General features: G+C 67.4%; 49 protein-coding genes (1 of these 49 cut by a window edge). 13 read left to right on the plus strand and 36 right to left on the minus strand.

All coding sequences use genetic code 11. From position 1 onward, the window contains the following. Window positions 1–136 precede the first annotated feature (136 nt). The 3 genes from OXM58_14055 to OXM58_14065 are packed head-to-tail and all read right to left on the minus strand — an operon-like array spanning window position 137 to window position 2,617. Window positions 137–883 (minus strand): sulfite exporter TauE/SafE family protein, encoded by a 747-nt coding sequence (locus tag OXM58_14055; GenBank protein ID MDE0149490.1) that lies wholly within the window; start codon window positions 881–883, stop codon window positions 137–139. A 36-nt stretch (window positions 884–919) separates the two neighbouring features. Beyond that, window positions 920–1,720, minus strand: a complete 801-nt coding sequence (locus OXM58_14060) for an enoyl-CoA hydratase-related protein (protein ID MDE0149491.1) — start codon at window positions 1,718–1,720, stop codon at window positions 920–922. Window positions 1,721–1,732: 12 nt separating this feature from the next. Further along, window positions 1,733–2,617 (minus strand): haloalkane dehalogenase, encoded by an 885-nt coding sequence (locus OXM58_14065; protein ID MDE0149492.1) that lies wholly within the window; start codon window positions 2,615–2,617, stop codon window positions 1,733–1,735. A gap of 280 nt (window positions 2,618–2,897) precedes the next feature. On the opposite strand from OXM58_14065, the gene OXM58_14070 reads away from it, so the two are divergent. Both OXM58_14070 and OXM58_14075 read left to right on the plus strand, forming a co-directional pair. Beyond that, entirely contained in the window at window positions 2,898–3,530 is a 633-nt protein-coding gene (locus OXM58_14070) for a glutaredoxin (protein ID MDE0149493.1), read from the plus strand. A gap of 34 nt (window positions 3,531–3,564) precedes the next feature. Next, window positions 3,565–5,043 (plus strand): deoxyribodipyrimidine photo-lyase, encoded by a 1,479-nt coding sequence (locus OXM58_14075; GenBank protein MDE0149494.1) that lies wholly within the window; start codon window positions 3,565–3,567, stop codon window positions 5,041–5,043. A 198-nt stretch (window positions 5,044–5,241) separates the two neighbouring features. Here OXM58_14075 and OXM58_14080 read toward each other — a convergent pair whose 3' ends face one another. From OXM58_14080 to OXM58_14095, 4 genes are all read right to left on the minus strand, one after another. Further along, entirely contained in the window at window positions 5,242–6,162 is a 921-nt protein-coding gene (locus tag OXM58_14080; GenBank protein MDE0149495.1) for a glutathione S-transferase family protein, read from the minus strand. Window positions 6,163–6,199: 37 nt separating this feature from the next. After that, window positions 6,200–6,976 (minus strand): enoyl-CoA hydratase, encoded by a 777-nt coding sequence (locus tag OXM58_14085; GenBank protein ID MDE0149496.1) that lies wholly within the window; start codon window positions 6,974–6,976, stop codon window positions 6,200–6,202. A 90-nt stretch (window positions 6,977–7,066) separates the two neighbouring features. After that, entirely contained in the window at window positions 7,067–7,906 is an 840-nt protein-coding gene (mutM, locus tag OXM58_14090; protein MDE0149497.1) for a bifunctional DNA-formamidopyrimidine glycosylase/DNA-(apurinic or apyrimidinic site) lyase, read from the minus strand. 277 nt (window positions 7,907–8,183) lie between these two features. Next, window positions 8,184–13,040 (minus strand): RecQ family ATP-dependent DNA helicase, encoded by a 4,857-nt coding sequence (locus tag OXM58_14095; protein MDE0149498.1) that lies wholly within the window; start codon window positions 13,038–13,040, stop codon window positions 8,184–8,186. 222 nt (window positions 13,041–13,262) lie between these two features. Here OXM58_14095 and OXM58_14100 point away from each other — a divergent pair, with 222 nt between their 5' ends. Continuing rightward, window positions 13,263–13,514 carry a hypothetical protein gene (locus OXM58_14100; GenBank protein MDE0149499.1) on the plus strand — a complete coding sequence of 84 codons (252 nt, stop codon included), beginning with the start codon at window positions 13,263–13,265 and terminating at the stop codon, window positions 13,512–13,514. Window positions 13,515–13,554: 40 nt separating this feature from the next. Here the strand turns inward: OXM58_14100 and OXM58_14105 are convergent, their stop codons facing one another. The 6 genes from OXM58_14105 to OXM58_14130 form a co-directional block, all read right to left on the minus strand. Next, window positions 13,555–14,586, minus strand: a complete 1,032-nt coding sequence (locus OXM58_14105) for an ATP-binding cassette domain-containing protein (protein MDE0149500.1) — start codon at window positions 14,584–14,586, stop codon at window positions 13,555–13,557. Then, the gene (locus OXM58_14110; GenBank protein MDE0149501.1) at window positions 14,579–15,619 is read right to left on the minus strand and encodes an ABC transporter ATP-binding protein; all 1,041 of its coding nucleotides are present in this window, start codon (window positions 15,617–15,619) and stop codon (window positions 14,579–14,581) included. Before OXM58_14110 ends, OXM58_14105 begins: the two co-directional genes overlap by 8 nt. Continuing rightward, a complete protein-coding gene (locus tag OXM58_14115; protein MDE0149502.1) occupies window positions 15,619–16,590 on the minus strand; it encodes an ABC transporter permease in 972 nt (323 codons plus the stop codon). The genes OXM58_14110 and OXM58_14115 overlap by 1 nt, the downstream gene beginning before the upstream one ends. Beyond that, window positions 16,587–17,576, minus strand: coding sequence for an ABC transporter permease (locus tag OXM58_14120; protein ID MDE0149503.1), 990 nt, complete (start codon window positions 17,574–17,576; stop codon window positions 16,587–16,589). Before OXM58_14120 ends, OXM58_14115 begins: the two co-directional genes overlap by 4 nt. 134 nt (window positions 17,577–17,710) lie before the next feature. Beyond that, the gene (locus OXM58_14125; protein ID MDE0149504.1) at window positions 17,711–19,288 is read right to left on the minus strand and encodes an ABC transporter substrate-binding protein; all 1,578 of its coding nucleotides are present in this window, start codon (window positions 19,286–19,288) and stop codon (window positions 17,711–17,713) included. 1,179 nt (window positions 19,289–20,467) lie between these two features. Next, window positions 20,468–21,655 (minus strand): epoxide hydrolase, encoded by a 1,188-nt coding sequence (locus OXM58_14130; GenBank protein MDE0149505.1) that lies wholly within the window; start codon window positions 21,653–21,655, stop codon window positions 20,468–20,470. A gap of 69 nt (window positions 21,656–21,724) precedes the next feature. Here OXM58_14130 and OXM58_14135 point away from each other — a divergent pair, with 69 nt between their 5' ends. Further along, on the plus strand, window positions 21,725–22,525 hold the full coding sequence (locus tag OXM58_14135) for a sulfite exporter TauE/SafE family protein (protein MDE0149506.1): 801 nt from the start codon (window positions 21,725–21,727) through the stop codon (window positions 22,523–22,525). 42 nt (window positions 22,526–22,567) lie between these two features. On the opposite strand, the gene OXM58_14140 is transcribed toward OXM58_14135, so the two are convergent. Both OXM58_14140 and OXM58_14145 read right to left on the minus strand, forming a co-directional pair. Then, window positions 22,568–23,707, minus strand: coding sequence for a CaiB/BaiF CoA-transferase family protein (locus OXM58_14140; GenBank protein MDE0149507.1), 1,140 nt, complete (start codon window positions 23,705–23,707; stop codon window positions 22,568–22,570). A 35-nt stretch (window positions 23,708–23,742) separates the two neighbouring features. Beyond that, complete coding sequence (locus OXM58_14145) at window positions 23,743–24,966, minus strand: acyl-CoA/acyl-ACP dehydrogenase (protein MDE0149508.1); 1,224 nt, start codon at window positions 24,964–24,966, stop codon at window positions 23,743–23,745. A 232-nt stretch (window positions 24,967–25,198) separates the two neighbouring features. Between OXM58_14145 and OXM58_14150 the strand changes: the two genes are divergently transcribed. The 3 genes from OXM58_14150 (at window position 25,199) to OXM58_14160 (ending at window position 28,004) form a co-directional block, all read left to right on the plus strand. Then, window positions 25,199–25,504 (plus strand): HigA family addiction module antitoxin, encoded by a 306-nt coding sequence (locus OXM58_14150; protein ID MDE0149509.1) that lies wholly within the window; start codon window positions 25,199–25,201, stop codon window positions 25,502–25,504. Window positions 25,505–25,608: 104 nt separating this feature from the next. Then, entirely contained in the window at window positions 25,609–26,460 is an 852-nt protein-coding gene (locus tag OXM58_14155; GenBank protein MDE0149510.1) for a TauD/TfdA family dioxygenase, read from the plus strand. Window positions 26,461–26,492: 32 nt separating this feature from the next. Further along, window positions 26,493–28,004: a glycosyltransferase family 39 protein gene (locus OXM58_14160; protein MDE0149511.1), complete on the plus strand. Its 1,512-nt coding sequence runs from the start codon at window positions 26,493–26,495 to the stop codon at window positions 28,002–28,004. Here OXM58_14160 and OXM58_14165 read toward each other — a convergent pair. From OXM58_14165 to OXM58_14175, 3 genes are read right to left on the minus strand one after another with little or no spacing between them, the layout of a single operon-like run. After that, window positions 27,940–28,347 carry a GtrA family protein gene (locus tag OXM58_14165; protein MDE0149512.1) on the minus strand — a complete coding sequence of 136 codons (408 nt, stop codon included), beginning with the start codon at window positions 28,345–28,347 and terminating at the stop codon, window positions 27,940–27,942. The genes OXM58_14160 and OXM58_14165 overlap by 65 nt on opposite strands. Further along, entirely contained in the window at window positions 28,340–29,350 is a 1,011-nt protein-coding gene (locus tag OXM58_14170; GenBank protein MDE0149513.1) for a glycosyltransferase, read from the minus strand. The genes OXM58_14165 and OXM58_14170 overlap by 8 nt, the downstream gene beginning before the upstream one ends. Beyond that, a complete protein-coding gene (locus OXM58_14175) occupies window positions 29,334–30,317 on the minus strand; it encodes an SDR family oxidoreductase (protein MDE0149514.1) in 984 nt (327 codons plus the stop codon). Before OXM58_14175 ends, OXM58_14170 begins: the two co-directional genes overlap by 17 nt. 250 nt (window positions 30,318–30,567) lie before the next feature. On the opposite strand from OXM58_14175, the gene OXM58_14180 reads away from it, so the two are divergent. Next, window positions 30,568–32,271 (plus strand): glutamine--tRNA ligase/YqeY domain fusion protein, encoded by a 1,704-nt coding sequence (locus tag OXM58_14180; protein ID MDE0149515.1) that lies wholly within the window; start codon window positions 30,568–30,570, stop codon window positions 32,269–32,271. Window positions 32,272–32,385: 114 nt separating this feature from the next. Then, window positions 32,386–35,181, plus strand: a complete 2,796-nt coding sequence (gene polA / locus OXM58_14185) for a DNA polymerase I (GenBank protein ID MDE0149516.1) — start codon at window positions 32,386–32,388, stop codon at window positions 35,179–35,181. A gap of 9 nt (window positions 35,182–35,190) precedes the next feature. On the opposite strand, the gene OXM58_14190 is transcribed toward polA, so the two are convergent. From OXM58_14190 to OXM58_14255, 14 genes are all read right to left on the minus strand, one after another. Next, the gene (locus OXM58_14190; protein MDE0149517.1) at window positions 35,191–36,714 is read right to left on the minus strand and encodes a DUF2779 domain-containing protein; all 1,524 of its coding nucleotides are present in this window, start codon (window positions 36,712–36,714) and stop codon (window positions 35,191–35,193) included. Then, window positions 36,711–37,469 carry a hypothetical protein gene (locus OXM58_14195; GenBank protein ID MDE0149518.1) on the minus strand — a complete coding sequence of 253 codons (759 nt, stop codon included), beginning with the start codon at window positions 37,467–37,469 and terminating at the stop codon, window positions 36,711–36,713. Before OXM58_14195 ends, OXM58_14190 begins: the two co-directional genes overlap by 4 nt. A 217-nt stretch (window positions 37,470–37,686) precedes the next feature. Further along, complete coding sequence (locus OXM58_14200; protein MDE0149519.1) at window positions 37,687–39,366, minus strand: NAD(P)/FAD-dependent oxidoreductase; 1,680 nt, start codon at window positions 39,364–39,366, stop codon at window positions 37,687–37,689. A gap of 215 nt (window positions 39,367–39,581) precedes the next feature. Beyond that, entirely contained in the window at window positions 39,582–40,199 is a 618-nt protein-coding gene (locus OXM58_14205) for a hypothetical protein (GenBank protein ID MDE0149520.1), read from the minus strand. Window positions 40,200–40,349: 150 nt separating this feature from the next. Then, entirely contained in the window at window positions 40,350–40,718 is a 369-nt protein-coding gene (locus OXM58_14210; GenBank protein ID MDE0149521.1) for a nuclear transport factor 2 family protein, read from the minus strand. Window positions 40,719–40,761: 43 nt separating this feature from the next. Further along, on the minus strand, window positions 40,762–41,793 hold the full coding sequence (locus tag OXM58_14215) for a 2-oxoacid:ferredoxin oxidoreductase subunit beta (GenBank protein ID MDE0149522.1): 1,032 nt from the start codon (window positions 41,791–41,793) through the stop codon (window positions 40,762–40,764). 19 nt (window positions 41,794–41,812) lie between these two features. Next, the gene (locus OXM58_14220) at window positions 41,813–43,669 is read right to left on the minus strand and encodes a 2-oxoacid:acceptor oxidoreductase subunit alpha (protein ID MDE0149523.1); all 1,857 of its coding nucleotides are present in this window, start codon (window positions 43,667–43,669) and stop codon (window positions 41,813–41,815) included. 139 nt (window positions 43,670–43,808) lie between these two features. Then, a complete protein-coding gene (locus OXM58_14225) occupies window positions 43,809–45,143 on the minus strand; it encodes an FAD-dependent oxidoreductase (protein ID MDE0149524.1) in 1,335 nt (444 codons plus the stop codon). 170 nt (window positions 45,144–45,313) lie between these two features. After that, the gene (locus OXM58_14230) at window positions 45,314–45,613 is read right to left on the minus strand and encodes an usg protein (protein ID MDE0149525.1); all 300 of its coding nucleotides are present in this window, start codon (window positions 45,611–45,613) and stop codon (window positions 45,314–45,316) included. 419 nt (window positions 45,614–46,032) lie between these two features. Continuing rightward, window positions 46,033–46,674 carry a hypothetical protein gene (locus OXM58_14235; protein MDE0149526.1) on the minus strand — a complete coding sequence of 214 codons (642 nt, stop codon included), beginning with the start codon at window positions 46,672–46,674 and terminating at the stop codon, window positions 46,033–46,035. A gap of 26 nt (window positions 46,675–46,700) precedes the next feature. Continuing rightward, window positions 46,701–47,033: a hypothetical protein gene (locus tag OXM58_14240; protein MDE0149527.1), complete on the minus strand. Its 333-nt coding sequence runs from the start codon at window positions 47,031–47,033 to the stop codon at window positions 46,701–46,703. Between the two features lie 219 nt (window positions 47,034–47,252). Continuing rightward, window positions 47,253–48,680, minus strand: coding sequence for a benzoyl-CoA 2,3-epoxidase subunit BoxB (gene boxB / locus OXM58_14245; GenBank protein MDE0149528.1), 1,428 nt, complete (start codon window positions 48,678–48,680; stop codon window positions 47,253–47,255). A 40-nt stretch (window positions 48,681–48,720) separates the two neighbouring features. Further along, window positions 48,721–50,376 carry a 2,3-epoxybenzoyl-CoA dihydrolase gene (gene boxC / locus OXM58_14250; GenBank protein MDE0149529.1) on the minus strand — a complete coding sequence of 552 codons (1,656 nt, stop codon included), beginning with the start codon at window positions 50,374–50,376 and terminating at the stop codon, window positions 48,721–48,723. Between the two features lie 91 nt (window positions 50,377–50,467). Then, window positions 50,468–51,391, minus strand: a complete 924-nt coding sequence (locus OXM58_14255) for a helix-turn-helix transcriptional regulator (GenBank protein ID MDE0149530.1) — start codon at window positions 51,389–51,391, stop codon at window positions 50,468–50,470. A 193-nt stretch (window positions 51,392–51,584) separates the two neighbouring features. On the opposite strand from OXM58_14255, the gene OXM58_14260 reads away from it, so the two are divergent. Further along, a complete protein-coding gene (locus tag OXM58_14260) occupies window positions 51,585–52,055 on the plus strand; it encodes a flavodoxin domain-containing protein (protein MDE0149531.1) in 471 nt (156 codons plus the stop codon). Window positions 52,056–52,122: 67 nt separating this feature from the next. On the opposite strand, the gene OXM58_14265 is transcribed toward OXM58_14260, so the two are convergent. Further along, on the minus strand, window positions 52,123–53,109 hold the full coding sequence (locus OXM58_14265) for a D-glycerate dehydrogenase (protein ID MDE0149532.1): 987 nt from the start codon (window positions 53,107–53,109) through the stop codon (window positions 52,123–52,125). 142 nt (window positions 53,110–53,251) lie between these two features. Between OXM58_14265 and OXM58_14270 the strand changes: the two genes are divergently transcribed. After that, window positions 53,252–53,788, plus strand: coding sequence for an SH3 domain-containing protein (locus tag OXM58_14270; protein ID MDE0149533.1), 537 nt, complete (start codon window positions 53,252–53,254; stop codon window positions 53,786–53,788). A 230-nt stretch (window positions 53,789–54,018) separates the two neighbouring features. On the opposite strand, the gene OXM58_14275 is transcribed toward OXM58_14270, so the two are convergent. Next, complete coding sequence (locus OXM58_14275; protein MDE0149534.1) at window positions 54,019–54,582, minus strand: HNH endonuclease; 564 nt, start codon at window positions 54,580–54,582, stop codon at window positions 54,019–54,021. Window positions 54,583–54,867: 285 nt separating this feature from the next. Next, entirely contained in the window at window positions 54,868–55,521 is a 654-nt protein-coding gene (locus OXM58_14280; protein ID MDE0149535.1) for a DNA-3-methyladenine glycosylase 2 family protein, read from the minus strand. Between the two features lie 70 nt (window positions 55,522–55,591). Between OXM58_14280 and gluQRS the strand changes: the two genes are divergently transcribed. Both gluQRS and OXM58_14290 read left to right on the plus strand, forming a co-directional pair. Further along, entirely contained in the window at window positions 55,592–56,539 is a 948-nt protein-coding gene (gene gluQRS, locus OXM58_14285) for a tRNA glutamyl-Q(34) synthetase GluQRS (protein MDE0149536.1), read from the plus strand. A gap of 490 nt (window positions 56,540–57,029) precedes the next feature. Next, the gene (locus tag OXM58_14290) at window positions 57,030–57,374 is read left to right on the plus strand and encodes a transcriptional regulator (protein ID MDE0149537.1); all 345 of its coding nucleotides are present in this window, start codon (window positions 57,030–57,032) and stop codon (window positions 57,372–57,374) included. A gap of 10 nt (window positions 57,375–57,384) precedes the next feature. Here the strand turns inward: OXM58_14290 and OXM58_14295 are convergent, their stop codons facing one another. Next, window positions 57,385–57,523, minus strand: partial view of a methylated-DNA--[protein]-cysteine S-methyltransferase gene (locus tag OXM58_14295; GenBank protein MDE0149538.1) — the final stretch only. The gene runs 773 nt beyond the window's last position; 139 of the gene's 912 nt are visible here — the last part of the coding sequence; its start codon lies off the right edge, out of view; it ends in the stop codon at window positions 57,385–57,387.

Genomic DNA, 57,523 nt, shown 5'->3' on the forward strand with positions numbered 1-57,523 from the left:
CCCGGAGGGCGGCGCTGTCGGGCCGGCAGGGTGCGTCAAGCCGCTGGCCCGATGTTCCCGCATCGCGCGGCGCGGCTTTCCTGCCCTGCCGGCCCGACAGCGCCGCGCAGGTCATGACCGTGGCGAGAAATCCGGGTTAAAGAAACAGCACCAGCACCGAGACGACGATCATCGCGCCGAGCGCCAGGCGCCGGAACAGGGCCTCGTCGACCCGGCCGAAGAAACGGGTGCCGGCCCAGGTGCCGAACACGAACACCGGCGCCAGCAACAGGATCAGCCAGAAGACCCGGGGCACGAAGGCGCCGGCGGCCGCCATCGCGATCAGGGTGACGACCGGCGTGATCGAACTGGAGAGCGCGATCGTCCCGCGCTGGACGTGGGCCGGCGCCGGGCCGGACATGACGTAGAGGAACATCGGCGGCCCGCCCATGCCGACCGCGCCGCTGATCAGCCCACTCAGGCCGCCCGCAACGGAGGCCATGGCCGGCCCGCGCGGCCCGGTATGACGCCAGCCCGAGAGCAGGATCGCGGCGAACAGGATCGCCATGACGGCGACCGCCCGGCGCATCAGTTCCTCGTCAACCGTGAACAGGAGCCAGGCCCCGGCCGGTATGAGCAGGATGCAGGCGATGCTGAGCGCGGCCGTCTCCCGCAGGTCGGCGTCGCGCAGCGCCCGCCGGCCCAGCTGAAAGCCGGTCAGCAGCATCAGGCTGACGCCGACCGGCACGGCTTCCCGCGCGCCGACGAAGGCACTCAGCACCGGCATGACGACGACGACCGCGCCGGCCCCGCCGGTAAAGCCGCGCAGGACGCCGCCGAGCAGCGCCGCCGCCACAATGGCGGCGATGCCGTAGAGCGGGATCTCGAGCAGGCTCGCGTTCACCGGCGTCCCGCCGCGTCGCCGGCCGGAAGGGCGGGCTCAGGCCCTGCCGGTAAAGGCCGCCCGGCGCTTCTCGACGAAGGCGGTGACGCCTTCGGCGAAATCCGGCTCGACGGCGCAGGCCGCGAAATTATCGGCCTCGAGCTGCAGCTGCCGCTCCAGCGGATTGTCCAGCGAGCGTTGCAGCAGCGCCTTCGTCCGCCCGTAGGCGACGGTCGGGCCGGCTGCCAGGCGGGCTGCCAGCTTCTCCGTCTCGGCCGCCAGGTCGGCCGCCGGCACCACCCAGTTGACCAGGCCGTACTCCTTCGCCGTCGCGGCGTCGAACCTGTCGCCCAGCAGCGCAAGTTCGGTCGCTTTCTTGAGGCCGACCAGCCGCGGCAGGGCATAGGTCGAGCCGCCGTCCGGGCTGGTCCCGATCAGGGTATAGGCGAGCGTGTAGTAGCTGTCGTCCGCGGCAATCGCGAGATCGGCGGCGCTCATGAAGCTGAGCCCGAAGCCGGCGCAGGCGCCGCTCACCGACGCGACCACCGGCTTGGGCATGCGCCGGATCGCGATAATCAGGCTGTGGACCTCGTGAACGAAGGCCTCGATCGCCACCAGATTGTCCCCGCGCGGCCGGTCGAGCATGGCGTGGAAGGTCTTGAGGTCGCCGCCGGCCATGAAATGGTCGCCGCCCCGGATGACGACGCAGCGCACGTCCGGATCGTGTTCCAGCGGGTTAATCGTCTCGACCAGGGCGCGGGTCATGTCCCGGTTCAGGGCGTTCAGCGCCTTCGGCCGGTTCATGGTCACAAGCGCGACGCCGCCTTCAGTTTCCAGTTCGACCAGTTTCTCGCTCATCGCTGCGCCTCCTCAGCCGGCATGTCGGGAAAAGAAATCGTTGCACGCCGCGCCGATCTCGGCCGGCGAATCCTCCTGGACGAAGTGCAGCCCCTTCACCGTCGCCTCTTCCTGGTTTGCCCAGCTGCGGCAGAAGTCGCGCGCCGGGCCGGTCAGGATGCTGCCCGGCCTGGCGTTGATAAACAGCTTCGGGATCGGGCTTTCCTTCATCGCCTTGCCGTAGGCCTCGACGACGGCGACGACCTCCGGCGGTTCGCCGTCGATCGGGATCTGCCGCGGCCAGGTCAGCATCGGCCGGCGCACTTCGCCGCCTTCGGCAAAGGGCTTGCGGTAAGCCGCCATTTCTTCGTCGGACAGATCCCGCATCACCGCGTTGGGCAGCACGCCCTCGATGAACAGGTTGCGGTTCAGGATCAGGTCTTCGCCCTTGGGCGAGCGGAAGCCCTGGAAGATGCCGCGCGCCTGCTCCGGCCAGTCGGCCCAGCTGACCGGGCAGACGACCGTTTCCATATAGGCGATGCCGGCGACCCGCTCCGGGTGGCGCGCCGCCCAGTGGAAGCCCAGCGCGCCGCCCCAGTCGTGAACGACGAAGCGCAGCCGGCCCTCCGGCAGCACGGCATCGAGCCAGGCGTCCACTAATTTGCTGTGTTCGGCAAAGGTGTATTCCCCCGACGGGTTCTTTCCCGATTCGCCCATGCCGATCAGGTCCGGCGCCAGGCAGCGGAAATTGCCGGCCAGCTCGGGGATCACGTTGCGCCACAGGTAGGAGGAGGTCGGGTTGCCGTGGACGAGCACGACCGGCTCGCCCGACCCGGTATCGACATAGCGCATCGTCGAGCCGAGCAGGTCGACGGATTTGCGGGGGTGGGGGTCGGCGGCGGAAAGGGAATCGGCCATTTCGGAAGTCCGGCTCGTGGCAATGGAGGAACGGGGTGGCCCGTCGAGTCGGCCGCACTATAACCGCGGGCAACGGCTTGAGAACCGTCGGATCGGGATATGCCGCCGATGCCGCAGCCGCATTCCGCCGATCCGCCGGCAAAGCGGTTTACCCCGGTTCCGGGGAATGTCTATTGTTCTGCGACAAGCGCCGGCGTGCCGCGAACCGGTCCCGCGAAATGGAACCGGCTCCGCGGCCGGGCAAACGTTTCCCCGGCACGATCGAAGGAAAGTACGGGCCATGCCTGCAACCGAACCGACCGCGTCCCCCGTGGCCGTTACCCTGTATCGCTGGGCCGGCGCGTGGGGGCCGTTCAAGGTCAAGATTCCGTGCGGCGAGTGTTCGCTGACCCTCGACGTGATCCAGGACACGATGGCCCATGAACTCGACGGCATTCCGGTCGCCGTCGACATTCACGACTGGCTGAGCGAATGGTGGCGACCCCTGCCGAAAGGCGGCTGGCACGCGCCCATCGTCATCGTCGAGGGGCGGCTGGTCAGCCAGGGTCACGCGCTGAACCGCGGCGTTCTGACCGAAGCCGTGATCGACGCATGGGCCCGGCGCAGCGCGCCGGCCGGCAATCATCTTTTCGGCAAGGAAACCTGCCCGCACTGCGTCCGCGCCAAGTCCTATCTCGCGGAAGCGGGCATCGACTATGCCTATCACGACGTGGTGCGCGACCCCCGCGCGCTGTACGAGATGCTGGCGCGGGTCAAGCCGATCGTCGGGCCGAAAACCCCGATTACGGTGCCGCAGATCTGGCTCGACGGCGCCTATGTCGGCGGCGCCGACATGCTCGGCGAACTGCTCGACCGCGACGTCGAGCCCAACCCCGACCGCGGCCGGTGCTCGCTGTCGCCGAAGGCCGCGTAGCACCGTTTCCGCGGAAGCCCCTTCTCGCGCGGGCGTGACGGCCGGACACCCGACCGGCGCGCGCGACCTCGCGCCGGTTATCGTCTGGTTCCGGCAGGACCTGCGCCTGTCGGACAATCCCGCGCTCTCCGCCGCCGCGGCGGCCGGGCGCCCGGTCATTCCGCTCTACATTCTGGACACGGAAAGCGCCGGTCAATGGACGCCGGGCGGCGCGTCGCGCTGGTGGCTGCACCACAGCCTCGAGTCGCTGTCGCGAAGCTTGGCGAGCCAGGGTCTTCGACTCGTCATGCGCCGCGGTGCGGCCGGTCCGGTCCTTGAACGATTGATCGCCGAAACCCGCGCGTGTGGCGTCTACTGGAACCGCCTTTACGAACCGTGGGCGACCCGGCGGGACGATGCGATACGGGCGGCCTTGCAGGCGGCGGGCGTCGCGGTCGAGAGCTTCAATTCTGCCCTGCTGTTCGAACCGTGGGAAATCGCAACCAAGGGCGGCGCGCCCTATCGCGTGTTCACACCCTTCTGGCGCGCCTGCCTGGCGGCGGAACCGCCTGCGCCGCCCCTGCCCGTGCCGGCGTTTGCCGGGCCCGCGGCCGGCGCAACGGTTGAAAGCGAAACGCTGGATACCTGGGCGCTGCTGCCGGTTGCGCCGGACTGGGCCGGCGGCCTGCGCGCCGCCTGGGAGCCGGGCGAAGCGGCGGCGCAACGCCTGCTGCGCGGCTTTCTCGAAACCGGACTCGCCGGATACGAAGCGGCGCGCGACCGGCCGGACCTCGTCTCGACATCCCGCCTGTCGCCCCATCTGCATTTCGGCGAGATCGGGCCGCGGCAGGTCCGGCACGCCATCTACGGCCTGTCCGCCGTCGGCGATGGCGAGGCCGACGCCGGCCCCCGAAAGTTCCTTGCCGAGCTCGGCTGGCGCGAATTCTCGTACCATCTGCTCCACCATTTTCCCGGCCTGCCCGAAGCGCCGCTGCAGCCGCGCTTCGCCGAGTTTCCATGGAAGGAAAATCCGGAAGCCCTGCGGGCGTGGCAGCAAGGAAAGACCGGCTATCCCTTCGTCGATGCCGGCATGCGGCAGCTCTGGCAAACCGGCTGGATGCACAACCGGCTGCGCATGGTCACGGCGTCCTTCCTGGTCAAGCACCTGCGGGTCCCGTGGCAGGCCGGCGCGGCCTGGTTCTGGGATACGCTGGTCGATGCCGATCTCGCCAACAACAGCGCCGGCTGGCAGTGGGTGGCCGGCTGCGGCGCCGATGCCGCGCCCTATTTCCGCATCTTCAATCCGGTGGCCCAGGGCGAGAAATTCGATCCGCAGGGCGATTATGTCCGCCGCTACGTCCCGGAACTCGCCGGCCTGCCGGACCGATGGATCCACCGCCCCTGGGAAGCGCCGCCGGAGGTGCTGCACGCGGCAGGCGTGCGCCTGGGCGAAACCTATCCGCACCCGCTCGTGGATCACGCGCGGGCGAGGCGAGCGGCGCTGGCGGCCTATGAGTTGGTGAAGGCCGGCTGATACCGCCTGGCTCGCCGCCTCACGCCGGGCACAACCGTCCCTTCCCGTCATATCGACCGAAGCGGTCGGGACGACTGCGAAGCGGAGATATCTTTCCCGCGCGGTGCACAGGACGAAGCGCGGTACCGGAAAGATTTCTCCGCTCCGCGAACCTGCGGTTCGCTCCGGTCGAAATGACGGGTAGTGCGCGGCGCTCGCTCACGCCGGGCGGACGATGTAGCCGGAGCGCGGGAAATGGTTGTGGACGGTGCCGACCCGGTCGTCCGCGCGCCGGACGACGACTTCGTTGCGCTGCACGGCGACGACCTCGCCGACCACCGCTTCCGGCACCTTGTCCGCCGCCAGCACCGAGACCGTCTGCCCAAGGACCGGACCGGCATCGTCGGGCGCGCTCTCGCCCGGATCGGCCGGGTCGGCGGATCTGGCGATGTCCAGCGCCTCCTGCGGATCCAGTTCGGTTGGCGACCCCGTTCCGAAGGCCGCGATCCGGTCGAGCCAGCCGCGGATGTTGGAGAACGGCTCCAGCAGCGCGGCGTTCTTCCGGCCGGCCCGGTTCAGCATCCAGAAGGGATGGAAGATCGAGAAATCGGCGAGCCCGGCGGCGTCGCCGAGCAGGAAGGGCCGGCCGTCGGCCAGCCAGCCCTCGACCAGGTAGAGCGTGCGGTTCAGCTCCGCGACCAGCCGGGGCGCGGCGGCCATGATCTTCTCCGGCGGCGCCGGCTCCTGCCCGCGCATGGCGGCCCGGTCGGCGAAGAAGTCCGGCGGCATCCGGTCGGCGATATGGGCGAAGGCCGCCCCTGTGACGGCGCCGAACAGCGCGCCGTCGGCCCAGAAGGTGAGCGCGTGGGCCATCCCCTCGCCGCCCTGCGGATACAGGGTCGGCGCCGGATGCCGGCGCTCCAGTTCGGCGGCGATCAGCTGGGTGTCGTGATAGACGTCGGCGCCGGACTGCAGCACCGGCGTCCGCCGGTAGCCGCCGGAAAGCGGCATCAGGTCCGGCTTCGGCATGATCATCGGGATCCCGACCGAGCGCCAGGCCAGGCCCTTGAAGCCGAGGATCGCGCGGATCTTGTGGGCGAAGGGCGAGCCTTCGTAATGATGCAGAATCAGCTCGGCCATCGACGAAAATCCTTCCTGTGCCGCCCCGGCAAGCGGCCTAGCGGTTCTTGAATTTCGGCGCGCGCTTCTCGATGAAGGCGGACATGCCCTCAGCCCGGTCGTCGGTCGCGAAGGCGGCGTGGAACATCCGGCGCTCGAACAATACGCCCTCGCGCAGCGGCGTCTCGTAGGCGCGGTCGATCGCCTCGACGGTCATGTACACCGCCGGGCGCGACTGCTTCGCGATGGCCTCTGCGGTCTTGACCGCTTCGTCCACCAGCTCGTCGAGCGGGACGATGCGGCTGACCAGCCCGGCGCGCTCGGCCTCCTCGGCGTCCATCATCCGGCCGGTCAGCGACATTTCCATCGCCTTGGATTTGCCGACGAATTTGGTCAGCCGCTGGGTGCCGCCGGCGCCGGGCAGGATGCCGAGGTTGATCTCCGGCTGGCCGAAGCGCGCATTCTCCGCCGCCAGGATGAAGTCGCACATCATGGCGACTTCGCAGCCGCCGCCCAGCGCATAGCCGGCGACCGCGGCGATGACCGGCTTGCGGATCGTCGTGACGACCTCCCAGCCGTTGGTGATGAAGTCCTCCAGATAGACGTCCTGGAACGATTTTGCCTGCATTTCCTTGATGTCGGCGCCAGCGGCGAAGGCCTTCTCGTTGCCGGTCAGCACGATGGCGCCGATGGCATCGTCGTCCTGCGCCGTGTTCAGCGCGTCGCCCAGCTCGGCGACCAGCGCCGAATTGAGCGCGTTGAGGGCCTTCGGCCGGTTGAGCCTGATCAGCCCGACCGGGCCGCGGATTTCGTAGATGATGTTTTCGTAGTCCATTCGCCTGCTCCGCTGCTCTCTCAGGGCGCGCGCAATCGGCTTTGCCTCGCGTCTTCGCCGGAATTTCGCTGGGGAGGCGCCGGTTCTAGCCTATCGCTGGCGGTGCGGACAGTAGAAAGTCGAGCGGTTGGACTGCACGATCCGGCGGATGCCGCCGGTCTCCGCGACGGCGCAGTCGCAGCCGGGGCAGGCCTCGCCCTCCCGGCCGTAGACCGCCCACTGGTGCTGGAAGTAGCCCAGCTCGCCCGACGGCTGGACATAGTCGCGCAGGCTGGAACCGCCGGCCGCGATGGCCTTGTTCAGCACATCCCTGATCGCCCCGGCGAGCGCCTCGGCCTGCCGCGCCGAGATGGTGCGGGCGAGGCGCATCGGCGACAGGCCGGCGAAGAACAGCGCTTCGCAGACATAGATGTTGCCCAGCCCGGCGACCGTCTTCTGGTCGAGCAGCGCGGCCTTGAGCGGCGTGCGCCGGCCCTTCAGCTTCGCGGCGAGGGCCGGGCCGTTGAAGGCGTTGCCCAGCGGCTCCGGTCCGGCCCCGGCAAACAGGCGGTGCCGGTCGATGGTGTCGACCCGGTCCAGCGCGACCAGGCCGAACCGGCGCGGGTCGTTGAGCCGGACCGTGTCGCCCCGGTCGGTCTTGAGCACGATATGGTCGTGGGGCAGCAGCTCCGGGTCGCCCCGGTCGATATGGAGCCGGCCGGACATGCCGAGATGGAGGATCAGCAGCGCGCCGTCGTCGAACTCCGCCAGGATGTATTTCGCCCGCCGCCGCACCGACCGGACGGTCCTGCCGGTGAGCCGTTCGGAGAAATCCGCCGGAACCGGGATGCGCAGGTCCGGCCGCCGCGCCTCGGCATGGACCAGCACCGCCCCCTCCAGCACCGGCCGCAACCCGCGCACGACGGTCTCGACTTCGGGAAGTTCGGGCATTGGGTATTTACCTCTCGTAAGCGCCGCTGCCGTCCGCCGGCTCGAATACCAGTTCCGGTACGACGATTTCCCAAGTCTCGCATTTCGCGCGGTCGCGATATTCCGGCTCCGACGTTTCGCGACTCCCGGTAATGATCGCCAATACTTCGGCGGAACGGCAGCGCATTCCTGATGGCGGTTTGAATTTCCCGGCAAGGCGCCCCACCGTCCGTCCCGTTCCGTCCAGGAGTTCCCAGCGGCCGCCACCGACAATGCGTACCCTCAAGGAATCGCCGGGCTAAAGCGCGGCGATGGCGCTGTGGATGGAGTGGCGCTCGCCATAGCTCCCCGCGAAGCCGATGTCGATATGCTTGAGGTCGGGCCGGATGTAGCGGTCGTCGAGTGTCGCCGGGGCGAGCGGCAGTTTCGCCGGTTTGCGGCGCAGCACGGACCGGTGGCGGCGCAGCGTATCCAGCAGCGGGTTTCGCCCGCCGTCGAAGCGGGCCAACGTCAGCGTCTGCTGGGCGCGGGTCATCGCGACATAGTAGAGCCGGCGCGGTGCATCGGCGTCTTCGTTCCGCCCCGGCCGGTCCCAGCCGCCGTCGAGCACCGCGACATGGTCGAACTCCAGCCCCTTGGCCCCGTGCGCGGTCACAAGAAGAAGCCCGTGCTGGCGCCGGCGTATATCCCGGCCCCATTCTGCCAGCCATTCGATGAAATGGTCGACCGGCGTCTCCGCTCCGCCGGTTTCCAGGGCATGCTCCTCAATGGCCTGTCGCACCAGGTCGTGCCAGCGTCCGGAGCACGGCCCCGCTGCCCAGCCGGCGAGCGCCGCCCCATCGACGACCCGCGGGCGTCGCTCGCGCAGCCACGCGACGAAGGCGCAGGTTTCGCGCAGCCGCCAGAATCTCGGAATTTCCTCGTCGCCCATCTGCGCCGGAATATTCCTGGCCATGCAAAACGCCTGCACTGGCGCGAGACATTTCCACTCCCGCGCGATCACCGCGCTGCGCGACCAGTCCCATTCCGGCGACCGTCCGGCAAGGCGCTGTAATTCCGCCATGACGGCCTGCGCCTGCGTAGCCGGATCGCGACCGGCCGGCAGGATTTGCACCTTGCCGCGGGAAACCGGGTCCAGCGTTTCCCACGCCCCGCCCGGCGGGTCGTTCTCGCGCGCCCGGTCGATACGGATCGGTCGGTCGGCCTTCATCCGCTTGCGCGCCGATGCGATGATCGCGTTGGCTGCCGCAATAATATGGCCGGTCGAGCGGTAGTTGTCCGTCAGATAGGCGGGTTTCGGGCCGTAATCCGCTTCGAAGCGGCGGATGAATTCGACCGATGCGCCCTTGAAGGCGTAGATATTCTGGTCGTCGTCGCCGACGGCGAACAGGGTTAGCTTGCCGGTCTCGTCCTCCAGCGTCCGCCCGGCCAGCGCCGAGATCAGGGCGTATTCCTCTTTGCCGATGTCCTGGTACTCGTCCACCAGGATCCAGCGGAAGCCGGCGAGCAGCCGTTCCCGCCGCTCGTCAGCCTCTTCCGGCGGCAGGCCCTTGCCGCGCAGCAGGTCGGTCGCGCGTTTCAGGACGTCCCGGAACAGTTCGTCGTCCGGCTGCTCCGCCCGCCCGGCGAAGCTGGCCCCGGCCAGCCGCATGGCGAGGCCGTGGCAGGTCAGCACGGTCACGCCGCGGGCGTCGTCGCCGATCAGGTCGGCAAGGCGCCGGCGGATATCGACCGCGGCGTGGCGGTTGTAGGCCAGCGCGAGGATGCCGCGCGGATTCTCCCGCCGCACGCGCACCAGATACGCGATCCGGTGCACCAACACCCGCGTCTTACCCGAGCCGGGGCCCGCCAGCACCAGCACGTTCGTCTGCTCCCGCTTGTCGGCAACGATGCGCTGTTGGATGGGGTTGCCCAGGCTTTCGACGATGGCGCGCCAGGAGTCGGGGGTCGTCTGCCGGCCGATATCGTTGTCCCGGCCGGGCAGCCACTTTTCCAGAAAATCGGTTTCCTTCAGGTTGAAATAGTCCGTCGCAAGGCGCAGCGCGTCGCGCATGGCGGCGAGGCCGCGCTCGGCAAACTCCGCCATGACGTGGATTTGCAGGACCTGTCCCTTGTAGTGCAGATCGAGCCGCTCGAAGTCCGCGCCGGAGAAACCGCGGCGTTCCGATTTCCGCAGCCGGATCGTCATGGCCGGGCGGAACACGGCCAGCCCTTTGTTCAAGCGGATTATCTCCAATTCATGTAGCCACAGAAGGGCGCGGTCTAACGCTTTGACTGGATCCTTGAGCCTGCCCTTCAGAATGAGATCGTTTTCGATCGCTTGGTTCAGGTCGCCGATGGTGGTCTCGGCCAGCAGGTCCGTGCCGCGGCGGCCATCCGGCAGACAGGCCAGCAGATGGTTCAGCAGGCAGCGCGCCGCCTCGCGCCGGCGTTTCGCCGTCTGCGCGAGAGCGTCCCAGCTGACCCGCAACGTCACCTGCGCCGTTTCCGCATCCCGTTTCCGGATCGAAAGGCTGCCGGGGCCGCCGTCCTCGCCGCGCCCGTCATAGGATATGCTGCGGACGATGCGCCACAGCCGCATCGGCAGCGGATCGGCCAGTCCCTTGTCCTGCAAGACCTGGGCGGCGATGCGCAGATGCAGCGGCGCCTTGTCTCCTTTGCCCATGTCCGGCGCTTCCTCGCGCATATGGGCGATCAACGCTTCTTCCAGCGCTGCGGCTTCTTTGAGACGCCGGCTCGACGAATGCGCGACGCCCTTGTGGACGAAGGCCGTCAGCGCCGTTTCGTTTTTGGAGATGCCCAGCCGTTCGAGATCGAACAGGGCGTTGCGCACGCCTTCGGCGCTCAGGCGCGCGACCACCATCAGTTCGTCCGTGGTGACTCCCTCGTCCGCGTCGGCGTCGATCAACACCTCAGCGATGCGCAACAACTGGCTGCGATAGGTCTTTTCGAGCCGTGCGTCTTCCAGCTTTCTCCGCGCCTGTTCGACCGTATCCACCCGCAGCGATGACGGGAATATCTGGACGACGTTCTCCTCCCGCGCCAGCAGCGCGCTTTCTTCCAGCCAGGCGATGGCGGTGCGCACCCGCGTATCGTCGGTGGCGGAATCCCGCTCGAACGCCTTGTCCTCGTCCTCGCCGAGGATTTCGCCCGCTGTGGCCGCCACCTCGCCGTTCAGGCGTTTCTTGCGGTCGAGATTGCGCAGCGCCCTGAGGATGGCGTGGATTTCCGGGCGAGTGAGCCGCGAGCGCGCCGACAGGCCGAACTGGCGCTCCACATCGTTCGGCGGCGCATACATGAGCACGCAGCGCGCCGGCTCCCGGTCGCGGCCGGCGCGCCCGGCCTCCTGGAAGTAGTTTTCCAGCGAGCCGGGAATATCGGCGTGGACCACCAGCCGGACGTCCGGCTTGTCGATGCCCATGCCGAAAGCGTTGGTCGCCGCGATCGCGCGCAACTCGCCGCCGATGAAGCGCTGCTGCACGTCCTTCCTGGTTTCCGGCGGCAGGCCGGCGTGAAAATAGTCCGCCGCAACGTCCTTCAGTTGCAAATACTCGGCGACTTCCTCGGTCGATCGCCGGGTCGCGCAATAGACGATGGCCCCGCCGGCTTTATCCGGCGGCAGGTGCGAGGTCAGGACCTGGTGGATATGCTCGAATTTCTCGCCGCCGGAAGTCGGGATCACCTCGAAGCCGAGATTCGACCGTTCCGCACCGCCATCGAAAACCGCCAGTTCGATGCCCAGCTTGTCGCGGAAATGCCGCGTTATGTCATCCACCACATCGGGCTTGGCGGTGGCGGTCAGGCACAACACCGGCGGGACCGGTCCGTCGCCCGCCTTCTTGCTGATGAAGCGGGCGACATAGAGATAGTCGGGTCGGAAATCGTGGCCCCAGCGCGACAGGCAATGGGCCTCGTCCAGCACCCAGGCGCCGATCTCGCGCTGGTCGAGCGCCCGGCGCACCGAGCGGGAGCGCAGCTGCTCCGGCGCGATAATCAGAATGCCGGCGTCGCCGAGGCGGACCCGGTCCAGCGCGTCGGCCCGCTCCGGCATCGAGAGCAACCCGTTGACGGTCACGCAGGCGCCGATGCCGCGCGCCTCCAGTCCGTCGACCTGGTCCTTCATCAGCGCGACCAAGGGCGAGATGACGACCGTGAGCGCGCCGGTCTTGTCGTAGCGCGACAGCGCCGGAATCTGGTAGCAGAGCGATTTTCCGGTCCCGGTCGGCAGGATGCCGAGAACGTGCTCGCCCCGCATCGCCGCCTCTACGATGGCCTGCTGCATCGGGCGGCCGTCGTCATGCGCCGGTTCGGGACGGAAAGCGGGGTAGCCGAACCAGCGTTTCAGTTCCTTGCCGGCATCGTGCCGCTCCCGGCACCAGCCGCAGGCAGGGTCGGCGCAAGGCGTGTCCCGGAGCCGGCGCACCAAAAACCCGGCCTCCGGGAATTGATGCCGCACCCAGGGCGGCATGACGGAATTGCCGCCGGCGACCGACAGCCACGCCAGGGCGTAGGCCAGCGGCCAGCCGGTCGATGTCTCCTCAAACACCGCATGGCCGTGGGTCGCGCAAGCGGCGCCCTCCAGCCGCGTGCCGACCGCCGTGCGGGCTTCCTCCGCCGAGGGGCGGCGCGCACCGCGGATTTTGCAGAACAGCGCGTCGAGGGCGCAGTCGGCGCCTGCCGCGTCCGGCGTGCACAGCCGATGCCACGTCTTCAGAAGGTCGGGATCGGCTTTGGACAGGGCCTTGCATTCTTCGCGGAACAGGTCGATCGCCAGTTCGGAATCGAGCGCCGGGTCGTTCCGTTGGCTGCGGACAAGGCCGCCGTCCTTATAATGCTTGACCAGGCGGTGATAGGGATTGCTCGGGAAGGCGAGCGGGCTGAGCCGCAAGGTATCGACGGCCGGCAGCTTCAGCAGTCGTAGATCGGGACTTGCAGCCGCAAGCCAGGGCAAGTCGTGTTCGATCAGGTTGTGGCCGAGCAGGAAATCCGCGCCGTCGGCAAGCGCGTCGAGTTTCCGCAGCGCCGCCGCAAATCCGGAACCGGAGTACGGCAACCGCTCGCCGGTATCTGTCCGTATCGCCCCGAATGCATGGATCCGGCCGTCCTGCACGCCGACTTCGAGGTCGAGCGACAGCGCGCGAAAATTGCAGGTCACCGTTTTCTTGCCTTTGCCGTTATGCCCGTTCCCGGCGGTGCAATGAATTTACGCTATGCCGGCGCGCTCGGCCGCTCCTCCGTAGCCGCGCGGCAGGCGCCGACACCGCCCCCCTGCGAGCGCGCGAAACTGTGAACGGCCATGCGGTGCGCGGCCTGCTGTATTGCGCCCGGCAATCGCCATATCGATTCGAGGAACGGACTTCGAAACAAGGACAGAGTCATGCGCTCCTCTTCAACCCTGTACCGACCCGATCCGGCGCGCCGGCTGGCCCCGCTGGGTCGTTTCGCAACCGTCGCTCTGGCCGCCGGCCTGCTGGCGGCCTGCCAGAGCCCGGCACTGGACAGCGGCGACCGGTTCAACAGGACCGCCTCCGCGGATACTGCGGCGAGCGCCGACGACCGCATCGATGGGATCGGCTCCGCCGACAGGTCGAAGCGCGCGATATACGGCGGCCTGGCCAACCAGCGGTAGCCACACCTGCCGGTATTCCCGCCGCCGGCCGCTTCGCCGCTCACCCGTCTGCCGCCGCGCCGTCCGGCGCCGGCGGCAGACGCCCTTCCTCGACCGCGTGGCAGGCCACGGCGGTGCCGTCGCCGGACTGTGACGCGCGCAGCTCGGGCCGTTCGCTGCGGCAGCGCTCGTCGGCGTGCGGGCAGCGCGGATGGAAGGCGCAGCCGCCCGGCGGATCGATCGGGCTGGGGACCTCGCCGGCCACCGCTTCCCGGTCGCGCTTGGTCATGCCGAGGTCGGGGATCGTCTCGAGCAGCAGCCGGGTATAGGGATGCTGCGGTGCGGCGAACAGCGCGGCGGCGTCGGCGACCTCGACGAAGCGGCCGAGATACATGACGGCGATGCGGTCCGACATATGGTGGACGACCGCAAGATCGTGGCTGATGAACAGGTAGGTCAGGCCCAGATCGTCCTGCAGGTCGCGCATCAGGTTGAGGATCTGGGCCTGGACCGAGACGTCGAGCGCCGAGGTCGGCTCGTCGCACAGGATCAGGTCCGGCTGGCTCGCCAGAGCCCGGGCGATGGAAATGCGCTGGCGCTGCCCGCCGGAGAATTCGTGCGGGTATTTCTCGCCGTCGGCGGCGGCGAGGCCGACCTGTTCGAGCAGGCCGTCGACCCGGCGGTCCGATTCCCTCGCGTCGCCGGCGATGCCGAAGGCCCGGATCGGCTCGGCGATGATGTCCCGCACCCGCCAGCGCGGGTTGAGCGAGGCCTGCGGGTCCTGGAAGATCATGGTGAGCCGCCGGCGGATCGCCCGCGTCCGGTCCCGTGCTGCGGTCACGTCATGGCCGTCGATGGCGACGCGGCCCCGGGTCGGCCGGTAGAGGCCGGCGATCAGCCGCGCGACCGTGGACTTGCCGCAGCCGGATTCGCCGACCACCGACAGGGTCACGCCCTTGCCGATGGCGAAGCTCACGCCGTCGACCGCTTTCAGGACTTTCGGTTTCCGGCCCATCGCCCGCTCGGCGACCGGCAGCGGCAGGCGGAAATGGACCGCCAGGTCCTCGACCTGCAGGAGCGGCGCGTCAGCCATCGGCGGCCGCTCCTTCGGCTGCCGCAGCGGTACCGGACCAGCGCGGCGAATATTGCCAGCAGGCGGCGCTCGTCGCCTTGCCGTCCATCATGACGGGCCGTTCGGCGCGGCACAGCTCGCGCACTTCCGGGCAGCGCGGCGCGAAGGCGCAGCCGTCCGGCACCGCGCCGACCCGCGGCATGGACCCGCGGATCTGGGGCAGCCGGCCGATGCGCGCGCCGATCGTCGGGATCGAGCCCATCAGGCCGTGGGAATAGGGGTGCGAGGCGTTGCGCACGACCTCGGCGACCGTGCCGTCCTCGATCACCCGGCCGGCATACATGACCGCGACCCGGTCCGCGGTCTCGGCGATCACGCCCATGTCGTGGGTGATCAGCATGACCGCGGTGCCGTGCTCCCGGCACAGCCGCTTGAGCACGCCGATGATCTGGGCCTGGATCGAGACGTCGAGCGCCGTCGTCGGCTCGTCGGCGATGATGAGGCGCGGGTTGGCGCACAGGGCGAGCGCAATCACGACCCGCTGGCGCATGCCGCCGCTGAACTCGTGGGGATAGGCGCCCAGGCGCGAGGCCGCCGCCGGAATCCCGACTTCGTCGAGCAGCTCGACCGCCCGCTTCTCCGCCGCGTCCGCGCCCAGGTCCATGTGGGTGCGGATGGTCTCGGTGAGCTGGAAGCCGATGGTGTAGAGCGGGTTCAGGCTGGTCAGCGGGTCCTGGAAGATAACGCCGATCCGGGCGCCGCGGATCCGGCGCAGTTCGTCGCCCGAGAGGCCGTCGATGCGCGCGCCGTCGAACCAGACCTCGCCGCCGTCGATCCGCGCCGGCGGTTCGAGCAGGCCGATCACGGCAAGCCCGGTGATCGACTTGCCGGCCCCGGATTCGCCGACCACGCCGAGGACCTCGCCTTCCTTCACATGCAGATCGACTCCGTTGAGGATCGCCAGAGGGCCGCGCCGGGTCGGCAGGCCGACCTTGAGATCGCGCACGTCCAGGAGAGCCGTGGGGCGCGAGGGATTCGCCGGGCCGCCGTTCATCAGCGCAGCTTCGGGTTGAGGGCGTCGCGCAGCCAGTCGCCCAGCAGGTTGACCGCGAGCACGAGCAGGACCAGGGCCAGCGCCGGGAACAGGGTGATCCACCACTGGCCGGAGAACAGGAACTCCTGCCCCACCCGGATCAGGGTGCCAAGCGACGGCTGGGTCGGCGGGATGCCGACGCCGAGGAAGGAGAGCGTCGCCTCGGTGATGACGGCGAGCGCCAGGTCGATGGTGCCGATCACCAGCACCGGCCCCATCGTGTTGGGCAGGACATGGCGCAGCATGATGCGCCAGGAGGGAATGCCGATGACCCGCGCCGCCGCCACATAGTCCTTCGACTTCTCGACCAGCGTCGCCGAGCGCACGACGCGGGCATATTGCGGCCAGGCCGAGATGCCGATGGCGAAGATCAGGACGTAGATCGCGAAGGTCGCGTCGGTCTTGATGTCGGTGCCGGCGAAGATCGCCCGGGCGACGCCGTCGACCATGAGCGCGACCAGGATCGAGGGCAGGGTGAGCTGCACGTCGGCGGCGCGCATGACGACGGATTCGTACCAGCCGCCGAAATAGCCCGATGTCACGCCGAGGCCGACGCCGAGCACGACCGAGAAGATGACGGCGCTGAAGCCGACGATGAGCGACAGGCGGCTGCCGTAGAGGATGGTCGAGAAGATGTCCCGGCCCTGGTTGTCGGTGCCGAGGACGTAGCTCCAGTCGCCGCCCTCGATCCAGGCCGGCGGCTTTTCCGCGTCGCCCAGGCTGAGGGTCGACGGGTCGAACGGCGTGTGCGGCGCGAGCCAGTCGGCGAAGGCGGCGCCGAAGAAATAGAGCAGGGTGACTATGGCCGCGGTCACGACGACCGGATTGCGCCGGAAGCTGTAGGCGAGGTCGCTGTCGGCGCCACGATGGAGCGCGCCGAGCAGGCGGCCTGCGGTGCCGGGGGCGGTTCCGGTTGCCGGGCGGGCCGTCATGCCGTGCCCTTGCCGCGCTGGGCCGAGACGCGCAGCCGCGGATCGACGGCGGCGTAGAGCAGATCGACGATCAGGTTGATCGCGACGAAGGCGATGGCGGCGAGCAGCAGGTAGGCGCCCATGATCGGCACGTCGGCGAACTCGACGCCCTGGATGAACAAGAGGCCCATGCCCGGCCACTGGAAGACGGTCTCGGTGATGATCGAGAAGGCGATCAGCGTGCCGATCTGCAGGCCGGCGATGGTGATGACCGGCACCATCGTGTTCTTCAACGCATGGCCGAAATTGATCGCCCGGCGCGACAGGCCGCGGGCACGCGCGAACTTGATGTAGTCGGTGCGCAGCACCTCGAGCATCTCGGCGCGCACCAGGCGCAGGATGATGGTGAGCTGGAACAGGCCGAGCGTGATCGCCGGCAGGATGATGGCGAGCCATCCCGAGCCGGTGAGCAGGCCGCTGTCCCAGTCGCCGATGCGCACCGTGTCGCCGCGGCCGAAGGAGGGCAGCCATTCCAGGCCGACCGAGAAAATGTAGATGAGCAGGATGCCGATCACGAAGGTCGGCAGCGACACCCCGACCAGCGAGACGGTGAGCACGAAGCGGCTGAGCCAGCTGTCGCGGCGCAGGCCGGTAAAGACGCCGAGCCCGATGCCGGCCGCCAGCGCGATGATCGCCGAGACGAACACCAGCTCAAGCGTCGCCGGCATGCGCTCCAGGATCAGGTCGGAGACCTTGCGCTGGAACTGGTAGGAAATGCCGAACTCGCCCTCGGCCGCGTTGGCGACGAAGCGCAGGAACTGCACGATCACCGAATCGTTCAGGCCGAGCCGCTCGCGCAATTCCTCGCGGTCTTCCAGCGTCGCCTCCTGCCCGACCATGTTGTTGATCGGGTCGCCGACGTAATTGAAGATCACGAAGGACAGCAGCGCGACCACCAGCAGGACGCCGACGGCCTGGAACACGCGATTGACGAGATAGCTGAACATGGCCGTTCAGGTCTCCGGCCGGAAACCGACCTGCGATCCCCTATCGAAAAAGCATACCGCCGGCCGCCGGTCCCGCAGGTTGCGGAGCCGGAGGCCGGCGGAGGGAACGTCGGGTGCGGTTTCCCGCGCGCCCGCTACTTGCTCATTTTCGCCCAGCGGAAGTGCGGGGAATCGTCGGCCCGGATCGGCAGGTCGAGCTTCTTCGACATGCCCCACACGATCACCTGGTGGTGCAGCGGCAGATAGGCGTTGGCGCCTTTCACATGCTTCCAGGCCTCGGCGATCATCGCGTCGCGCTTCTTGAGGTCGACCGTGACCGGCATGGCGTCGGTCAGCTCGTCGACCCGCGGATTGGCGTAGCCCGTCGCGTTCCACGGCCCCTTCGAATGGTAGAGGTATGTGAACACATAGTGGCTATCGAGCGTCGGCACGCCCCAGCCCAGCATGTAGAAATCGGTCACCCGCTTCTGGATCTTGGGGAAGTGCTTGGACTTCGGAATCGCGTCCAGATTGACCTTGATGCCGACCTTGCCGAGCATCCCGACGACCGCGATGCAGATCTTCTCGTCGTTGTTGTAGCGGTTGTTCGGGCAGTCCAGGCGAACGGAAAAGCCGTTCGGATAGCCCGCTTCGGCGAGCAGGGCCTTGGCCTTGGCCGGATCGTAGGACAGGCGCCCGTTCAGGGCTTGCGTGTAGCCGTGGACGCCCGGCGAGGTGATGATACCCGCCGGCACGGCGAGGCCGCGCATCACGACCTTGCGGATCGCCGCGATGTCGATCGCCCGGTACATGGCCTCGCGCACCTTGGCGTCGGCGAACGGGTTCTTGCCCTTGACGTCGGAGGTGCGCAGCTCCTTCACGCCGGTATCGAGGCCGAGGAAGATGGTCCGGATCTGCGGCGTCTGCACGACCTTCAGCTTGGCGCTGCGGCCGATGCGGTTGAGATCCTGGAACGGCGGATCGAGCACGAAATCGACCTGGCCGGAAAGCAGCGCGGCGACCCGGGTCGCGGCGTTCTTGATCGGCGTGTAGACGATCTCGTCGACGTTGCCGCCGGAGTCCTTCCAGCCCCACCAGTCCGGGTTGCGCACCAGAATCGTGCGGACGCCCGGCTCGCGCAGCTTCAGCATGTAGGGGCCGGTGCCGTTGGCGTGGCGCGCGGCGTAGCTCTCTTCGTTGTTCTTGAAGTCGAGGGGCTTCTCGACCTTGTGCTTCTTGGCCCAGGCGGCGGACATGATGCCGATCTGGGTCAGCTGGTTGGGCAGGATCGGGTTCGGCCCCTTGGTGATGAGCTGCACCGTGTGGCTGTCGATCTTCTTCGCCTCGACGACGCTCTTGACGTAGTTCTTGAAGTCCGAGGTCGGCAGCTTGATGCGCTGCATGGTGAAAACGACGTCGTCGGCGCTGAAGGCCGAGCCGTCATGGAATTTGACGCCCTTGCGCAGCTTGAACTCCCACACATTCGGTTTGCCCGCGACGGTGGACCAGCTCGTGGCCAGCGCGGGAATCAGCTTCATGGCCGGATCGCGGAAGACCAGCCCCTCGTAGATCTGCAGGGTCGCCGAATTGGTCGGGCCCTCGTTCTGCGAATGGGGATCGGCGGTGAGCGCGTCGCCCTGGCTGGCCCATTTCAGGACATTCTTGGCCGACGCCGGCATGGCGGCGACCGCAAGGGCGGCGGCAACCGCCGCCGCTGTCATCAGTCGTTTCATCGTCACCCCTCCAGGGTTTCCGTGATGTTGACGGTTCGGTTTCGCTTTTCGGCACGGCACCGGCCGGAAAGGCCGGCAACCGCGCCGTGTGCAGGGCGGCAGTCTTAGTCGAACCTGCGGCGCGGGTCACGATGGAATTGGCGCGCAGGCGCGGTGCTCAACCGCTTGTTACCGGAGCGTTTGGGCAAGGGTACGGATATCGGCCGGCAGCAGGCCCGGGGCGCCGGACGGGCCGGACGCCGGGAAACGGCCGGATTTTGAATAAATGTTCAAAATCATTTTCCCTAAGTCTTTGAAATTGCTTGACTTTTCTCATTGGACAGACCGGTCTTTCTTATGTGTTTTTTTGCACCCGGCAGCCCTAACCCTTTGGAATCGTTGGAAAGACGTCTATCGGAAATGCGCAAAATCAATCCCGGTAGGAATTTTTCCAGCTTTCCGGCCGAACGGGAGCGCCGCGCGACACCGGGGGCGGCACCGCGGGGCAGGATCGGGGGCAGCATGGCCCGGCGGAATCGGAGGGTCGAACCGGACGGTCGAATCGGACGGGGTCCGGCCGTCAAGCCCAATGGCGCACAGGGCGGCGCACAGGATGGCCGACTGGCGGCGGCGGGCCGGAAAGCGGGCAGTTCCCGCCTGTTTCTTCGTTCGCTTTTTTTGGGGCGTCGGCCGGCCGCGGCAGGCGCACTTCGGGCGTTGACGGGGCCGATATAGGGCGCGGGATCCACCATGTCAAGGCAAATTATCGTAAAAAAGGAAATAATTTTGAAAGAGCGCTGCCGCCCCAATCCCCATTGCCACCCCGGACGGAGCGCAGCGGAGATCCGGGGACCAGAGCCACGGGCAAAGGCCTTTCAAGTCGGCCCTGGGCCCCGGATCAGGTCCGGGGCGGCAAATTGGGTTGGGAATTCGGCGGGTCGGACCGGGGAGCGGAGACGTTTGATTCTTCCTATCCCTCCCCCTCTTCAGAGGGGGAGGCTAGGTGGGGGTGCGGTGGCGCCGGCACAGCCTACAGACACCGCACCCCCATCGACCTCGCTGCGCTCGGCCACTTCCCCCTCTGAAGAGGGGGAAGGATAAGGTGGTGGCGGCCTGGCCCCTTTCGCAGAACAATTCTCCTCAGAGGAGGTGGCTCAATACAGAAAAGGGAGTGGGGGTGGCGCGGTGCTCAGCCGCTTGTTATCGGAGCGTTTGAGCAAAGGCGCGGATGTCGTCGAGCAGCAGGTCCGGCGCCTCCATGGCGGCGAAGTGGCCGCCGCGCTGCATGTCGGTCCAGCGGGCCACGTTGTAACCCTTCTCGACGTAGGGCCGCGGCGGGAAGGGGATGATCTCGCGCGGGAAGTTGGCGATGCCGGTCGGGACGCGCACGCGGCCGCCGGGCGGGAACAGGGAATCGCCGTCGCGGCTGTAGCCGTTATAGGTCCACGAGGCGCTGCCGAAGGCGTCGTTCACGATATAGAGCATCAGGTTGGTGAGCAGCCGTTCGCGGCCGATCACCCGGTCCAGGCTGGCCTGTTGCCCGTCGATCCAGGTGCGGAATTTCTCGCCGATCCAGGCGGCGACGCCGACCGGGCTGTCCAGCATGGCGTAGGCGAGCGATTCGGGCTTGGTCGCCTGGACGTGGAAATAGCCGCCCTCCTTCATCCGCCAGCGTTCGCCCTTGCGCCGCCAAGCGTCCTCTTCCGCGTTCTGCGGCGGGACGGGTTCGATGCCGCCGCCTTCCCGTTCCCGGGACGGGCGGACGCCGAACATGTTGAGATGCACGCCGCCGCACCCGCCCTTTTTATTTCGGTCCGCATGGTCGTGGCCGATCCAGCCGCAGATCACGCTGCCCCAGTCGCCGCCCTGGGCGATGTAGCCGTCATAGCCCAGCACGTCGCCCATCAGAGCGGCGATGTGCCCGGCCATGCGCCGCGGGCCGATCGGGCCGGCCGGCTTTTCGGAAAAGGCGTAGCCCGGCAGCGACGGCGCGACGACATGGAAGGCCGGCGCATCCCGCGCGCCGTGGGCGGCGGGGTCGGTCAGCGGCCCGAGCATCTCCTCGAATTCGATGAAGGAACCCGGCCAGCCATGCACCAGAACGAGCGGCCTCGCGTCGGCCCGCGGCGAACGGCAGTGGACGAAATGCAGGTCCAGCCCATCGGCCGCGGCCGTGAAATGCGGCAGCGCGTTCAGCCGGGTCTCGACGGCGCGCCAGTCATACTCCTCTATCCAATACCGGCAGAAATCGCGCAGCCAGTCCGGGTCCGGCCCCAGCGCCCATCCGCTGTCGACCTTTTCTTCCGGCCAGGGAAAATCCCGCACCCGTTGCAGGATCCGGTCGAGCTTTTTCTGTGGCACATGGATCGTGAAAGGCGTCGGACTCATAGTCGGGGATCGCTGTCTCGGACCTGGGCGCGCAGGAATTTGCGGCGCGCCGAACCTATCGCGCCGCGGTTGCCGACGCTATGGTTCCCTCGGCCCGGCCCTGCCGCCGGGCGCGTTGTCGTCCGGAGCCGCCCCATCCTCTATCTCTATTTCGCGCTCGCCTTCTGCCTCGCCGGCACGGTGAAGGGCTTGATCGGCATGGGCCTGCCGCTGGTGGCGATCGCGCTCATGTCGATCGTCATCGAGCCCAGGGCCGCGGTGCCGTTCGTCCTGGTGTCCAGCCTGGTGCTGAACCTGGTGCAGATCCTCCAGATGGGGGGCGTGCGCGACATCGCCCGCCGCTACACGCTGCTGGCGCTTGCGGCGGCAGTCAGCGTTTGGGGCGGCACGGAACTGCTGTTCGCCGTCGACCAGCGGATCATCGAGGTGCTGCTCGGCCTCGTCGTGTGCGGCTATGTCGCCATCAACGTCACGCGCATTCCGCCCGCCCTGCCGCGGGTCTGGGAGGCGCGCCTGGCGATCCCCGTCGGCCTTGTGCTCGGCGTGCTCCAGGGCGCGACCGGCTCGCTCGCCGCGCCGCTCGCCGCCTGGTGGCAGGTGCTTGGCCTCAAGAAGGACGAGTTCATCCAGGCGTCCGGTTATGTGCTGTTCATCATCGTGGTGCCCTGGGCGGTGTCGGTCGTCGTCAAGGGGGCGGTCACCTGGGAGGTCGCCGCGGTTTCCGCCGGCCTGATGGTCCCGGCGCTCCTGGGTATGTTCGTCGGCGGTCGAATTCGCGCCCGGGTGCCGGAAGAGCGCTACCGCAACCTGATCCTGGCCCTGCTGTTCGTCGCAGGCGTCGGCCTGTTCGTCAAAGGGCTGGCGATGTGACGGTTCGGCAGTCCGCCGGCCAGCCGCCCATTCAGGCGCCACTCAGTTTCCGGGCCGGTCCACGGCAAACTCTGCCCGAATGGCCGGGCCGTGCTGGTCCAGGGCCGGGACGGCGCCGAGCCGCGGCGCGCCCAATTCGCGGACCAGCGTGCCGGGCGGGACCATCTGCGCCGGGCCGTTCGGCGTCTCGACCGGCACCCGCCGCAGTTCGGGATGGGCCGAAAGGTCGGCGACGCTGTTGACCCGCCCCCAGGCGATCTGTGCCGCCTCGAGCCGGCGGATCGCCTCGCCGCGCGATAACGCGCCGAAGACGGCGCCCATCTCGGCTTCCAGCGCCGGCCGGTTCGCCACCCGCGCCCCGTTGTCGGCAAAGCGCGGGTCGTCCGCCATGTCCGGCCGCTCCAGCACCGCCTCGCACAGGCGCACCCATTCGCGGGCATTCTGGATCGCGAGCACGATCGGCTCGCCGCCGGCGCACAGGAACAGGCCGTAGGGCGCGATCGTCGGATGGCGCAAGCCGACCCGCGCGAAGCCGCCGTCCCCAAGGTCGTTGTGAAACAGCGGCACGTTCATCCAGTCGGCGAGGGTGTGGAACAGGGAGACGGAAATCGCCCGCCCTTCGCCGGTCTTCTCGCGCGCGTAGAGGGCTTCCATGATCGCGCCGTAGGCGTGCACCCCGGCGGAAAAATCGGCGACCGAGACGCCGACCCGCGCCGGCTCGTCCGGGCTGCCGGTGATCGCCGCGACGCCGGATTCCGCCTGCACCAGCAGGTCGTAGGCCTTCATGGCCTCGTAGGGCCCGCCGTCGCCGTAGCCGGAGATATCGCAGGCGATGAGCCGCGGATGCTGCGCGCGCAGGGCCTCCGAGCCGAAGCCGAGCTTCGCCGCCGCGCCGGGCGCGAGATTTTGCAGGAACACGTCGGCCCGGGCGATCATCCGGTGCAGCAGCGTCGCGTCTGCCGCGTCCTTGAGGTCGAGGACGATGGATTGCTTGCCCCGGTTGAGCCAGACGAAATAGGCCGAAAGTCCGTTCACCGCGCTGTCGTAGTAGCGCGCAATATCGCCGCCCGGCCGCTCGACCTTGATCACCCGCGCGCCGGCATCGGCCAGCTTGGCCGCGCACAGCGGCGCCGCCGCCGCCTGGTCGATGGAAATTACGAGAATGTCGGCGAAGGGGTTCATGGGGCGCGATCCGGGTCAGTGGCGGTGCCGCACCCTCAAAACGACCTTGGCAGGCCGAGGACGTGCTCGGCGATGTAGCTGAGGATCAGGTTGGTCGAGATCGGCGCGGTCCGGTAGAGCCGGGTCTCGCGGAACTTGCGCTCGATATCGTATTCCTCGGCGAAGGCGAAGCCGCCATGAGCCTGCATGCACATGTCGGCGGCCTCCCAGGCGGCGTCGGCGGCGAGCATCTTGGCCATGTTGGCCTCGGCGCCGGGCTGCTCGCCGGCGTCGAACAGGCAGGCCGCCTTCTGCACCATCAGGTCGGCGGCCTCGGTCGCGGCATAAGCCTTCGCGATCGGGAACTGGATGCCCTGGTTCCGGCCGATCGGCCGGCCGAACACCTGGCGCTCGGCGGCATAGTCGCGCGCCTTACCGATGAACCAGCGGGCGTCGCCGATGCATTCCGCGCCGATCAGCACCCGCTCGGCGTTCATGCCGTCCAGGATGTAACGGAAGCCCTGCCCCTCCGCGCCGACGAGATTCTCTGCCGGGACTTCCAGATCGTCGAAGAAGACTTCTGTGGTGGCGTGGTTGATCATGGTGCGGATCGGCCGGATCGTCAGGCCGTTGCCCCGCGCCTCGCGCATGTCGACGACGAAGACGGACAGGCCCTCCGTGCGCTTTTTCACCTCCTCCTTCGGCGTCGTCCGGGCCAGCAGCAGCATCAGGTCGGAATGCTCGGCGCGCGAGGTCCAGACCTTCTGGCCGTTCACGACATAGCGGTCGTTGCCCCTCTTCTCGGCGACGGTGCGCAGCGAAAGCGTGTCGGTGCCGCTGCCCGGCTCGGTCACGCCGAACGCCTGCAGCCGCAGGTCGCCCGAGGCGATGCCCGGCAGCCAGCGTGTCTTCTGCGCCTCGGAGCCGTGGCGCAGGATCGTGCCCATGATGTACATCTGGGCATGGCAGGCCGCGCCGTTGCCGCCGCTCTTGTGGATCTCCTCAAGGATCGCGCAGGCCGCGCGCAGGCCGAGGCCGCTGCCGCCATAGGCCTCCGGCACCAGCACGGCGAGGAAGCCGGCCTCGGTGAGCGCGCGGACGAACTCCGTGGGATAGGCGCGCTCCCGGTCCTTCGCCCGCCAGTATTCGCCCGGATACCCGGCGCACAGCGCGCGCACGGACTGCCGGATCGCCTCGATCTCCGGGTCCGGGGCATAGGGGTTGCCGGCAACGCTCCCGGCAGGATCGGCGGCGGGTGTGGCGGTTTCGACGATGGTCATGGTTCGCACTCTCCGGCGGCGATCCCGGCCTAGGGCATGTCCGCCGCCAAGGGAAGCGGACACGCCCGCGCGGCGGCTCTCCGGCCGGCGGCAACCGGATGTCGTTGTTGTAAGGCGGCGCTTGACATATCCGGGCCGGCCGCTACGCCGTCCGCCTGACGGCCAACTACCGCGTCACCTTCGGATGGGACGGCGACGCGGCGACGGACGTGGACATAGAGGACTATCACCGATGATCGAACGGCATCCTTCCATCGATCCGGTGCATCCCGGAGAAATTCTGCGGGAAGACGTCCTGCCCGCCCTGTCGATGAGCAGGACGGCGGTGGCGGAAGCGCTCGGCATATCCCGCCAGACGCTCTACGCCATTCTCAACGAGAAGCAGCCGGTCACCGCCGAAATGGCGGTCCGTTTCGGCAAGCTGTTCGGCAACGGCGCCGGTTTCTGGATCAACCTGCAACGGCTCCACGATATGGCGCGTGCGGAACGCGAGGTCGACGTGTCCGGGATACCGACCCTCGAGGCGCGGGCCGGCTGAATCGGCGGATGCCGCGGGCCGATGCGCCGCGCGGCCCGGCGGTGCACCGCAGGCAGGCGGAAGTTCGGCTTGCCAAGCGTTGCCGCCGCCGCTTGAATCCGGGCATGGACGGCGCCGCCACCGCAACCGGGCTGAAGATCGTGCCGATCGCGCCGGCGATCGGCGCGGAAATCCGCGGCGTCGATCTGGCGGCCGACCTGCCGGACGCGACAGTGGCGGCGATCCGGCAGGCCCTGCTCGACCATCTCGTCGTCTTCTTCCGCGATCAGGAGATCACCCCGGCCCGGCAACTCGCCTTCGCCCGCCGCTTCGGCGACCCGGTGCCCTATCCCATGGTCGAGGGCATCGATGGCTTTCCGGAAATCGCGCCGGTCCTCAAGCTGGAGCACGAGCGGGTCAATTTCGGCGGCATCTGGCATTCCGATACCACCTACACGGCAGAACCGCCGATGGGCGCGATGCTGGCGGCGCGGGAGCTGCCGCCGGCCGGCGGCGATACCCTGTTCGCCAACCAGTATCTCGCCTGGGAATCCCTCTCCGAAGGGATGAAGGCCGCGCTCCGGCCGCTCCGGGCGGTCAACAGTTCGGCCAAGGCGTCGGCCCAGATCACCCGCAACCGCGGCGACGCCGACGGGCCGGGCAAGGACGCGAAGACGCTGAAGGAGGCCGTCCACCCGGTCATGCGCACCCACCCGGAGACCGGTCGGCCGGCGCTCTACGTCAATACCGGGCACACGACGCGCTTCGAGGGCATGACCGAGAGGGAAAGCGCCCCGATCCTGGGGTATCTGTTCCGGCACCAGACGCAGGCGGAATTCACCTGCCGCTTCGTCTGGACGCCGGGCGCCGTCGCCTTCTGGGACAACCGGGCGTCCCAGCACTATCCGCTCAACGATTATCACGGCCATCGGCGCCTTATGCACCGCATCTCGATCGCCGGCGACCGGCCGGCCTGACCGGGGCGCCCCGCATTGAACCAGAGCGCCGGATGGCCGCTTTTCCGATGACAGTCTTCGAGGCCGCTGCGGCCCGTCCCGGGCGGTCGGTCGTGGCGCTGTGCGCGGCGCAGGCGTTGTTCTGGACCCTGGCGCCGGCGCTGACCCACAGCGCGCCGCCGCTCGACGTCGTCGAGATGCTGGTTTGGGGCCGGGAAGGCGTCGTCGCCACCTACAAGCATCCCAACCTTCCCGGCCTGCTGCTCGAAGCGGTCCGCCTGGCCTCCTTCGGCGCGCTCTGGCCGGTCTATCTGTTCGGGCAAGGCTGCGTCGCCGCGACCTTCGCCGCCGTCTACCTGCTGGGCCGGGACCTGCTGGGGCCAGGCCGGGCGCTCGCCGGCACCCTCCTGCTGACCGGTATCTTCTATTATTCCTGGCCGACGCCGGAGGTGAACCACAATCTCCTGCAGATGCCCCTCTGGGCGTGGACCGGGCTCGCCCTTTGGCGCGCGGTCCAGAGCGAGCGCATTCTCTGGTGGTTCTTGCTCGGCCTGTTCGCCGGCTTGTCGCTGTGGGCGAAATACTCATCCGGCCTGTTGCTTCTGGCGGCCTTTGTGTGGCTGCTGGCCGACGGGCGCGGGCGCGCCTGCCTCTCCCGGCCGGGCCCGTGGCTCGCGCTGGCTGCGTGCGCGCTCGTCGCGCTGCCGCAGGCGATTTACCTGGTCGAGTCCGGGTTCCTGCCGCTCGACTATGCGACGACGCGGGCGGGATCGAGCAAGGCCGGAGGACCTGTCTCCTTCCTGCTCGCCCAGCTGGCGGACCATGCCGTGTTCGCGCTCATGGCGCTGGCCGCCGGGTTGTTCGGCGCCGGCGCCGCACGCGCGCCGGCAGAGGAATCCGGGGCGCGCCGCTTCCTCCTGATACTCGGCATCGGACCCCTCCTGCTGACAGTGCTGGCGGCCGTCGCAACCGGCCTGGGGCTGAAGGACATGTGGGGCATGCCGATGTTCAACTGGTCCGGCCTGCTGCTGATGGCGCTGCTGCCGGGGCGCTTCGACGGGCGGCGGCTCGCCCGGCTCGGCGCGATGGCCGCCGGCCTGCTGGTGCTGGTCCCGGCGGCCTATGCCGCCGCCGTGCTGTTCGGCGCATCGATCTCCGACAAGCCGGTGCGGGTCGCCTGGCCGCAGGATGCAATCGCCGGCCGGCTGCTGCGCGGCTATATCGAGGAGACCGGCGCCGCGCCCCGGATCGTCGTCGGGCATCAATGGCTGGCCGGCCTGGTCGCGCTGAAGGCGCCGGGCGGTCCGTCCGTATCGATAAATGCCGATCCGGGAAAATCGCCCTGGGTTTCGGACCGGGATATCGCCGAGCGCGGCGCGCTGGCGGTCTGGCGGACCGGGCGAAAACTGCCGCCGGGAATGGCTGCGCTCGCCGCCGGGCGGCCGCTGCGCCGGGAGACATTCCGGTGGAGCGACTCGCCGACGGCCCGCCCGATCCGGATTACCTGGACGGTGATTCCGCCCCGGCCTCCCGGAACACGAAAAACCGGTTCAGCAGATAGGTGAGGACCGCCGCCAACCCGGTAAACAACAGAAAGCCGATGCGGTAGTCCAGGCCGCCGAGATCCGCCCAGAGCGCCATCGCTCCGCCGTGCAGCGCGACGACGGCGGCATAGCCGGCGAGAAAGCGCGGCCCGGCCCGGCGGTGCGGGGCGCGGCTTCGCAAGACGAAACTGCGATTGCCGATATAGGACACCGCGATGCCGCATACGGCCGCCAGCGCGTTGGCGATCGCCGCCGAGGCCATGCCGGCGCCTTCCACCAGGCCGGCGAGGACGGCGTAGTGCACCGCGGTCGCGAACAGTCCGTTCAGCACGAAGCGCAGGACCCGGCCGGCTTCCTCACGCATCGGAAGGATCGTCGGGGGCGGGATCGCCGGTGTCGGGATTGCCGGGCGCCGTTTCGGTCTCCAGGATCAGCGACACCGCCGCCGCTTCGAGGTCCGCCGGCGAGCGGTAGCCGAGCGCGTTCATGATCAGCGCCACCAGGCTGAGGATCGCGGTCTGGAGAAAGACCAGGACCAGGAACCCGGTTACGAAGGTCAGCCAGCCGGGCGTCGTCTGGCCGGCGAGCTTCAGCGCCAGGCCAACCAGGAATATCGCGACGCCCGACGCCGCCGCCCAGGCGCAGACCGCGCCCATCCGGGTCAGCACGGCGTCGTCGAACACCGCTACCGCGCGCAGGCCGTGGAGCGCCAGGTCGTAGAAATTCATCTGCGAGCGGCCCGAGTAGCGTGCGCCGCGGTCGCAAGGGATTTCTGCGCGCCTGAGACGGGACTTGATCAGCGCCGCGGCAAGGTGGATCCGCGTCTCCTGCATCGCCGTCAGGCGCAGCAGGGCGCGCCGGCCGAGGGCGCAGAAATTGCCGGACCGGATTTCGCGGCCCGTCATCAGGCCGAAGAACAGGCGGTAGATCCGGTAGAACAGCCGGAACGACAGCGATTCGCGCCGGCGCCCCCGGCGGGCCGCGGCGGCGTCGCAGTCCGGCCCCACCGCCGCGATCAGGCGCGGGATATCCTCCGGCCTGTCCTCGCCGTCGCTGTCCATGACGACGGCCCCGTCGTGGCGCGGGTCCGCGGCCGCCACCGTCAGGCCGACCCAGGCCGCCGTCTGGTGCCCGCAATTGCGCTTCAGGCGGACGATCCGGCCGGCGAGGCCCGCTTCGCGCATGGCGTCGATCGCAGGCGGCGAGCCGATCGAGCCGTCGTCGACCGCGAGGATCTCCAGGGTGACGCTGGCGTCGACGCGCGCCAGGTCCCGGCACAGCGCGGCGAAGGAGGCGCCGTCCTCGAAAACGGGGGTGACGACGGCCCAGACCGAATCGGGCCGAGCCGCCTCACGGCTGTGCGACATCGATCCGGTGTTCCGGGACGGTGCGCAGCAGCTCGCGGAACCAGGCGACGGTCTCTGCGAGGCCGGATTCCAGGTCCGTATCCGGCGACCAGCCGAGCAGCCGGGCGGCGCGCGAAATGTCGGGCCGGCGGCGCACCGGGTCGTCCTCCTGCAGCGGAACGAAGACCGTGGACGAGCCGCTGCCGCAGAGCCGCACGATCGTCTCGGCGAGCCCGGCGATGGCGGTTTCCTGCGGATTGCCGAAATTGACCGGCCCCGGCGGCGCATCCTCGAGCGCCATGTAGGCCAGAAGCCCGTCGACCAGGTCGTCGACATAGCAGAAGGACCGGGTCTGGCTGCCGTCGCCGGCGACGGTCAGCGGCCGGCCGAGCAGGGCCTGGACGATGAAATTGGAGACCACCCGCCCGTCCGACGCGTGCATGTGGGGTCCGTAGGTGTTGAAAATGCGCGCGACGCGGGTATCGACGCCGTACTGGCGGTGATAGTCGAAGAACAGGGTCTCGGCGCAGCGCTTGCCCTCGTCGTAGCAGGCGCGCGGGCCGATCGGGTTGACATTGCCCCAGTCGTCTTCGGCCTGGGGATGGGTGAGCGGATCGCCATACACCTCGCTGGTCGAGGCCTGGAGGATACGCGCACCGCAGCGCCGGGCGAGGTCCAGCATGTTGATCGCGCCGTGCACCGAGGTTTTCACGGTCTGCACCGGATCGTGCTTGTAGTGCACCGGGCTCGCCGGGCAGGCGAGGTTGAAGATGCGGTCGACCTCGAGGCGCAGCGGCTCCGTCACGTCGTGGCGGATGAATTCGAAATTCGGCGCGCCGAGAAGCGGGGCGATGTTTGCCTTGGACCCTGTGAACAGATTGTCGAGACAGATGACGTCGCAGCCCTCGCGGATCAGCCGTGCGCAGAGATGCGAGCCGATGAAGCCGGCTCCCCCGGTGACGAGTGTGCGTTCGGTGTAGTGCTTCATCTGCGCGCCGGCGCCGGGTGATATGACCGCGGAATGCCGGTCCCGCCCCGTCCCGGCCGTTTCGGGCGCCTGCCGGTCCGGTATGCGATGTTCGGCGGCCGGTTATATCACCGGGCGCGGCGGGCAAGTCTGCGGCTTTACGTCTGGCGGCGTCGGTGCCTGCAAGGCGGGCGATATGGCCGCTTTCCCGGCGGCGCGGCTTCTGGCACCTGTCTTCCGGCACAACCGCTCGCCCCGACCCGCTCCCGCCATGTCCGACGCCGATCCTCCAGCCCCGACAGAGCCGCTGACAGGGGAAGTCCCGCGCGACTTCATCCGCGACATCGTCCGCGCCGACCTGGAAAGCGGCAGGGAAAGCACGGTCGTCACCCGCTTCCCGCCCGAGCCCAACGGCTATCTCCATATCGGCCACGCCAAGTCGATCTGCCTGAATTTCGGTGTCGCGGCGGAGTTCGGCGGGCGCTGCCACCTGCGCTTCGACGACACCAACCCGCTGAAGGAGGAGCAGCTCTATATCGACGCCATCAAGGCGGACGTGCGCTGGCTCGGCTTCGACTGGGGCGCGCATCTCCACCACGCCTCGGACCATTTCGACCGGCTCTACGACTGGGCCGAACATCTGGTCGAACGCGGCCTCGCCTATGTCGACGACCAGACGGCCGAGGAGGTGCGCGCCAGCCGCGGCACGCTGACCGAGCCGGGCAAGAACAGCCCGTACCGCGACCGCACGCCGGCGAAGAATCTCGACCTGCTGCGCCGCATGAAGGCGGGCGAATTCCCGGAGGGCGCCCGGGTGCTGCGCGCGAAGATCGACATGGCGAGCGGCAACTTCAACCTGCGCGATCCCGTGCTCTACCGTATCCTGCACGCCGCCCATCCGCGCACCGGCGAGCGCTGGAAAATCTACCCGACCTACGATTTCGCCCACGGCCAGTCGGACGCCATCGAGCATGTCACCCACTCGATCTGCACCATGGAATTCGAGGACCACCGGCCGCTCTACGACTGGCTGGTCGAGCATCTGCCGGTGCCGTCGCGGCCCCGGCAGTATGAGTTCGCCCGGCTCAACCTCGGCCACACGGTGCTCTCGAAGCGCCGGCTGATCCGGCTGGTCGGGGAGGGCCATGTCGCCGGCTGGGACGATCCGCGCATGCCGACGCTCGCCGGCCTGCGCCGGCGCGGCGTGCCGCCGGAAGGCATCCGGGAGTTCGTCCGGCGCATCGGCGTCGCCAAGGCGGACAACCTGGTCGAGGCGGCCCAGTTCGACGCCGCGGTGCGCGACGTGCTGAACGAGGCTGCGCCGCGCCGCATGGCGGTGCTCGATCCGCTCAGGGTCGTCATCGAGAACTGGCCGGAGGGGAAGGTGGACCGGCTCCCGGCCGCCAACCATCCCGCCGACCCGGACCGCGGCACGCGCGACATCCCCTTCGGCCGCGAACTCTGGATCGAGCGCGCCGACTTCATGGAAGACCCGCCGAAGAAGTTCTTCCGCCTCGCGCCGGGCCGGGAGGTGCGGCTGCGCTTCGCGTATCTGATGACCTGCACCGGCGTGGTGCGCGGCGCGGACGGCGGGATCGCGGAGTTGCGCTGCGTCATCGACCCGGAGTCGCGCGGCGGCACGGCGCCGGACGGCCGCAAGGTGCGCGGCACGATCCACTGGGTCTCCGCGGCCCACGCGCTCGACGCCGAGGTCCGGCTCTACGACCGGCTGTTCAGTGCCGAAATCCCCGGCAGCGGCGGCCGCGACTGGCTCGACGACCTCAACCCGGACTCGCTGACGGTGGTCCCGAACGCGAAGCTGGAACCGGTGCTCGCCGCCCCCGCCCCCGGCGAGACCCTGCAATTCGAGCGCACCGGCTATTTCGCGCCCGATCCCGACAGCAGCCCCGCCCGCCCGGTCTTCAACCGCACCGTCACCCTGCGCGACAGCTGGGCGAAGCAGCAGGGGCGGTAGGAGACGGACGGGCTTGCACAGGGCGGACAGGGGATGAAGCGCATGAGCGAAATGCGCTAGGATCGGCCGCACCCGCCCGCCGGTCTTTCGCAACGGCCTTCACAGGGAACCGCCATGCCCGCCCCGCAGCTCTATCTGATCGACGGCTCGGCCTATATCTTCCGGGCGTTTCACGCCATTCCGGTCGATTCCTTCAAGCGCTCCGACGGCGTGCACACCAACGCCGTCAACGGCTTCTGCAACATGATCGTGAAGCTGATCGAGCAGGTGCGCTCTGACGATGCGGAGGACTTTCTGGCGGTGATCTTCGACGCCTCCTCGAAGACGTTCCGCAACGATCTCTATCCCGAATACAAGGCAAACCGCGACGAGCCGCCGGAGGAGCTGCGCCCGCAGTTCGCCCTGGTGCGCGAGGCGACCCGCGCCTTCAACCTGCCCTGCATCGAGCTGGAGGGCTACGAGGCCGACGACCTGATCGCGACCTATGCGAAAGAGGCGACGGCCAAGGGCTTCGAGACCGTCATCGTGTCGTCCGACAAGGACCTGATGCAGCTGGTGAACGACAGCGTCACCATGTTCGATCCGATGAAGGACAAGCGGATCGCCGCGCCGGAGGTGGCCGAGAAGTTCGGCGTCGCGCCGGACAAGGTGGTCGACGTCCAGGCATTGATGGGCGACAGCACCGACAACGTGCCCGGCGTGCCCGGCATCGGCCAGAAGACGGCGGCGCAGCTGATCGGCGAATACGGCGATCTCGATACGCTGCTCGCCCGGGCGTCCGAGATCAAGCAGAACAAGCGCCGCGAAAACCTGATCGAATTCGCCGACATGGCGCGCCTGTCGCGCGATCTGGTCGTGCTGAAGGACGACGTGCCGACAGACGCGGCGGTCGAAGAATTCCGCCTGGAGCCGCCGGAGCCGGACGTGCTGCTCGGCTTCCTGCGCCAGCAGGAGTTCCGCACCATCACCCGGCGGATGGAGGCCGGGTTCGTCGAGGCCGGGCTGATCGAGGCGCAACCGGACGAGGCCGCCGATCCCGCGCCGGCGCCGGAAGCCGCGGTCTACGAGGCGGTTCAGGACGAGGCGCGGCTCGCCGAATGGATTGCGCTGGCGCGCGAGCGCGGCACGGTCGCCTTCGATACCGAGACGACCTCGCTGAACGAGATGCGCGCCGAGCTGGTCGGCTTTTCGCTGGCGGTCGAGCCGGGCCGGGCCTGCTATGTGCCGCTCGCCCATGTCGCGCCGGGCTCGGACGGCGGCGCGGCCCTGGCGCTCGACGGCGCGGCGGCGCCGGAGCAGATCCCGTTCGAGCGGGCGCTCGCCCTGCTCAAGGACCTGCTGGAGGACCCGGCGACCCTCAAGATCGGCCACAACATCAAGTATGACGCGGTGGTCATGGCCCGCTACGGCATCGCCATCGCGCCGGTCGACGACACCATGCTGCTCAGCTATGTCTGCGACGCCGGCCGCCACAAGCACGGTCTCGACGATCTCGCCTGGCTGCATTTCGAGCACAGCACGATCAAGTACGCCGACGTCTGCGGCAAGGGCAAGGCGCAGATCGGCTTCGCCGAGGCGGACCTCGACAAGGCGACCGACTATGCCGCCGAGGACGCCGAGATCACCCTGCGCCTGCACCGGCTGCTCAAGCCGCGCCTGGTCGCCGGGCGGGTGACGACGGTCTACGAGACGCTGGAGCGGCCGCTGGTTCCGGTGCTGGCGCAGATGGAGCGCACCGGCATCCTGGTCGACGCCGGGCACCTCAAGCGGCTATCCGGCGATTTCGAGCAGCGCATGGCCGGGTACGAGGCAGAGATCCACGGTCTTGCCGGCGAGCCCTTCGCCATCGGCTCGCCCAAGCAGCTCGGCGAAATCCTGTTCGACCGGATGGGCCTGGAAGGCGGCCGCAAGACCAAGACCGGCGCCTGGGGCACCGGGGCCGACGTGCTGGAGAGCCTCGCCGCCCAGGGCCACGACCTGCCGGCCCGGGTGCTCGACTGGCGGCAGCTCGCCAAGCTCAAGAGCACCTACACCGATGCCCTGGTCGGCGAAATCAACCCGCAGACCGGCCGGGTCCACACCTCCTACGCCATGGCGGTGGCCTCGACCGGGCGGCTGTCGTCGAACGATCCGAACCTGCAGAACATCCCGGTGCGGACCGAGGAGGGACGGCGCATCCGCGAGGCCTTCGTTCCGGACGCCGGCTACACGCTGGTCTCGCTGGACTATTCCCAGATCGAATTGCGCCTGCTCGCCCATGTCGCCGACATGGCGGTATTGAAGCAGGCCTTCCGCGACGGCGTCGACATCCACGCCATGACGGCCTCCGAGGTGTTCGGCGTGCCGGTGGACGGCATGGACCCGATGGTGCGCCGCCGCGCCAAGGCGATCAATTTCGGCATCATCTACGGCATCTCGGCCTTCGGGCTGGCCAACCAGCTGCGCATCGACCGCGGCGAGGCCCGGGCCTTCATCGACGCCTATTTCGAGAAGTTCCCCGGCATCCGCGACTACATGGAGACGACCAAGGACTTCGCCCGGCGCAACGGGTATGTGGTGACGCCGTTCGGCCGCAGGATTCATGTCACCGGCATCGGCGACAAGAACCCGTCTCACCGCGCCTTCGCCGAGCGCCAGGCGATCAACGCGCCCTTGCAGGGCGGGGCGGCCGACATCATCAAGCGCGCGATGATCCGCGTGCCGGCGGCGCTGGCGGCCGAAGGGCTGGGCGCCCGGATGCTGCTCCAGGTCCATGACGAACTGTTGTTCGAAGTACCGGATGGCGAGGTCGAGGGCACGGTCGCCGCGCTCAAGCCGATGATGGAGCGCGCCGCCCTGCCGGCGGTCGACCTCTCCGTCCCCCTCGTCGTCGACGCCGGCGCCGCCGGCAACTGGGCCGCGGCGCACTAGGGCGGCGCCTCACGCGGGACGCGCGTGCGCCGGCTCCCTGACGGTATTCTCCCGGCCGACCGTCGCCAGCGACTCGCTCAGTTCGGCCAGCGCCAGCGTATCGCGGGCGCAGTAGGCGCGCAGGTCGGCGAATGTGCGCCGGCGCTCTTCCGGATCGTCGGCCGCCAGCGCCCGGACGTAACGCGCGGCCGCCATCTGCCCGTCGGCGATCGAAAGGTCGGCGTAGTCCATGCCGGGAACGAGCGCGGGCAGCACGCTCTTGATCGAGAAGGAACCGCGGAACGCGGGGTGGTAGATGCTGTCGCGCACCGGCGGCAACAGGTCGAACAGCCGGGCCCCGATGGCGCGAAGCGCCGCCGCCCGTTCCGGCAGTGCCGCCGCAAGGTCGCGCAGGATGCGGCCCTCATAGCCGGAGTAGGTGCAAATGCTGCCGCTCCGGCCCAGCGCCTCGATCAGCCGGTCGGCCAGCGCCGGGCGGGGGTCGTCAGCGCCCTCGTGCAGATAGTCGGCATGGTCCGGCGGCGCGCCCCGGCGTTCGGTATGCACCGAGAAGAGAAAGGGGATCGCATCGTAGGGGCGCGTGCCGGCAAAGCGCGGGACCGCCGGTGAGAATGTCTCGAAATCCAGATAGCGGACCGGCTGCCTCCGCCGGGCCAGTATGCCCGCGATGTCGCCATGCAGCACCGGGCGGCCTTCGATGACCGCGCGCCGGACGATGCGCTGCAACGGCGTGAGCGGGAAGCCGTCGGGAATGTCGCGTATCTCCTGGATTCCGCCAGCGTCGAGCCGGCCGCGTTCCGCCTTCCCCAGCCGGGGCAGTTCGTCGATACCGTGGTTCGGCGGTACGTCGTTGCGCGTGCAATGGGCGTGATACGGGCAATGATAGGGGTCGAAGCAATGGTCGCCGGCCGCGATGTCCGGCGCGGCCGGCGCGGCGAGCATGGCCTGCATCCCGTCCACTTCGGCCTCGACGGCCGCGAGCAGCGCCTCCGCCCGGCCGGTCACCGGGTGCAGCCGGAACAGCGCGCCGGGGTCGAGCCGCCGGCCGTCGTAGACATAGTCCCGGTCGAGGGTGAGGACGCAGGCCTCGCGCACGTCGAGCCCGGCGCCGCGCAAAACCCAGAGCTGGACCGCGGCGTCGAGGACGAAAAGGTCCTTGAGCCGGGTCGTCGACTTGACCTCGGTCAGGCGCCAGCCGCCGGCGGGCAGGCGCTCGATAATGTCGGCGCGGACCAGCACCCCGCGATGCCGGCACGCCGCCTCGAACAGGGCCGGCGCGTTTCCCGCCTCGATAACCCGGCGGGTTTCCTCCAGCGCCTCCGGGATATGGCGGTGGTCGTGCGCTACAAGATGGCCGCCGGGGATGCGCGCGCACGCCAGTTCGCCGACTTCGTGGCCGGTGTCGAACACCGCCCGGAGCGCCTCGTCCGGCGCCGCCGCCAGGTCGCGTTCGTAGCAGTCGTACCAGAGCCGCAGATGGCACTGTGCCCCGGAAATGTAGCGGGATTTGGAGAGGGAGGATTCGCGCGTCACTCGGTTGCCCATATCTTCCGGGGACCTGTGTTTCCCGCCTGAGTTGTCCATTTTCTGAGATAATTTGCAAACAACGGACCGAAAGAACCGCGATTTTCGACGATGCTTGAAACTTTACAGAAATCCAAATTTGTGAGGTAACTTTCCGAGGGAGAGTCTCCTGTTGGGGTAATGTAGACGATTTCACTTGTCCATGGTCTATCTTTGACTATTACATCATACTTAAACACATTTTCCCATTTTTGTCCATTTGGTAATTTCGACTCACAAATCGCTCTCTCTAGTTCGCTTTCATTGCAAATTTTCACGATAGAGGCATTGGCAAGAAGAAAAAGAAGATGAGCATATTTTTTCTTGTATGTGGTTGCGAGGCATATCTCCCGCAATGCTTCCAACAGATAACAAGGCCCCACCATTTTTGCCCTGCGCAGATATTCGAGTTGTCCTTCGTCAAATGACCTGCTGTCCGTTTTTAATTCTACAAAATAAGCTACGTTAGAATCTTTGGAGAAAACTACATAATCTGTCTTAACAGACTGATTTTTTCCCTTTATGTGTTCGCCGCATAATGTACCCTTTCGTAGGGGGAATTCGGGTATGATTGTACAGTCTTCTCTCCCGATTCCGAGGATATCGGGCAGAAACAGTCCGAAGAACGGCGCGAGGTTGGGCTCCAGCCGGTAGCCGGGAAGATGCCGCCAGCGATTCAGTTTGCTGAATACATCGGCGAAGTTCGGACGGTTTTGATCGGTCATGCCATTTCCTTACGCGGGTCTGCGCGCAGCGCACAGACGTTCCCGTGCGCTGCGGATCGACACGCATTCTGGACTGCATCCGCCGGCCGGACAATGCGCTGCCGCTTTCCCAGTCTTCGGGTTTCCCCTGCGAAGCCCGGAAACTGCGAAAACGGGGTCGCCAGCCCGGTCCCTCCGCTGCCGCAGGGGAGTCCCGCGGCCAGAAGCCGGCGGCCTCCTACCTAATCGCAAACCCCTCATACCCCGCGGCGGCGATTTCGGCGCAGCGGGCGGCGTAGGCGGGGTAGCCGCCGATATAGGGCATGAAGACCCGCGGTTTGCCGGGGATGTTGGCGCCGACATACCAGGACGAGCAGGTCGAGCGCAGGGAGGCGTCGGCCAGCTCGTTGACATGCGCGACCCAGGCATCCTGGGCGGCGCGCTCGGCCTCGATGACGCCGGCGCCGCGGCCGCGCAGGGCTTCGATGCAGTCCGACACCCATTCGACATGTTGCTCGATCGACGGCATCATGTTGGTCAGCACCGAGGGGCTGCCCGGCCCGGTGATGGTGAACAGGTTCGGGAAGCCGTTGACCGCCAGCCCGAGATAGCTGCGCGGCCCGGCCTCCCAGGCCTCGCGCAGGGCCAGGCCGCCGCGGCCGCGGATGTCGATGCGCTTGAGCGTGCCGGTCATGGCGTCGAAGCCGGTGGCGAAGACAATGGCGTCGGCCGCGATCTCCTCGCCGCCGGTCTCGCCGCCGCTTTCCGCATCCCCGATCGCCACGCCGGCTTCGACGATCGCCCGGATCGGCCGCTCGTTGATATCGATCAGGCGCACGTTGGGCCGGTTGTAGGTCTCGAAATAGCCGGTATCGACGCACAGCCGTTTGCAGCCGATCACGTTGGTCGGCATCAGCTTGCGCGCCGTCTCGGGGTCGTCGACAGTCTCGCGGATCTTGGCGCGCACGAAGTCGGCCGCGGTTTCGTTGGCCGCCGCGTCGTACAGCAGATCCTCGTAGCTCGCCATGAAGGTGAGCCCGCCGGTCTCCCAGCGCCGCTCGAATTCGGCGGTCCGCGCCTCCGGGCTGTCGGCCAGCGCCGACGGCCGGGGCAGGTCGACCAGGAAGCAGCCGAAGCGCGTCTTGGCCTCCTCGCGCAGCGCCCGGTAGTCGGACTTGACGGCGGCGACCTCCGCCGCGCCGAGCGGACGGTTCTGCGCCGGGACGGAATAGTTCGCCGTGCGCTGGAACACGGTGAGCTGCGCGGCCTGCTGCGCGATCGCCGGAATCGACTGGATGGCCGAGGAGCCGGTGCCGATCACGGCGACGCGCAGGCCGGTGAAGTCGACCTCTTCGTGCGGCCAGCGCCCGGTGTGGTAGGTCGCGCCGCGAAAGCTGTCGCGGCCCGGTATGTCCGGCAGGTTGGCGGTCGAGAGGCAGCCGGTCGCCATGATGCAGAAGCGCGCCGTCACCCACTCCGGCGCGCCGCCCGCCGGCTCCAGTCGGACCCGCCACAGCCCGGCGGCCTCGTCCCAGTGCGCCGCCGCGACGCGGGTGTCGAAGCGTATGTCCGGCCACAGGGCGAAGCGGTCGACGACATGGTTGGCGTAGCGCAGGATGTCCGGCTGGACGGCGTAGCGCTCGGTCCACCCCCACTCCTGCTGCAGCGCCTCGTCGAACTGGTAGGAGTAGGACATGCTCTCGACGTCGCAGCGCGCGCCGGGATAGCGGTTCCAGTACCAGGTGCCGCCGACCCCGCCGCCGGCCTCGTAGACCCGCGCCCGGAAGCCGGCGCCGCGCAGCCGGTGCAGCAGATACAGGCCGGCAAACCCGGCGCCGACGATCAACGTGTCGAGATCGGCGGCATCGGCCTCGGGAGCGCCGGGATCGGGCAAGGCGGAAGGAGGAGCCTCGGTCATGGCGCGGCAGTGTCACCGAAGCGGGCGCGGGGTCAAGCCCGCGGCGCGCAGGGCGGTGTTTCAGGCAATGTTTTCCGGATTGGTTCCGGGTTGCCGTCTCTGACGCCTGTCACGGACTCCTTTCCGGGCGGAGAGATCGCGGGGGAAGGTTTCAAAGCTAATTTTACGACTAACCGCAAAACGCTTCGTGGTCTGTTGAGTTCGCACTACCGCCTTTAGTCTTTTGCCAAGCGGCCCGAACGAGTCCCGCAGTAAACGAGGGCCTGAACGAATCCCGAGTCACCAATTTCGGCGCATCTCATGAAGTAGTAGCAGTAATCGTTGATATCGCAGTATTCGAGCCTCGCGATAAAGTAGAGAGACTTGTCTGCCGAGATGATTGTCTTGATCTGTTGCCGAGATAGAGGCGGTGCAACAAATCTTCTTCCGACCTCGGTGGTGGACACATCACCGAGAAAATGCCCTTCCCTGTTGTTCCAATTTACATCGATAGCGGAAATGTAGTCGCGCTGTTTAGGCTTGTCCGAGGTGACGTAATTCTTGAGCACCACGCGCTGTGCGCTGGTGGTGCCCCCGATCTCAAGAGGGGCAACAATTCGAATACCGGCAGGATCACCTATCCGTTCAAGTTGTATCCGTAAGGAAAGGCGCGGCCTTTGCTGCTCATTTCTGTCTCTAATCGTAACCCAGCCTTGATACGTCTGTATGGCAGCGAAGACCAGCGCGAGACAACCTATAGCGACTAAAGCCCAATTTGGAATCGCTGAATGTTTTTGCAACCAGTTCTTCAAGCGATTCGATTTTCTTGGTCGTTCATTGTCCATAAGTGTCATAACGGATATTGCAGTACTCAATTTGGAATTGTGGCCTAGAAATTATTTCTCATTTCAGACCCTCCTCTACAGACTGTCCGGCTCACCTTCGGAGGTTGCAGGAAAAGGGCGTCGGGCGGGCTTGTAGAGAGCCGCCCGTATCTTCCGGCGTCAGCCGACCCGTTTGGTCGAGACGAAGGCGCGCCATTCGCACAATTTGTCGCCGCGCATCTTCCAGTGCTCGCCGGCGATCTGGCGCGCCTTCGTGCCGTCGGGATTGTCCCAGCCCGCGGTCCATTCGACGGCGATCCAGTCGCCGCTCGCCGCGATCAGCGTCTTGTCGAGCTGCACGTTGCAGATCGACGGATCGTAAAAGCGCTCGTGGAAGGCGCGCACCGCGTCGGCGCCGCGCGCGACCTCGCGGCCGTTCCAGACGATCACCGCATCGTCGGTATACAGCGCCATCGTCGCCTCAATATCGCGCCGGCGGTACACCGCCTCGGCCTGGCGCACGATCTTTTCGGCTTCTGTCTGATTCACCGTTCCCGTCTTTCCTGAATGGCGAGTCCCCGCCCGGCCGCAGCTACGCCGCGACATCCCAGGTTGCGCCGCGGTGCAGCAGGGCGTTCATGTCGCCCCGGGTCGGCGCCTTGTCGGCGATCGCGCGATTCTGCGAGCGGACGGCGCGCTCGTAGCTCTGCTCTGCCGGGCTGCAATAGAGCACGCCGATGGCGACCGGGAAGTCCGGCGGCTTGAGGCGGGCGAGCGCACCGCCGATCGTCCGGTTGGTCTCGTCGTGGACGATGATATCCTCCTCGCGCACGCCGTCGTCGCCCAGCGTCACGACCTCCAGTTCCAGCGTGTGGCGGTTCATGCGCAGGCCCTTTTCCCGGTCCTTGCCGAACAGCAGCGGCTTGCCGTGCTCGGCCTCGAGCTGCATGTCCGCCTTCACCTCCTTCTCGGTGAAATGCTCGAACACGCCGTCGTTGTAGACGATGCAGTTCTGGATGATCTCGACGAAGGAGCAGCCCTTGTGGGCGTGGGCTCGGGCCAGCAGGCCGGGCAGGTGGTCCTGCCGCCGGTCGATGCCGCGGGCCACGAAGCGGGCGTTGACGCCGAGCGCGAAGCTCAGCGCATCGACCGGCGAATCGATCGAGCCGTGGGGTGTCGACGGCGAGCGGGTGCCGAGCCGCGAGGTCGGCGAATACTGGCCCTTGGTCAGGCCGTAGATCTCGTTGTTGAACAGCAGGTAGCTGATATCGACGTTGCGGCGGATGGCGTGCAGCGTGTGGTTGCCGCCGATCGACAGCCCGTCGCCGTCGCCGCCGACGACCCAGACGTCGAGGTCCGGGTTGGCAAGCTTGATCCCGGTCGCGAAGCTGGGCGCCCTTCCGTGGATCGTGTGGAAGCCGTAGGTTTCCATGTAGTAGGGAAATCGCGCGGCGCAGCCGATGCCCGAGACGAACACGGTGTTCGCCGGATCGGCGCCGATATCGGCCATCGCCTTCTGCACCGCCTTCAGGATGGCGTAGTCGCCGCAGCCGGGGCACCAGCGCACCTCCTGGTCGGTGGCGTAGTCCTTGGGGGACAGGCTCGCGGGGGTCTGAATGTTCATCGCTCGGTCTCCGCCGGCCCTAGAGCCAGGCTTTCAGCGCCTCTTCGATTTCGACGATGCGGAACGGCTTGCCGTTCACCTTGTTCAGCGGTTTGGCATCGACGAGATATTCGGCGCGCAGCACGGTCACCAACTGGCCGGTGTTCATCTCCGGCACGAGGATCGTCTCGTAGCTCTTCAGCAGGTCGCCCAGATTGGGCGGCATCGGCCAGATATGGCGGATGTGGATGTGGGACACGTCGTGGCCCCGGGCGCGCATGTTGGAGACGGCCCGGCCGATCGGCCCGTGGGTCGAACCCCACCCGACGACCGCGATCCTGCCGCCTTCCCGGCCCTGGTCGACCGCCTGGTCCGGAATGTCCCCGGCGATGCCGAGAATCTTGTTCCGGCGGTTGTCGGTCATCTTCTGGTGGTTGTCGGCATCGTAGGAGATGTCGCCGGTCAGATGATGCTTCTCGATGCCGCCGATCCGGTGCAGCAGGCCGGGCGTGCCGGGCTTGACCCAGTCGCGGGCCAGGGTTTCCGGATCGCGCGCATAGACCTGGTAGCCCTCCGGATCGGTGCGGAAGGTCACCGGAAACGGTTCATGGTCGTCGAAATCCGGGATCAGCCAGGGTTCGGCGGCGTTGGCGATATAGCCGTCGGTCAGGAACATCACCGGCGTCATGTACTTGACCGCGAGGCGGCAGGCCTCGATGGCGGCGAAATAGGCATCGCCCGGCGAATGGCAGGCGACCACGGCGAGCGGCGCATCCGCGTTGCGGCCGTAGACCGCCTGATAGAGGTCCGACTGCTCGGTCTTGGTCGGCAGGCCGGTCGAGGGGCCGCCGCGCTGGGAATTGACGATGATCAGCGGCAGTTCGGTGGCGATCGCCAGGCCGACGGCTTCGGTCTTGAGCGCGATGCCGGGGCCCGAGCTGGAGGTGACGCCGAGCGCACCGGCATAGGAGCCGCCGATCGCCGCGCACACCGCCGCGATCTCGTCCTCGGCCTGGAAGGTCGTGACGCCGTAGTCCTTGAGCGGCGCCAGCAGATGCAGCAGCGCCGAGGCCGGCGTGATCGGATAGCCGGTGAACAGCAGCGGCAGGCCGGCCAGCCGGGCACCGGCGACCAGGCCCATGGCCACGCCCTCCGCGCCGGTCAGCGCCCGGTAGGTGCCCGGCGCGATATCGGCCGGCGGCACCACGAAACTGCCGAATTCGCGCGCCATGTCGGCGGTTTCGCCGAAGGCGTGTCCGGCATTGAGCGCCGCGATGTTCGCGCCGGCAATGTCCGGCTTGCGGGCGAACTTCTGCTTCAGCCACTCTTCGTTAATCGATCGGTCGCGGCCGAACAGCCAGTCGACCAGCCCGAGCGCCCACATGTTCTTGCAGCGCTGCGCATCCTTGTTGCCCAGGCCGAACGGCTTGACCGCCTCGACCGTCATGCGGGTCATGTCGACTTCGAGCTTGCGGTAGCCTTCGAGGGAGCCGTCCTCCAGCGGATTTTCCCCAAAGCCGGCCTTGCTCAGGTTGCGCGCCGTGAAGGCGCCGGTATCGACGATGACCAGCCCGCCGTTGCGCAGGTCGCCCAGGTTGGTCTTGAGCGCCGCCGGATTCATGGCGACCAGAACGTCGACCGCGTCGCCCGAGGTCCGGATCGTGCGCGACCCGAAATGGATCTGGAAGGCCGAGACGCCGAAGGTCGTCCCGGCGGGGGCGCGGATCTCGGCCGGAAAGTCCGGGAAGGTTGCGAGATCGTTGCGGGCCATCGCGGTGGCCTGCGTGAACTGGGTGCCGGTGAGCTGCATGCCGTCGCCCGAATCGCCGGCGAAACGGACGACCGCGCTTTCGAGTTCGTTACCGGCTTCGTCCGATACGACCGAGCCGCCATCCATCGGCTCTCTCCTTCTGTCCTGCGGGTCCGCCGGCGGTTTCCGGCCTGCCCCGAACGTCTTCGCGCCTGCCGCTTATAGCGGGGCGCAGCCGATCGTTAAAGTCCCGAACAATCAGTCATCCGAATATTTCATACCTAAATCAATTTTCCGCGCCGGCCGCCGGTCGATCCAGCACGGCCAGCATTTCCGGTACCCGGCCGAACTTGCGGCGCGGTGCCGGCGGGGTTGCGGCGGCTTCCTCGGCGGCCTCGATCCGCTTCCAGTCGTCGAATGGCACATAGCGGATATTGTGGGCTTGCAGATGCTTTTCCAGCGCCTGGCGGCCGGGCTTGCCGGACCCGTTGCCGCAATCGCCGGCGATCTGCTCCGCCGCGGTCGCGCCGTCCGGCTTGTTGGAGCCGATCACGCCGGACGGGCCGCGCTTGATCCAGCCGACCGCATAGAGGCCGGGCTCGATCCGCCCATCGCTGTTGCGGCTCCGGCCGCCGTCGAAGGGCACGCCGTCGACCGGCTCGGAAAAGTAGCCGATCGCCGGGATCACCAGCCCGCAGGCGATGTCGAAGGTCTCGCCGGTGCCGACCGCCCTTCCGTCCTCGATCCGCGTCCGCTCCATCCGGATGCCCTCGACCCGCGCGCCGCCGAGGATCTCGACCGGGCTGGCGCAGAAGCGGAAATGCACCCGCTTGGCCCGGCCGCCGGGCTCCATGCCCGAGAAGTCGCGCAGCGTCGCCAGGTTGCGCCGGATCATGCGCAGGTCGCGGTCGCTCATCGTCGCGGCGGTTTCCTCCGGCACGTCCTCCGGCACCTCGGCCGGGTCGAGGACCGGCGCGCTGTCCTCCAGCTGGCCCATCTCGCGCAGCTCGACATTGCTGAACTTGGCGTGGTGGGCGGCGCGCCGGCCGAACATGTAGACGTCGCGGATCGGCGCGGCATGGATCGCCGCGGCGGCATAGTCGGTGAGGTCGGTCGCCGCCATTTCATCCGGCGTCTTGGTCAGCACCCGGGCGACGTCGACGGCGACATTGCCGACTCCGATCACGGCGACCGTCCCGGTATCGAGCGGCGGGTCGAGATCGCGGAAATCCGGATGGCCGTTGTACCAGCCGACGAAGGCGGCGACGCCGAGCACGCCGGCCTTGTCGTCGCCGGGGATGCCGAGGCTGCGGTCGATGGCGGCGCCGGTCGCCAGGACAACGGCGTCGTACATGCCGCGCAGCGCATCGAGGCCGATATCTGTGCCGAGCGTGACGTTGCCGTAATAGCGGACCCGCGGGTCGCCCGCCGTCTTCTCGTAGGACCGCGCGACGTTCTTGGTCTTGGCATGGTCCGGCGCCACGCCGCCACGGATCAGCCCGTAGGGCGTCGGCAGCTTCTCGATGAAGTCGATCTCGACCGCTTCCACCGAGCGCAGCAGGGAATCGGCCGTGTAAAATCCGCTCGGCCCGGAGCCGACGATCGCGACGCGGAGCGTCATCCTGTCAATTCGCCGTTGAAATCGTTCTCGTGCCGGATGGCGCGCGGCTGGCAAGCTAGTGCGTGCGCGCCTGTCTTGTGAAGCCCCTTTGTTGGCCCCTTCGCCGGCCCCGCCGTTTGCGAGGCGGCCGGGACGGGCAAACGACCGGGCGTCCGGTCCGGCCGGTCGCGTCAGTTCAGCCGGAGCACGCCGTCGACGAAGCGGAATTCCGCCGGCCGGACCAGCTGCCGGGACGCGACGCGCACGACATGCAGCGCGCCCTCCAGATTCTCCTCCCAGAAGCACAGGAACCGGCCCAGCTTCGGGAAGCGCGGCGCGATGTCCAGGCCCTGCCAGACATAGGTCTGCAACAGGGCGGGATGATCGGGCAGGCGGTAGATGATCTCGGCGGTGGTCAGCCGGTGCCCCTGCAACTGTCGCAGCAGGCCCGGCGCGGCCGGCGGGCTGCGCGATCCCAGTTCGGTGCCCATGCCGTCCTCCCCGCTTGCCGTATCAGGGACGCAAGCTTAACAGACGGACATTAATTCAACAATATCAATGATTTAGCAGCGTTCCGATGGGAGTGCTGATAGTGCGCGAGAGCGCTCCTCCCGAAGCAAAGATTAAGGACACTATGTTAGGATGATGCCCAATCGTTCAGTTTGCAGGTAGGCTCACGATACTCGGTTGCAGTAGCAGATCGTCATCCAATGGGCGTTGAGCCGGTTATCTGCAACGGGCCGTCAGATCAAGTATCAAGCGTTAGGTAGCGCATTACCGTCCTTCAAATAAAATTCTATATCTTCAATCGTTAATTGTCGGTGTTCAATTCCATCACACATCTCGAATTCATCGTCGCTCACTTCTTTGAACATTCGACTAGTTTGTCCTTTTGTCATGTCGTAGACGTTTATGTGGCATTCGTCGCCCGTTGATGATGGCTCACGGGTGAATCTTGCGTTTTCCGGAAATTCGGATGCTGGTATGCGCCAGAAAATGACGGGATGTCCGGAGATGGCCGGGTAGTAATAACGACCAATGTGTTCGCACTCGGATCCGCTTCGCTCTCTGGCACACCGTGTGTCGATGACCGATACGGCGCTCGTAGCAGAAGACCTCTGGAATACCATACTCTTAAATCTTTGCTCTCGTTGGCTAAAATGTTTTGGGTGAATAAGTCTGATAACTTCATCGACTTCCACGACATCCTCCAAAGATAATCTGTTAGTTCGTCAAACAGGATACCGTCTTTTTCGAATCTAGTATCTTGCTCAACTCTATGCTCAATTTCCAAATTACCATCGGCACTGCAAAATATCTCGAGAATGTCATCGGCATAGTATCCAGATACCAAAATACCTCCGCTAACATCAGGAAAAACTTCAATTTCATCCGCGTTATTTCTGACAAGTAGTGAGCTGATGGAGCGTGCCAAATTTACTGCAGTTTGCGTTGCGGCGCGTCCATCGCCATAGTGCCAACCATCAGCCAAATCCAAAAATGACAAAATCCGACGCGAAATAAAGTCGTCTGTAGGGTCGGAGAAGTTCACGACTCGGTACAGTGAGGGCAACAACTCTATTCCTTCTCTCTTAAAGATTGATTTTGAATTTCTAAAAGTGCGGGCCGAATATCATGCATCGTCATAATATTATGGTCAGTCGCTTTTTCAAAATCGGCAACAGCTCGACTCAATTCAGCTGCAAATGTCTTTGCTGTTGTGAACGACATATGGAGTGCGCACAACCGTTCACCATTTCGCATAAGAAGCGCGGTCATGTCTGATAGAGAAAGCCCAATTTCAACACCATTGAAATAGATTGCTTGAAGCGCAGTATCTGTTGCGGTGGAAGGTGGCGTAGAGTACGCTGAGCCGGTTTCAACAGTTTCGTCTAATCCCGTTTCACTCATGCGTAGGGCTCTTTCGATATTCAAATGACGCGAATTGCAACTCAGTCGCGCTGAGATGCTGGCGGCGAATTGGTGTCAGTCATCATCGCCTTCCAAGGCGATGATGACTTGCTAGAGGAGAGAAGGGCAGCCAAAACCAGTGTGTCAAGGTAAACATATCATGAATCTTTCTGCATTTCTACCCCAATTTAGCGAATAAAGAGTCCTGCCGGCCGCCGGCTAAAGCCTCACATACTCATAGTCGACCGGGTTGTTGTTGATGCCGCGGTCGGGCGGGGCAATCCAGCCGGCCATCCGGCCCGGCGCGGTCACCTGCTTCATCAGGCTCTTGATGTGGGTCCGGTCGGCCTCCGACGGGATCCAGTCGTTTATCCGGCTTTCGTAGGCCTCTTTCGAGACCGGCGTGCCGTCGGGCGCGAAATGGAAGCCGGCGAAGGGGCCGACCGTTCGGCGGAAGCGGTCCGACGGCAGGCTGAATTGGAGATCGACCCCGGCCTTCCGGATCATCCGGTTCCAGCGCGTGATGCCGATATCGCAGTCATTGGAATAGCCCTTGCGGGCGACCAGGTTCATGGCGTTGCGCGTCGGGATTTCGATTTCCCGCACGCCGGCGCCGTCCTCGGTCGGCTCCTCGATGCGGTAGAGCGTGTCGGCTTCCAGATGGTCCTCGAACCGGTCCTCGTCCGGCCGGCCCTTGAGGCCGTTGGCGAAATAGGCCGCGGCGTTGGTCGAGCGGTCGGCGCCGAACAGGTCGAGGGAGGAGGAGTACCAGTAGTTGATGTATTTCTGGACCAGGCCGAGATCGATCGCGCCGTGGTCGCGGATGCGCTGCGGGTCGTCGGTGTTCAACTCCTGCATGACCTCCAGCGCCCGCCGGATGACCCGGCCGAGGCCGGTCTCGCCGACGAACATGTGGTGGGCTTCCTCGGTCAGCATGAAGCGGCAGGTGCGCGACAGCGGATCGAAGGCGCTCTCGGCCAGCATCTTGAGCTGGAACTTGCCGTCCCGGTCGGTGAAGTAGGTGAAGCTGAAGAACGACATCCAGTCGTCGATCGGCTCGTTGAAGGTCGTCAGGATGCGCGGGTTGTTGACGTCGCCGGAATGGCGCTCCAGCAGGTCTTCGGCCTCCTCGCGTCCGTCGCGGCCGAAATGGGCGTGCAGCAGGTAAACCATGGCCCAGAGGTGCCGGCCTTCCTCGACGTTGACCTGGAACAGGTTGCGCATGTCGTAGAGCGACGGGCAGGTGTAGGCGAGCATGCGCTGCTGTTCGACTGAAGCAGGCTCGGTATCGCCCTGGGTGACGATCAGGCGGCGCAGATCGGAGCGGAACTCGCCCGGCACCTGCTGCCACACCGGCTGGCCGAAACTGTCGCCGAAGCCGATGGTGCGGTCCTCCGTCTTGTCGGCCAGGAAGATGCCCCAGCGGTAGTCCGGCATCTTGACGTGGCCGTAGGTCGCCCAGCCCTTGGCGTCGACCGAGGTCGCCGTGCGCAGGTAGACGTCCCGGGCCTGGAAATCGCCGTCCGGGCCCATCTCGCCCCACCAGTTCAGGAAGGCAGGCTGCCAGCGCTCCAGCGCGCGCTGGAGCTGGCGGTCGGCGCTCAGGTCGACGTTGTTGGGAATCTTCTCGGCGTAGTTGATCGACATGAACGGGATCCTCGGGCTGGGTGTTCCTGATCGGGCGGCGTTACACGCGCTGCCATTTGAAGCTGGGTTTGGTGCCGGTGCCGTAGAGCTTGAGCGCGCCCTGGTCGCCGACCGCGTTGGGCCGGATGAAGATCCAGTTCTGCCAGGCGGTCAGCCGGCCGAACACCTTGGTGGCCATGGTTTCCCGGCCGCCGAAGCGCAGGCTGGCCTCCATGCCGGTGAGCGCGTCGGGCGACAGGCTGGCGCGCTCCTCGATCGCGAGGCGCACCTCGTCCTCCCAGTCCAGTTCGTCCGGCGCAAAGGTGACGAGGCCCAGGTCTGCGGCGTCTGCGGGGCCGATGGGCTCGCCGGTCCGCGCGCGGGCGTCGGCCTCGGCGTCAGCGTCCCCCTGGTAATGCGCCGCGATCCGGGTCAGGCCGTTCGGCATCGGGAACAGGCCGAAATTCGTTTCGTCGAGCAGGATGGCCGGCGAGTTCTCCGGCTCTTCCTGGTCGTCCAGCATGTAGGAGCGGTCGGCGGCGAGCAGCAGTTCGGCCAGGATCCCGGCGAAGGCCGTGCCGGTGTCCGCGATGGCGAACAGGCTGCGCGAGGAGACGTCGAGGCGCGCCAGCGTCCGCTTGAGATACTGGACCGTCTCGTTGACGAACCAGTTGTCCCGGTTTTCGAGCAGCGACCGGCCGGCCGCGAGAATCGCCGCGGAGTCGCCCTCGGCGCGCAGCAGCCACAGGCCGATGTCGATGTTGTTGGTGCGCAGCATCAGGATTGCGTCGTCCAGTTCCCGCGTCATCTGCAGGGCCCACCAGCCGGCGCCCGCGGCCTCGATCTCCGCGGCCGTCGCCGGCGGCGCGCCGGCCGGGCCGCGCACCGTCAGCGTCGCGGTCCGGTCGGCCGAGTTGAGCGCCACGTCGACGAATTCGTAGCGGTAGCCGTCGTCGTCGATCCGGCGGTCCAGCGGGGTCAGTTTCACGCCGGTCGCGCCGTCCGGGCGGGCGGACCGCGCGGCCAGCGCCTTCGCCCGGCCGGCGACCAGTTCGTCGAACGCGGCGGGCGGCGCATAATCGTCGATCAGCTTCCACGCCTTGGCCCGGTCGGCGCGCACGCCTTCGGAAGTCGTGCAGAACACGTCGGCCAGGTCGCGGCGCACCTTGCGCTTGTCGGTCACCCGGGTCAGGCCGCCGGTGCCGGGCAGCACGCCGAGCAACGGCACTTCCGGCAGGCTCACCGTGGAGGAGCGGTCGTTGACCATCACGATCTCATCGCAGGCGAGCGCCAGTTCGTAGCCGCCGCCGGCGCAGGCGCCGTTGACCGCCGCGAGCGATTTCAGGCCGGAGGTCTCCGACATGTCCTCGAGGCCGTTGCGGGTTTCATTGGTGAATTTGCAGAAATTCACCTTCCACCAGTGCTCGGACGCGGACAGCATGTTGATGTTGGCGCCGGCGCAGAACACCCGGTCCTTGCCGCTGGTGACGACAACCACCTTGACCGACGGATGCTCGAAGCGGATGCGCTGCAGGGCGTCGGACAGTTCCATGTCCACGCCAAGGTCGTAGGAATTCAGCTTCAGCGTGTAGCCGGGCTTCAGCCCGCCGTCCTCGGCGACGTCCAGGGTCAGCCGCGCGACGTCGCCGTCGATATCGATCGACCAGTGTTTGTAGTCGCCGGGCGCCCGGTCATACAGCACGATGTTCTCGGTCATGGTCGCTCCCCGGCACAGCCGTTCCGCACGCGGCGGGTTGTTCGGTCCGATCTATGCAATATAATGCATAATATTCTCGATGCAAGCAATATTATTCGATGTTTCGTCGCGCATCGTTCAGCGCCAGGCCAAGGGCGTTCAACGCCGCTTCCGCCGAACGGTGCGAGGTGTCGAGCGTGACATCCGCCCGCGCGTAGAGGGCGTGCCGCGTCTCGAGGATGCGCTCCAGATCGGCCATCGCCTCGCCGCTGTTCTCCATCGGGCGGGTGTCGCCCTGTTCGCGCACCCGGCGCATATGGTCCTCCGGCGTCGCCTGCAGCCAGACGGTGAAACATTCCTCGAGCAGCCGCTCGTAGGTTTCCGGCTCCGAAACGATGCTGCCGCCGGTCGCGATCACGCATTCGGCATGCGCCGCCAGCGCATCTTCGAGCGCCCGGCGCTCGTAGCGGCGATAGGCGGCCTGGCCGGACAGGTCGAATATCTGGTCGACCGGCATGCCGGCTGTTCGCTCAACCTCGCGCGCCATTTCGATAAAGGGCACGCCCTGGCGCTGCGCCAGCGCCGCGCCGAGCGTCGATTTGCCGGCGCCGCGCAGGCCGGTCAGCGCGATCCGGTCCATCCGGTCCGCCCGCTTGCCAAGGCCGAGCGCATCGGTCAGCAGGCGGTTGGCGTGCGCCAGGTCATCGGGTTGCAGGCGTTCCAGCTTGCGAATGAGCAACGTCAGGTCGACCGGCCGTTCGGCGCCCTCGCGCACCAGGTCGGCCAGCGGCACACTCATCGCGCCGGCGACGTTGCGCAGCAGGGCGATCGAAATATTGCCCTTGCCGGCCTCGAGCTGGGCCAGATAGCGTTCCGACACGCCCGAGGCGCGGGACAGGATCCGGCGCGACATGCCGCGGCGCGCGCGGGCCGCCCGGACGCGCTCGCCCAGCTGCGTCAGGAAAACGTCCGGCGTCGTGCGGTCCTGCGCTTCCGGGTCGGGCCGGGCGTCGGAGGATTGAGCGGAAATATCCATGATACGGAACCGGTATCGGAGTCTGGCCAGAATATATGCAATATAATGCTTGAAATCAAGATGTATCGGTTCTATGTTGCGCATCGTTCGCCGCCCGGCTGCACACCGGCGGGATCGGCCAGGACAGCGGCCAGGACAGCGCAGGCCCGCCCGCCGGAGGCCGGCACATCGAAGACATGTTGGAGCAACGGTCGTGGAACTGAAAATTCTCGTCGGTACGATGACCGGCACCGCGGAAATGGTGGCGGAGGAGATGGGCGATGCGCTCGCCGAACTCGGCCATGAGGTCGAGGTCGAGGCGATGGACGATCTCGACATCTCGGTGTTCGACGGCGGCGGCGATTTCCTGATCGTGTCCTCGACCTACGGCCAGGGCGACGTGCCGGACAACGCCATGGCGCTTTACGAGGGGCTGGTCCAGGACAAGCCGGACCTGAGCGCCGTGCGCTACGGCGTCTTCTCGCTCGGCGACATGACCTATTCGGACACGTTCAATTTCGGCGGCAAGCGGTTCGACAAGGCGCTCGAAGAGTGCGGCGCCGCGCGGATCGGCACGATCTTCACCCATGACGCCAGTTCCGGCACGATCCCCGAAGACGACGGCGTCGAATGGGTCAAGGAGTGGATCGGAAATTTTAGCGAAGCCCGCGCTCTCGCCGCCTGACCGGCATCGCGGGGCGGCGCGGGCGTAACTCGTCCCCGGCCGGGGCCGGCGGCAGAAGCGGGCGTTCTCAGACCAGCGCTTCGATCACCCGGTCCGGCGGCTTGTGGCCGTCGACGAAGGTCTTGATGTTGACGATGACCTTCTCGCCCATGTCGATCCGGCCGTCGATCGTCGCCGATCCCATGTGCGGCAGCAGCACGACATTGTCGAGGCCGAGCAGCTTCGGGTTGACCGCCGGCTCGTGCTCGAACACGTCCAGCCCGGCGCCGGCGACCTCGCCGTTGGCCAGCATCCGGGTCAGCGCATTCTCGTCGATCACCTCGCCGCGCGCCGTGTTGACCACGATGGCGTGGGGCTTGAGCAGCTTGAGGCGCCGTGCCGACAGCAGGTGATAGGTCGCCGGGGTGTGCGGGCAGTTGACCGACAGGATGTCCATATGGGCGAGCATCTGGTCGAAGCTCTCCCAGAATGTCGCTTCGAGTTCGCCTTCCGTCGCGGCGTCGAGGCGCCGCCGGTTGTGATAATGCACCGACAGGCCGAAGCCCCGGGCGCGGCGCGCCAGCGCCCGGCCGATCCGGCCCATGCCCAGGATGCCCAGGCGCTTGCCCCATATCCGGTGGCCGAGCATGGTCGTCGGGCCCCAGCCCTTCCATTCACCCGAGCGCATCAGCCGCTCGCCTTCGGCGACCCGGCGCGACACGGCGAGGATCAGCGCCATCGTCATGTCCGCCGTGTCCTCGGTCAGCACGCCGGGCGTGTTGGTCACCGTGATGCCGCGCTCGCGCGCCGTGGCGAGATCGATATGGTCGACGCCGGTGCCGAAGGAGGCGATCAGGCGCAGCCGCGGCCCCGCCTGGGCCATGATCCCCTTGTCGATCCTGTCGGTCACGGTCGGCACCAGCACGTCGGCCATCTTGCAGGCCTCGATCAGCTCGGCGCCCGTCATCGGCTGGTCGTCGCGGTTCAGGCGCGTGTCGAACAGCTCCATCATGCGGGTTTCGATGGGGTCCGGCAGCTTGCGGGTCACGACGACGACCGGCTTTTCCTGCGCCATGGCGCTCCTCGTTTCATCCGGCGGGGCGAATCGGGCTGTGCCTCTGCCGCCGAAGATTGTGGGTAACAAGGGGCCATGGCGATGTCCAGCGTGCAGCGGCCTGCCGCTTGACGCGGGTTGCCGCGGATCGCATACCGCCGGCATGTCTGCGCGCCGCCTCGCCTGTGTCTGCGCCCTGCTCGCCGCGCTCCCGCTGGCGCCATTGTGGCCGGACGGTGCCGGCCCGTTCGGCGCGGGGCTGTTCGGGGTGGGGCCGGCCCTGGCGTCGAAGCTGAAGGTGCCGCGCTTCGTCTCGCTGCGCTTCGGCACCGTCAACCTGCGCACCGGCCCCGGCCGCAAATACCCGATCGAGTGGGTCTACAAGCGGCGCGGCCTGCCGGTCGAGGTGATCCGCGACCTCGATACCTGGCGGCGGGTGCGCGACCGCTGGGGCACGGTCGGCTGGATCCATGTCAGCAACCTGATGGGCCGGCGCACCGTGCTGATCGAGGCGCAGACCGTCCTGCTGCGCAACGGGCCGCAGGATGCGTCCGCCGCCGTCGCCAGGGCGGAAGCCGGCGCGATCGCCCAGCTCAGGAAATGCGCCGGCGCCTGGTGCCGGATTTCCGCCGAAGGCCACACCGGCTGGGTCCGGCGCACTGCGATCTGGGGCGTCCACGAAAAGGACGACGGCCGCTGAGGGCGCGCCGGGCGACCGCCGCTTCGAGCGAAGCAAATCCACGCCCGTCATATCGACCGAAGCAGTCCGGAGGACTGCGGAGCGGAGATATCTTTCACTCGCGGTGCCGGGCCGAAGCGCCTGCGCAGAAAGATTTCTCCACTACATGGTCCTGCGGACCATTCCGGTCGAAATGACGGGAATGGGAATTACCGGCCGTTCCGTTCGGAACGGCGGATCGGCGAAAGCGCCTAATCCGCTTCCAGCTCGGAATCCCAATAGAGGTAGTCCGCCCAGCTTTCGTGCAGGAAGTTGGGCGGGAAGCTGCGGCCGTTGTTCTGCAGGTAGTGGTTGGTCGGCACCCGGGGCATACGCCGGGGCCGGATGCCGCTTTCCTTCGGCACCCGGTTGCCCTTGCGCAGGTTGCAGGGCGCGCAGGCGGTGACGATGTTCTCCCACTGGGTCCGGCCGCCGCGCGAGCGCGGGATGACATGGTCGAAGGTCAGTTCCTGTGTCGAACCGGGAACGCCGCAATACTGGCAGGTGAACCTGTCGCGCAGGAACACGTTGAAGCGCGTGAAGGCCGGCCGCCGGTTCGCCGGGATATACTGCTTGAGCGAGATCACGCTGGGCAGCGCCATCTCGACCGACGGCGAGCGCACCGTGCGGTCGTATTCCGACAGGACGATCACCCGGTCGAGGAAGACGGCCTTGATCGCCTCCTGCCACGACCAGAGCGACAGGGGGAAATAGCTGAGCGGCCGGAAATCCGCGTTCAGGACCAGGGCAGGGCAGGCGTTCAGCGCTACGGTCATGGCGTTTCGTCGATCCTGCCGGCGGGCTGTCCGGTTCGGTCTGTCCGGTTGGGGGCGCCGGGCTATCCGGTTGCCGGCGTGTCGCCCGGCCGTCCGTGACGGGCCGGTGACAATCGCCGAACCATTCCCCAGGGTATTGCGGGTGCGGGTTTCATCGCCGCACTGTCTATCGGCTGAGGCCGACCGGCGCAACCCGGCGAAACCGCCGGTAGCGTCCCGGCCGGAACGGCGGGGAACGAACGGGTTCGGTCCGCCGCCGCGCGTCAGACCGGGACACGACCCGCCCTAGACGGGAAGGCTGTCGTCGCCGCTCCGGCGGGCGGGGCGGGTTTCGCTGAAATAGCGCCACAGCAGATGGGCGACCGCGCCGCGCCAGGGCCGCCAGATTTCGGCGCGCTCCAGGAGCCCGCCCGGCGCCGGGCGTTCCGGCAAGCCGAACAGGCGCTGCGCCGCGGTCAGCAGCGCCAGGTCGCCGGCCGGCAGCACGTCGCGCCGGCCGAGCGCGAACAGGAGATAGACTTCCGCCGTCCAGCGGCCGATGCCCTTGACCGCGACAAGGGCGGCGACCGCGTCTTCGTCCGGCAGCCCCTCCAGCCGGTCGAGATCGAGCGCACCGGATTCGCACCCTTCGGCGAGCGCCCGGGCATAGCGGATCTTCGGCCCGCTGAGGCCGAGGGCGCGCAGGGTTGCATCGTCGAGCGCCAGCAGCGCCCCCGGCGCGACCGGGCGGACCGCCGCTTCGAGCCGGCCCCAGATCGCGCCGGCGCTGGCGACCGAAAGCTGCTGGCCGACAATGGCGCGCAGCAGGGCGGCGAAACCGGGCTCGCGCCGGCGCAGTTCGGGATAGCCGGCCTCGGCAAGCGCCCGCGCCACGGCCGGGCAGCGCCGGGCCGTTTCGTCCAGCCCGGCGACCAGGCTTTGCTCGGTCAGTTCGCGCATGGCTCTGCTATAACCGCGCGCACCGGCCGCCGCCAGCCGGCACGCAGGACGCCGGGAAAGGAGATCCCGCATTTCGCCCGTCACCCGCTTCGCGCCGAGCCCGACCGGCCATCTCCATCTCGGCCATGCCTGGTCCGCCTGGCAGGCCTGGCGCCGCGCCCGGGACGGCGATGGGGACGCGGGCGGGGGCGGGCGCTTCCTGCTGCGCATCGAGGATATCGACACCGGGCGCTGCCGGCCGGAATACGAAGCGGCGATTTTCGAGGACCTCGCCTGGCTCGGCCTGGAGTGGGAACGGCCGGTGTTGCGCCAGTCGGAGCATTTCGGCCGCTACCGGGCGGCGCTGGCGGCGATCCGGGAACAGGGCCTCGCCTATCCCTGCTTTTGCACCCGGGCCGACATCCGCCGCGAGATCGAGGCCGCCGGCGGCGCGCCCCACGGCCCGCCCGGCAGTTCGCCCGACAACCCGGTCGCGAACCCGCCTGACAGTCGACAAGCGCCGGGCGGCGGCCTGCGCTACCCGGGCACCTGCCGCGGTCTCCCGGCGGCGGAAACCGACGCGCGGATCGAACGCGGCGAGCCTCATGCCTGGCGGCTCGATACGGTGGCGGCCGCCGACCGGTTCGGCGCTTTGATCTGGCGCGACGAGGCGGCGGGCGATGTTACAGCCGATCCGGCGGTCTTCGGCGATGTCGTCCTCGCGCGCAAGGACGTCCCGACCAGCTACCATCTCGCCGTCACGGTGGACGACGCCCGGCAGGGCGTCACCCTGGTCGTGCGCGGCGAAGACCTGTTCGCCGCCACCCACATCCACCGGCTGCTCCAGGCCATCCTCGGCCTGCCGGCGCCGGCCTACGTCCACCATCCGCTGCTGCTGGACGCCGGGGGCAAGCGCTTCGCCAAACGCGACCGGTCCCTGACGATCCGCAGCCTGCGGGAGCGGGGGCTGTCGCCCTCGGAAGTCATCGTGATGGCGGAGAATTGGCGGCGGTCCTATGAGCCGTACGCCCAAGAATGACATTTCTCCGCCCGATACGGCAGCTTGACGAAAGTGCGGCAATGCCGCATTCAATCGCTTGCCCGCATTTTTCACAAGACTTGTCGCCCCGGCCCCCGAGCCGGGGCCCAGAGCCACAGGGCAAAGCGGCGGATACGAATCCGGGTGACGGCAACGATCCGCGGTGCGGATTGGATTGCAGGACTGCGGAAACCCAGTCCCCCTCTCCGGACGCACCGCCCATCGTGCGCTTCTGGACCCCGGCTCGGGGGCCGGGGTAACATGATTCTTTGTGTTAACCTGCTATCGCGAAAGAATTTTCTTGCACATAAATCCTGGATACCCCGATTTCTTGCAAGAAATCCGGATTAATGCAGATTTTCTCCACGCGCATGAGTGAGCGTACCATTTGCAAGTTGATGACCAAGCAGACCCGCGACGACCTGACTCCGGCAGACGTCAAGGCTCTGTCGCGCCTTGTGGCAACAATTCGGAAGGAGGCGGGGAAGCGATGACGGCAGAACGAAGCGAACTCGGGCGCGAGATCGAAACGGCGCTGGAAGAAGTGCTCGCCCATGCTCGCGGCGAAGCGACCCTCCCCTGCCGGATTGTCGACGATCCCACCGTCGAACGGATTGTCGCCGTCCGCAGGCGGTTGCGGCTGAGCCGGCAGAAATTTGCCGACCGGTTCGGTCTCGACGCCCGTGCGGTGCAGGATTGGGAACAGGGTCGCCGCGTCCCCGACCGGGCGGCCCGTGTGCTGCTGACCGTTATAGACCGGGATCCCGACGCCGTGGTCAGGGCGCTTCGCGCGGACGGCGCGGAGGAAGCGCGGGACGCTCTCCCGGCATCGTAATGACGACCGGCTATTCGCCTTTCGACAGGTTTCGGTCAGCCCTCTCCGCCTCGATCAGCGCCTCCTTCCGCGTGACGCCCCAGCGGTAGCCGGCGAGGCCGCCGTCGCTGCGTTTGGCGCGGTGGCAGGGGATGACGATGGAGACCGGA

This window comes from Rhodospirillaceae bacterium (assembly GCA_028819475.1).
Classification (GTDB): domain Bacteria; phylum Pseudomonadota; class Alphaproteobacteria; order Bin65; family Bin65; genus Bin65.

Excerpts from the sequence above, each read along its gene's own strand:
- OXM58_14280 (MDE0149535.1), bottom strand. The coding sequence starts at position 55,521 with ATGCGCGAACTGACCGAGCAAAGCCTGGTCGCCGGGCTGGACGAAACG.
- OXM58_14080 (MDE0149495.1), bottom strand. The coding sequence starts at position 6,162 with ATGGCCGAGCTGATTCTGCATCATTACGAAGGCTCGCCCTTCGCCCAC.
- OXM58_14230 (MDE0149525.1), bottom strand. The coding sequence starts at position 45,613 with ATGGGCACCGAACTGGGATCGCGCAGCCCGCCGGCCGCGCCGGGCCTG.
- boxC (MDE0149529.1), bottom strand. The coding sequence starts at position 50,376 with ATGACCGAGAACATCGTGCTGTATGACCGGGCGCCCGGCGACTACAAA.
- OXM58_14175 (MDE0149514.1), bottom strand. The coding sequence starts at position 30,317 with ATGAAGCACTACACCGAACGCACACTCGTCACCGGGGGAGCCGGCTTC.
- OXM58_14100 (MDE0149499.1), top strand. The coding sequence starts at position 13,263 with ATGCGCTCCTCTTCAACCCTGTACCGACCCGATCCGGCGCGCCGGCTG.
- OXM58_14255 (MDE0149530.1), bottom strand. The coding sequence starts at position 51,391 with ATGGATATTTCCGCTCAATCCTCCGACGCCCGGCCCGACCCGGAAGCG.
- OXM58_14065 (MDE0149492.1), bottom strand. The coding sequence starts at position 2,617 with ATGGCCGATTCCCTTTCCGCCGCCGACCCCCACCCCCGCAAATCCGTC.
- OXM58_14225 (MDE0149524.1), bottom strand. The coding sequence starts at position 45,143 with ATGACGCTCCGCGTCGCGATCGTCGGCTCCGGGCCGAGCGGATTTTAC.
- mutM (MDE0149497.1), bottom strand. The coding sequence starts at position 7,906 with ATGCCCGAACTTCCCGAAGTCGAGACCGTCGTGCGCGGGTTGCGGCCG.
- OXM58_14220 (MDE0149523.1), bottom strand. The coding sequence starts at position 43,669 with ATGGATGGCGGCTCGGTCGTATCGGACGAAGCCGGTAACGAACTCGAA.
- OXM58_14200 (MDE0149519.1), bottom strand. The coding sequence starts at position 39,366 with ATGACCGAGGCTCCTCCTTCCGCCTTGCCCGATCCCGGCGCTCCCGAG.
- OXM58_14115 (MDE0149502.1), bottom strand. The coding sequence starts at position 16,590 with ATGACGGCCCGCCCGGCAACCGGAACCGCCCCCGGCACCGCAGGCCGC.
- OXM58_14275 (MDE0149534.1), bottom strand. The coding sequence starts at position 54,582 with ATGACCGTAGCGCTGAACGCCTGCCCTGCCCTGGTCCTGAACGCGGAT.
- OXM58_14240 (MDE0149527.1), bottom strand. The coding sequence starts at position 47,033 with ATGAGTGAAACGGGATTAGACGAAACTGTTGAAACCGGCTCAGCGTAC.
- OXM58_14270 (MDE0149533.1), top strand. The coding sequence starts at position 53,252 with ATGTCTGCGCGCCGCCTCGCCTGTGTCTGCGCCCTGCTCGCCGCGCTC.
- OXM58_14140 (MDE0149507.1), bottom strand. The coding sequence starts at position 23,707 with ATGAACCCCTTCGCCGACATTCTCGTAATTTCCATCGACCAGGCGGCG.
- OXM58_14150 (MDE0149509.1), top strand. The coding sequence starts at position 25,199 with ATGATCGAACGGCATCCTTCCATCGATCCGGTGCATCCCGGAGAAATT.
- OXM58_14290 (MDE0149537.1), top strand. The coding sequence starts at position 57,030 with ATGACGGCAGAACGAAGCGAACTCGGGCGCGAGATCGAAACGGCGCTG.
- OXM58_14070 (MDE0149493.1), top strand. The coding sequence starts at position 2,898 with ATGCCTGCAACCGAACCGACCGCGTCCCCCGTGGCCGTTACCCTGTAT.
- OXM58_14120 (MDE0149503.1), bottom strand. The coding sequence starts at position 17,576 with ATGTTCAGCTATCTCGTCAATCGCGTGTTCCAGGCCGTCGGCGTCCTG.
- OXM58_14160 (MDE0149511.1), top strand. The coding sequence starts at position 26,493 with ATGGCCGCTTTTCCGATGACAGTCTTCGAGGCCGCTGCGGCCCGTCCC.
- OXM58_14060 (MDE0149491.1), bottom strand. The coding sequence starts at position 1,720 with ATGAGCGAGAAACTGGTCGAACTGGAAACTGAAGGCGGCGTCGCGCTT.
- OXM58_14165 (MDE0149512.1), bottom strand. The coding sequence starts at position 28,347 with ATGCGTGAGGAAGCCGGCCGGGTCCTGCGCTTCGTGCTGAACGGACTG.
- OXM58_14085 (MDE0149496.1), bottom strand. The coding sequence starts at position 6,976 with ATGGACTACGAAAACATCATCTACGAAATCCGCGGCCCGGTCGGGCTG.
- OXM58_14110 (MDE0149501.1), bottom strand. The coding sequence starts at position 15,619 with ATGAACGGCGGCCCGGCGAATCCCTCGCGCCCCACGGCTCTCCTGGAC.
- polA (MDE0149516.1), top strand. The coding sequence starts at position 32,386 with ATGCCCGCCCCGCAGCTCTATCTGATCGACGGCTCGGCCTATATCTTC.
- OXM58_14170 (MDE0149513.1), bottom strand. The coding sequence starts at position 29,350 with ATGTCGCACAGCCGTGAGGCGGCTCGGCCCGATTCGGTCTGGGCCGTC.
- OXM58_14180 (MDE0149515.1), top strand. The coding sequence starts at position 30,568 with ATGTCCGACGCCGATCCTCCAGCCCCGACAGAGCCGCTGACAGGGGAA.
- OXM58_14105 (MDE0149500.1), bottom strand. The coding sequence starts at position 14,586 with ATGGCTGACGCGCCGCTCCTGCAGGTCGAGGACCTGGCGGTCCATTTC.
- OXM58_14155 (MDE0149510.1), top strand. The coding sequence starts at position 25,609 with ATGGACGGCGCCGCCACCGCAACCGGGCTGAAGATCGTGCCGATCGCG.
- OXM58_14215 (MDE0149522.1), bottom strand. The coding sequence starts at position 41,793 with ATGAACATTCAGACCCCCGCGAGCCTGTCCCCCAAGGACTACGCCACC.
- OXM58_14265 (MDE0149532.1), bottom strand. The coding sequence starts at position 53,109 with ATGGCGCAGGAAAAGCCGGTCGTCGTCGTGACCCGCAAGCTGCCGGAC.
- boxB (MDE0149528.1), bottom strand. The coding sequence starts at position 48,680 with ATGTCGATCAACTACGCCGAGAAGATTCCCAACAACGTCGACCTGAGC.
- OXM58_14145 (MDE0149508.1), bottom strand. The coding sequence starts at position 24,966 with ATGACCATCGTCGAAACCGCCACACCCGCCGCCGATCCTGCCGGGAGC.
- OXM58_14125 (MDE0149504.1), bottom strand. The coding sequence starts at position 19,288 with ATGAAACGACTGATGACAGCGGCGGCGGTTGCCGCCGCCCTTGCGGTC.
- OXM58_14205 (MDE0149520.1), bottom strand. The coding sequence starts at position 40,199 with ATGACACTTATGGACAATGAACGACCAAGAAAATCGAATCGCTTGAAG.
- OXM58_14195 (MDE0149518.1), bottom strand. The coding sequence starts at position 37,469 with ATGACCGATCAAAACCGTCCGAACTTCGCCGATGTATTCAGCAAACTG.
- OXM58_14130 (MDE0149505.1), bottom strand. The coding sequence starts at position 21,655 with ATGAGTCCGACGCCTTTCACGATCCATGTGCCACAGAAAAAGCTCGAC.